This window comes from Actinoplanes sp. NPDC051513 (assembly GCF_044454685.1).
In the GTDB taxonomy this organism is placed as follows: Bacteria; Actinomycetota; Actinomycetes; order Mycobacteriales; family Micromonosporaceae; genus Actinoplanes.
On record NZ_JBITDW010000004.1, the window covers coordinates 428764 to 484128 of the forward strand.

Sequence of the window (55365 nt, forward strand, 5' to 3'; positions counted from 1 at the left end):
GTTCAGCTTGTCGAGGTTGTCGAACAGGCCCGGGTACAGGACCGGCAGCAGCCCGGCCAGCTCGGGCTTCTCGACGAACTGAGCGAACCGCTTGTCCTCCGACGGCGGCAGCGAGTTCCACTTGTCCTTCTGCGCCATCGGCACGATGACCTCGTTGAACAGCGGGTTGCCCAGACGCGAGACCTGCACCTGCGGCCCGACCTCGACATCGGTGTTCTTCTTGTCGCCCTGCCGCACCTGCACCTGACGCCGCGATGCCGACGTCCAGATGCCGATCACGGCGCCCGGGTCGCGGCCGCGCACCTTCTTCTTGCCGTCCCGGCGCACCATGTGCAGCGGCACCTGGATGGCGATCGAGTGCACGTTCAGCTTGTCGGTCGCGTTGACGGCCTTGCCGGCGTAGTTGAAGAGGTTCTGCCCGACGAGGTGCTTGTCCTGGAACGGGCGCAGCGTGCCCAGATCGAAGATCGAGCCGAGGTCGACGAAGAACGCGTCCGCGCGCTGCCCGGCGAAGACCTTCTCCCCGGTCTTGAGCTTCTTCACCGCGTCCGCGGCGAGCTTGTCGTAGTCCGGGATGGAGAGCTTGCCGACGTTGCAGGGCGGGCACGGCAGTTTCTGCGCGAGAACGGTGCTCTTGCCGTGCGCGTCGACCTTGGTGACCGAGAAGAACTGCCGGCGGTTCCAGTTCTCGTCGTCCAGCGACTTGATCTGGCCGGTGTTGTACAGGAACGTCTTGTCGTTGCGCAGTTCCGTGCGGAACCGGAACTGGTACGTGAGATCGGGCCGCGCGTCGCCATTCGAGTCGATGTGAATCTCGTACAGAACGTCATCGCCGAACTCGAAGAAATTCGGCCCGCTCGCCGGAAGCTGCAACGGGACATAGTTCGCGATGATTGTCACGGTGTCCGGATCGTCGGGGCTGACGAACGCGTACAGGTCGGACGAGTCGGCCACCGGGTCCTTGCTGATCTCCGGAGCTTCGCGGTGTGAGGACATCAGCGCTTCACCGCCTTGAGCAGCCGGGCGGCGAGCTTCTTGTCGGTCAGCGTCGTCTTCGACCCGCCCGAGAAGATGTCGAACGTGCCCTTCGAGGCGTCCCGTAGCGAGATGACCAGCGGCTGACCGTCGTCCTTCGCGGTGGTCTCGCCGGCCAGGCTCAGCCCGGTGACACCGGCGACGGAAACTCCGACACCCGCGGTAGCGGCGATGGCGAGAACCCTGCGGCGTGACAGGCGGCTGACCGCCCGGCTGCCGTAACGAACACGACTCATGCTCGGCCTTTCGTCATTTCTTTCGGAAGGACTGAAACGGGCTTGCGGTGTCGACGCCCATCAGTACGAGGGCCGAACCGTTGCGGTTCAACGGTTTCCGCGCCGCTTCCGAAGAAAGCCGCCAATCAGCGCGTACGCCAGAAAGCTTGCGCCCACGAGGAGCGCGCCGGCGACGATGCCGTGACCGAGAGTGACCTGGCTTTGCTCACCGACCGGAGTGATGGCCTGGCTCTGCTCCGGCGCCTCGCTGGTTTCCGCCACGACCGGCGCCACGGCCGGCTTCTGCGAGACCGTGGCCGGAGGCGACGCGGGCGCCGCTGCCGATTTCGACGCGGCCGGCTTCTTCTTGGTGGCGACCGGCGCGGCGGACGCGGCACCTTTCTTGAAGACGACGTCCGAGCAGGAGTAGTAGGTGTCGACCGTGCTGGACGTCTGCCACACGATGTAGAGGATGTGCCGCCCGGTCCGGTCCGACGGCAACTTCACGCTCATCTGATAGGCGCTGTCCCGCAGCGGCGGGTCCTTGATCTCGGCCAGGGGCTTGCTTGCCAGGTCGCCCCACGCGAGCTTCTTCGAAGGGTCGAAACCTTCCTTGGTCAGGTAGATCCGGAAGCTGCCCGTGTGCGGCAGTGTCGCCCGGTACTTGATCGCCAGCGACTTGCCGCCGGTCACCGTGGTGGACGGAAAGTCGTCGCGCGCGATGTCGAGGCCCTTGAAGGCGTCGAGCCCTCCGCTGCACAGCTTTCCGTCCGGCACGAACTTCTTGTCGTTGCCGTTGACATTGGGAACGCGCAGGTTGTCGAACGTCCCGAACGGCCCCCCGTTGGCGGCGCGGGCCGCCTTGCACGCTGCCGTGCCGGTAGCGGTCCCGCCGCCCGCGGCGCAGGCGGCGGTCCGGCTGATCGGCGCCGTCGGCGCCCCGTGCGCGAACGCCGGCGCGCCCGCCAGCAGCGGCAACACGCCCGCAACAGCGGCAGCGGCGGCCAGTCGGCGGATCATGACAGTCTCCCTACGTGTCTCGAGCAGTGAACCTTTTTCAACGTGGCCAGGGCCCGCTGCGCCGGCGCCGGTCAACGGCTCGGCGGCTTCAGGCCCGTCGCCAGGTTGAAAGGTTCAGCGATGCCGGCAAGTGATACGGAGAACCGTGGTCAGCCGTTCACCTTTCCGGCCGGTGTGATTGCATGGCGGGGTTACCACCCGAACCGGAGGACAATCATGGACAAGCCCGAGATCGGCCCGATCCAGGGCGACCCGCCCGCCGACCTGGTGATCGAGGACGTCACCGTCGGTGACGGCCCCGAGGCGAGCGCCGGCCAGGTCGTGACCGTGCACTACGTGGGCGTGTCGCATTCGAACGGGGCGCAGTTCGACGCGTCCTGGGACCGGGGCGAGCCTTTCGCGTTTCCACTCGGCGGTGGCCAGGTCATCGCCGGCTGGGACCAGGGCGTCCAGGGAATGAAAGTCGGCGGCCGGCGCAAGCTGACGATTCCGCCGCACCTGGGTTACGGTGCGCGCGGCGCCGGCGGCGTCATCAAGCCCAACGAGACCCTGATCTTCGTCGTCGACCTGCTCGGCGTTCAGTGATTCTTCGTTGAGTTGCGGGAGGCGGGCCGGCTCAGCTCGCCTCCCGCTTCTTTCGTACGAGGAAGGGCCGTCCCCCACCGCAACGGCCACCGCACTCGCCGTTTCCGCGCCGGCCAGGCGGGTGGTCACGCCCGCGGCGAGCCGTCGGCAGAGTTGCCGCGAGACCTACCGGAACAACGCGACGTCGATGGATTCCGCCATGGCTCGTTGGCCCGCGATGTTCGGGTGCAGATGGTCGGCCTGATAGGCGGGCAGCACCTGACTCGGCAGCTCCGGGTCGCGAATGGCCGCGTCGAAGTCGGCGACGCCGTCGAATACCCGGCTGGTCCGCACCCACGAATTGACCTCTTGCCGGACGGCCTCCTGCTGTGGTGAGAAGCAGCCGGTGTCGCATCCGTACGGCGTGATCGTCGCTCCGATGACCCGGATGCGGGCGCGGTGTGCGCGATCGGCGATGGTCCGCAGCCCGGCGATCAGATCGGGCGCCGTCGCGTTGTAGCCGATGTCGTTGATGCCGTCCGCGAGGATCAGGTAGCGAGCCGCGGTCTGCTCACGCACGTCGGCTTTTTCGCGCTCGAGGCCGGAAATGCTGGTGCCCGCGCCGCAGCAGTCGGTTCGGTCGGTGAGCACCTGGTTGCCGCCGATCCCCTGGTTGAGCACCCCGTAGCGGCCGCCGAGCCGCGCGGCCAGCACGTCGGTCCACCGGTCGCTGCCGTTCCAGGTCGTGTAGGCCCCGTCGGTGATGGAGTCACCGAGCGCGACGATGCTCCCCTTGACGCCGTGTCCCGGCCGGACGTCCACGCCGTCGAGCCAGAACCACGAGTTGACCGTCCCCGTGAAGGCCGCCCCGCCCTTCCCGGCCTGGTTTCCGTCCGCGACGAATTGCGTCCCCTGCGCCGCGTCGTGGCCGGTGATCGCCGCGGCGTCCCCGCCCGCGGTCACGTACAGGTCGACCGCGAGGTCCTGCCCGGCGGCGATGCCCAGCGCGACCGGATCGCTGAGAACCGTGCTTCCTTTCCTGACGGTCACCGCGCCGCGCCCGCGGAAAGTGACCCGCCGTTCGCTCCCGGGCGCCAGCTCGGCGGCGCCCGGCGACACCGCGCGAGCCACCCCCACCGCCCCGAACACCACGTCGGCCTCGCCGAACGTGTTCGACAGCCGCAGCCGCAGCGACGACCCGCCGATGGTCGGGTGAACGAGCATTCGCAGCGTCTGGGCCGCGAAAGCCGGCCCCGCCTCCCGCTGCGGGCTGGTGGACCAGGCCCCGGCCCAGCCCGGCGCCGCCGACGCGGCGCCAGGCAGCGCGAGCGCCACGGCGAGTGCCGCCACTAAATACATGAGTCTCGATGTCTTGACCATGGCATCGATCGTCGTCGAACCATTTCGATACGGCAAGCAATCGTCCACTCACCGGATGCGCGCGCCCGCCGGAGGAGGCAGACTCCCGGGGATGGACGTCGATCTCGCCGGCCTCGTCCGTCCCGGTCTTTGCCTGGGCGGGCGCTATCGCCTCGTGGAGCCGATCGGGGCCGGTGGGATGGCCGTGGTCTGGCGCTCGTGGGACACCGTGCTGACCCGTACGGTCGCGGTCAAGCTCTTGGCGACGCACGAACGCGACTCTCGTCTGGCGCAGATCCGGCGCGAGGCGCGGATCGCCGCGCAGCTCTCCCACCCGAACATCGCCCAGGTCCACGACTACGGCGAGTCGGTCGTCTCCGGCGAGCTGGTGCCCTACGTCGTCCTGGAGCTCATCGCCGGCGACACCCTGCTGAACCGCCTCCGCGACGGCGACCTCCCGGCCCCGCCGGCCCTGCGCGTCGGCGCCGAGGTCGCCGCCGCCCTGGCCGCCGCGCACGCCGCCGGCCTGGTCCACCGCGACATCAAGCCCGCCAACATCATGCTCGCCCCCACCGGCGCCAAGGTCGTCGACTTCGGCATAGCCGCCACCCGGGGCCCTGCGGCCGACGGCGACACCGTCTTCGGCACGCCCACCTACACGGCGCCCGAGCGTCTGACCGGCGACGAGGTCCTCCCCGCGTCCGACATGTACGCCCTGGGGGTGCTGCTCTACCGCCTGCTCGCCGGCCACACTCCCTGGGCCGCCGACCCGCCTGACCGTGTCCTGGCCAACCACGTGTACGCCGAGCCGCCCCGGCTGGTGCCGCTCGGTCCGGTGCCCGCCGAGGTGCTCGACCTGTGCGACCGCTGCCTGCGGAAGGACCCGAACGCCCGCCCCACGGCCCGCGAGGCCGCACGCCTGCTGGCCGCCGCCGCCGGCGCCGCCGAGCTCGATGCGGCCGGGGCCGGTGCCGTCGGCGCCACCGGGGTCGGTGCCGCCGGGGCCACCGGGTCCGATACCGCCGGGGCCGCCGGGTCCGATACCGCCGGGGCCGCCCGGGTCGATGCCGCCGTGGCCGCCGCCGAGATCGGCCCAGCGAGCGTCGGCGCCGGCGAGGAGGCGCCCCGCTCCGGCGTCCCCGCCGCCGAGCCGTCCACAGTCGTCCATCCACCGGCGCGGAAGGCGCCTCGCGTCGTTCAGCACCTCATCGCCGCCGGCATCGTGCTGGCGGTGGTGACAACAGCAGGCTGGCTGGCAGCCCGCGGCGCCTCCGTCGAGCCGAGCCCACCACCGGCCGTCGCCGCGCCGGCTCCGCCATCCGCGTCGGCCACCCCTTCGGCCACCCCTCCGGCCACCTCGTCGGCGAGGCCTGGTCCGTCCACAACGCTCGAGCCCACCGTCGCCGCCACCCGCCCGCCCGGCACCCAGGGCGCGATCACGGGCCTGCCCGTGACGACCACCGCCTCGCAACTACCGGGCACGACATCCGCTCCACCGCCGTCGACGTCGGCGCCGGACCCCGTCGAGCGCACGCTCTCCTCCCCGGGAGGCACCGTCACCGCCGACTGCCCCGCCGCGACCACGGCGCGGATCCTGTCCTGGACCGCGGCCCGCTCCTACCGCATGGAGGAGGCCGACACCACTCCCGGCCCGGCGCCGACGGTCGTCTTCCGCCACGGCAGCGACAGCGTCACGATGACCGTGACCTGCCACGCCGGCGTGCCCCGGGCCCAGATCGACTGATGCTCCCGGCGCAGTGGATCGCCGCCGGGGTAGTGGAGCCGTGCTGCCGATGTGCGCGGACGGTCCATTGTGGTGTGGTGGGGCGATGATGGGATCAGTCGAGCGGGTGGTCGCCCGCACCGAGGAGCTCGCGGCGATTCCCGCTCCGAGCGGGTTCGAGCAGGCCCGTGCCGCCCGGGTCGCCGAGTGGTGGCAGGCCGACGGTCTGGGCGAGGTGCAGACGGATTCGGTCGGCAACGTGTGGGCGCGGGTGCGAGACGGCGCGGGTCCCGCGACGGTCCTCGCGGCGCACCTCGACACGGTCTTCGGCTCCGATGTGGACCATACGCCGCGCCGGGACGGCGACACTCTGTACGGGCCCGGTGTCGGCGACAACACCGTCGCGGTGGCCGCGCTCGCCGAACTGAGCGTGCTGCTGCCGCCCCGGACCCGCCGCCCGGTCTGGCTGCTCGCCACGGTGGCCGAGGAGGGCCTCGGCAACCTGGCCGGAGCGATCGGGGCCCTGCGCCGGCCGGCCGTCCCGATCGGCGCGCTCATCGCCGTCGAGGGCAACTACCTCGGCAAGATAGCCACCCGAGGTGTGGGCTCGGTGCGGGCGAGGATCACCGTCAGCGGGCCGGGCGGCCACGCGTGGGAGTGCGCCGACGCGCCCAGCGCGGTGCACGGCGCGGTGGCGCTGGCCGCCGAAGCGCTCGATCGGCTGCCGCCGTTGGCGGGGACGTCGGTCAACATCGGACGCATGGGCGGCGGTGAGGCCATCAACGCCCGGGCGAGGGAGTGCTGGTTCGAAGTCGACCTGCGGGCGGTGCGGCCGGAGGTCCTCGCCGCCCGGGAGGCGGCGCTGGCGGGCGCGATCGAGGCATGGCGGGCGGGTCCCGGATCCACCGGGCTGACGGCGACCCTCGCCGACCTGGGACGCCGCCCGGCCGGCGAGATCCCGGCCGACGCGCCCCTGGTCCGCGCCGCCGACTCGGCGTTGCGCAAGGCCGGGCTGGAGCCGCAGCCGGTCGCGGCGAGCACCGACGCCAACGCCGCCTACGCCGCCGGGCTTCCGGCGATCGCGATCGGCGTGACCACCGGCGCGGGCGAGCACACCGAGAAGGAGTGGATCGACCTGGCCGGCTTGCGGGTGGGCCTGACCGTCCTCGCGGACACCGTGTCCAGCCTCGACGACGAGCAGTGGTGACCGGCGCACCGGCGTTTACCTGCCAGGGAATTGGTTCGGCTCCGCGGACCGGCCACAGTTTCCGGTATGACGACATACCCGATCCACACGGTCGAGACGGCGCCCGAGGGTTCCCGGCCGGCCCTGCAGCGGCTGAACGACGCGCTCGGCCTCGTCCCCAACCTGGCCGCCACGATGGCCAACGCCCCGTCGCTGATCAGCACGTTCGTCGCCGCGTTCGGCCAGCTCGGCGGCGCCGGCTTCACCGACGGCGAGCGGCAGGTGCTGCTGCTGTCCAACGCGGTCGCCAACCGGTGCGCGTGGGCGGTGGCGTTCCACTCGACGCTCGCGCTCGCCCAGGGCGTCCCCGCGGCCGAGGTCGAGGCGATCCGCCGCGGCGGGCTTCCCGGCGATCCGCGGCTCGCCGCCCTGTCCGCGACGACGCGGGCGCTGATCGACAAGCGCGGCCACCTCGACGACGCCGACGTCAAGACGTTCACGGCCGGCGGCTTCGACGAGATGCGGCTCCTCGACGTCGTCACCGGGCTGGCCGTCTCGACGATGGCCAACTACACCGGCAACCTCGCCGACCCGCCGCTGGAGCCGCCGTTCCAGGCCCAGGCGTGGCACGACGGATACTGACCGGATGAGCGGCGAGGTCGGCGCCCTGGTCCAGCGGTGGCGCAAGGCCCGGCGGCTGAGCCAACTGCGGCTCGCCGCCGAGGCCGCCGTGTCCATCCGGCACCTGTGCTTCATCGAGACCGGCCGGGCCCGGCCGAGCCGGACCATGGTGCTCCGGCTCGCCGAGGTTCTCGAGGTGCCGCTGCGTGAACGCAACACGCTGCTGCTGGCCGCCGGCTTCGCCCCCGAGTACCGGGAGTCCGCCCTCGACGCCCCGGCGCTCGCCGCCGTGCAGGGTGCGATCGAGGCGATCCTGGCGCAGCAGGAGCCGTACCCGGCCGTGGTGATGGACCGCGACTGGGACATCCGGCACACCAACGCGGCCGCCGAGGGCTTCTTCGGGTTCCTGCTCGCCGGTCACGAGCCGGTGCCCGGCCCGGCGAACGTGCTCCGGCTGATGTTTCACCCCGACGGGGTACGGCCGTACGTCACGAACTGGCCGGAGGTGGCCCAGGCCCTGGTGCGACGCGTACGCCGCGAAGCGCTCGGCGGGGTGACCGACGAGCGCGCCCAGCTGATCCTCGCCGAGGTGCTCGCCTATCCGGGCGTCCCCGCCGCGATCGCCGACACCGACCCGCTGGCGCCGCAACTGCCGATCGTGCCGGTCCGGTTCGCCCGCGACGGCCGGCAGTTCGACTACTTCTCCACCGTGACCACGCTCGGCACGCCGCAGGACGTGACCCTGCAGGAACTGCGGATCGAGTGCTTCTTCCCGGCCGCAGGCCCGATGTAACCAGCCGCGGTACCACTCGATGGTGGCGTCGAGGTCCTCGGGCGTCACGCTGATGCCGACGTGGTCGTGGGAGAAGGAAAGGTTCACGTGGTCAGCATCGGTCGGCGGCCGGGGCGCCGGCCAGGGACGGATCGACGGCAGGAAAGGCATTGCCACCCGGCCCGCGCTAGCTCCGGACCGCGGCGTTGGCGTGGCACGGGCAGCCGCGATAGGCGATCGGGGCCGCGGCGGACGGCTTCGGCTGCTTCGCCGCGGCCTCGATGCCGGCCAGGATCCGCGCGCGCTCGGCCGGGCCGATGAGGTGGCCGCGGACGAGGACGCTGTTGATGCGGGTCGTGTTGCGGATGTCATGCAGCGGGTCGGCGTCGAGCAGGACCAGGTCGGCGACGGCCCCGTGGGCGATCACGCCTTGGTCGCGCCGGCCGAGGTAGCGGGCCGGGTTCAGCGTCGCGGCGCCAAGGGCCTGCAGCGGCGTCAGCCCGGCCCGGACGAAGCGCTCCAGTTCGTCGTGCAGGCTGAAGCCGGGCATGAGGTAGGTGGTGCCCAGGTCGGTTCCGGTCATCAGCGGCACACCGGCCGCCGCCAGTTCGGCGGTGAGAGCGAGACGGCGGCGGTAGAGCTCCTTCGACTGGGCGACCTGGGCCGGCGTGCGGCCGGGCAGGTACAGGTTGTCCAGCGCCCAGTCCCAATAGCCGATCACGTCGGCGCTGAAGTACCGGTAGCGCGGGTCGTGGCGGTCGATCTCCTCCGGCTTGTCGTTGGTCTCGTGCAGCACGAGCGTCGGGGTGAGGTATGTGCCGTTGCGGGCCAGGCGGTGGAAGACCTGGCCGGCTTTGCGCCGGTCGTAGCTGCGGGCCGCGGCGTACTCGTACGGATGCATGGTGTTGAACCAGCCGTTGTAATCCCCGGGACCGATCGGCGCGGCGGTGACGGCGCGGCGGAGCCGGTCCTCGTCGGCCGACGTGTCGTACCAGATCTCGAACAGGTGCTCTACCGTCCGCATGCCACGGTCGCTCGCCTCGGTGAGCTGGACGAAGTCGGGAACGTGGCCGAGGAACGGCAGTCCGAGCCGGTGGCTCTCGTCGGCGACGGCGAGGAACGACTCGCGCGTCAACCGGGTGTACGTCTTGATGAAGGCGACGCCGGTCGCCTGTTCCTGCCGCACGGCGGCCCGGGCCTGCTCGGGGTTCGCGACGGAGACGTGCACCGAGCCGTCCGGGTCCAGGCCGTCCCACAACGACGGGGCGCCGTCGACGATCCGGCTGCCGATCGACCATTGCGGGCCCAGCCGGCCACCGGTGGCGATCTCCCGCTGCCAGTCGCGCGCCTGGGGGCTTCCCGACATCTGCCGCGTGGTCGTGACGCCGTTGACCACGTACAGCTCGGGATCGGTGTCGTCGATGCCGACGACGTGGGTGTGCATGTCGGCGAGGCCGGGGATGAGGTGCTTCCCGGCGCCCTCGACGATCGTGGCGCCGTGCGGCACCGGCACCCGGTGAGCCGGTCCGGCGTCGAGGATGCGATCGCCCCGGACGAGCACGGTCTGGTCGCGCCGGGCGCCGCCGGCCGCGTCGATCACGGTCACACCCCGGATGGCGATCAGGCCGCCCGCCGGTGATCCGAAGCTCGGATACCGGCCCAGGGCCGCGCCGGCCAAGCCGAGCGCCGTTCCGGTGAGGATGGTCCGCCGTTGCATGAGTTTCCCCCTTGTCCGCCTGCGTTTCCTGCCAGGGATCAGCCTGCCGACCCGCGCCGCGGGGGTCACTGGTGGTGAGTCCCGATCGGGCGGTGGGCCTAGTACCCCGGCTGAGCGTCTCGCGTATGGGAGTGAGGGTGCGGGCCATTCTTCGTCTCAATCGGCGCCGCTCTACTGGAAGGCATGACGAACACAACGCTTCTCATCGGTGGAACCGGCAAGACCGGACGGCGGGTGGCCGAACGGCTCGCGGCGCAGGGGGCCGACGTGCGGATCGGGTCGCGTCGCAGCGCGACCCGCTTCGATTGGGACGACGACGCGACGTGGGGTCCGGCGCTGCGCGGCGTCCGGGCCGCATACCTCACCTTCTATCCCGACCTCGGGCTGCCGGGCGCGGCCGGGAAGGTCGGCGCGCTCGCCGGCCTCGCCGCGGCGAGCGGGGTCGAGCACCTGGTGCTGCTCTCGGGGCGGGGCGAGCCCCTCGCCCAGGCGGCCGAGCAGCGGGTCCGCGACGCCGGCACCGGCTGGACGGTCGTCACCTGCAGCTGGTTCATGCAGAACTTCAGCGAGGACTTCCTCGCCGGGGCGGTGCTCGGCGGCGACATCATGCTGCCCGCCGGCGACGTGGCCGAGCCGTTCGTCGACGCCGAGGACATCGCCGACGTGGTGGCCGCCGCGCTCACCGATCCGCGGCACCGCGGCCGCACCTACGAGCTGACCGGCCCCCGGGCGCTGACCTTCGCCGAGGTCGCCGCCGAACTGAGCCGGGCCACCGGCCGTACGATCAAGTACACCCCGATCACCCACGAGCAGTACGAGCAGGTCCTGGCCGAAGCGGGTCTGCCGGTCGAGCTCGGCGAGATGTTCCGCGGCATCCTCGACGGCCGCAACACCAAGCCGGCCGACGGGGTGCGGGAGGCGCTCGGCCGTCCGGCGCGAGATTTCGCCGCGTACGCCACCCGGGCCGCGGACGCCGGATCCTGGGGCTGACGACCGGTACGTTGGGCGCATGGACGCGCTGACCGGCCTGCTCGACGGACCACGCGCCCGCGGGGCCTTCCTGCTGCGCTCCATCCTGGATCCGCCGTGGTCGCTGCGGATCCAGGACGGGTCGCCGCTGTCGCTGATCACCCTGCTGCGCGGCGACGCGTGGATCGTGCGCGGAGCGGCCGGCACCGTCCACATCGGCGCCGGCGACGTCGCGATCGTCAACGGCACCGAGCCGTACGTCGTCGCCGACAGCCCCGGCACCGCGCCGCAGATCGTCATCCATCCCGGGCAGCGCTGCGAATCGGTGGACGGCACCGAGATGACGATGACGGGCCAGGGCGTACGCACGTGGGGCGCGGCCCCGGACGGCGGCACCGTGATGATCAGCGGCACCTACCAGATGCACAGCGAGGTCAGCCGCCGCCTGCTCGACGCGTTGCCCGGCGTGCTGATCCGCCCGGTGGGCTCGGGCGACAACGCGCTGATCGACCTGCTCGTACGGGAGATGGGCAGCACCGAGCCCGCCCAGGACCTCGTCCTCGACCGCCTCCTCGACCTGGTGCTCGTCTCGACGCTGCGCACCTGGCTGGCCGCCCCGTCGCCGGACACCCCCGGCTGGCCCCGCGCCCAGGGCGATCCCGTGGTGGGGCCCGCGCTGCGCCTGATCCACGACGACCCGGCGTACGCGTGGACCGTGGCCCTTCTCGCCACCCGAGCGGGCGTCTCCCGCGCCTCCTTGGCCCGCCGCTTCGCCGAGGTCGTCGGCGAACCGCCGATGGCGTACCTGACCGGCTGGCGCCTCACCCTCGCCGCTGACCTGCTGCGCCAGAGCGAGGCGACCATCGAGGCCGTCGCCCGCCGCGTCGGCTACGGCAGCGCGTTCGCCCTGAGCGCCGCCTTCAAGCGCGAGCGCGGCGTCAGCCCGCAGGAGTACCGCCGCCGCCCGCCCACCGCGCCCCGCCCGGCCCCGCTGGCCGAAGTGGTGCGCCTGGGGTGATGCGCCCGGAGGTGACGGGCGGCGACGCTCAGAGCTCGACCCGCTGGCCCTTGCCGATGACGACGATGCCGTTCTCCGACACCGTGTAGAGCTTGCGGTCGCGGTCGAGGTCGACGCCGATCTGCGCGCCCTCGGGGATGTTCACGTTCTTGTCGATGATGGCGTTCTTGACGATCGCCCGGCGGCCCACCGAAACGCCCTCCATCAGGACCGCGCCCTCCACGTGGGCCCAGGAGTTCACCCGGACGTTGGGGGAGATCACCGAGCGCTCGACCAGCGCGCCCGACACCACCACACCAGGGGAGATCATCGACTCGATGGCACGGCCCTGGCGGTCGAAGTAGTCGTGGACGAACTTCGCCGGCGGCCACGAGCCGTAGTTCGTGAAGATGGGCCAGTCGTGGTTGTACAGGTTGAAGATGGGCAGGGTGGCGATCAGGTCCATGTGGGCCTCGTAGAACGAGTCCAGCGTTCCCACGTCACGCCAGTAGCCGCGGTCGCGGTCGGTGGAACCGGGGACCTCGTTGTCGCGGAAGTCGTAGACGTTGGCCTCGCCCCGCTCCACCAGCATGGGGATGATGTTGCCGCCCATGTCGTGCTTGCTGTCCGGGTCCTGCGCGTCCTTCGACACGGCCTCCATCAGCGCGCGCGCCGTGAAGACGTAGTTTCCCATCGAGGCGTACACCTCGTCGGGGGAGTCCGGCAGGCCCTCGGCGTCGCGGGGCTTCTCGCGGAAGGCGCGAATCTTCTTGCCGTCCGCGCCGACGTCGATGACGCCGAACTGGTCGGCCAGGGACCTGGGCTGGCGGATGCCGGCCACCGTCACGGCCGCGCCCGACGCGATGTGGTCGTTGACCATCTGCTTCGGGTCCATGCGGTAGATGTGGTCGGCGCCGAACACGATGACGTAGTCGGGGTTCTCGTCGTTGATGAGGTTCATGCTCTGGTAGATCGCGTCGGCCGAGCCGGCGAACCAGCGCGGGCCGAGCCGCTGCTGCGCGGGCACCGGGGTCACGTAGTTGCCGAGCAGGGTGGACATGCGCCAGGTCTTGGTGATGTGCCGGTCGAGCGAGTGCGACTTGTACTGGGTCAGGACGACGATCTTGAGGAAGCCGCCGTTCGCCAGGTTGGACAGCACGAAGTCGATCATGCGGTAGATGCCGCCGAACGGCACACCGGGCTTTGCCCGGTCGGCGGTCAGGGGCATCAGGCGCTTACCTTCACCACCGGCCAGAACGATCGCAAGCACCTTGACAGCCATGAAAGGACGCTAACTTTCCGCCAGCTCGAACGCCAGCCGAAGAAGGATGCCGGCCAAGAAGAAGCTTCGACAGGTTACCCGATCTTGCGCGGCGGCGGGCCGCCAACCGGACGAACCACTAGGCTCACTGACGTGCGTGTCGATCTGATCTCCCGGGAGTATCCGCCCGAGGTGTACGGCGGGGCCGGCGTCCACCTGGAGTACCTGTCGCGTGATCTGCGGCGCCTGGCGGACGTACGCGTGCATTGCTTCGGCCGGCCACGCAGTGAGCCGGGCGTGACCGCCTACCCGGAGCCCGCGGAGCTCGCGGACGCGAACGCGGCCCTGCGGACGATGGGCGTCGACCTCGAGATCGCCAACGGCTGCGCGGGCACCGACATCGTGCACAGCCACACCTGGTACGCGAACTTCGCCGGCCACGTCGCGAAACTTCTGCACGGTGTTCCGCACGTGGTCACTACGCACAGCCTCGAGCCGCTGCGCCCGTGGAAGGCCGAGCAGCTCGGCGGCGGTTACGCCCTGTCCAGCTTCTGCGAGCGGGTCGCGATCGAGAACGCGGACGCCGTCATCGCGGTCTCCGGCGGCATGAAGCGCGACGTGCTCACCGCGTACCCGTCGGTCGACCCCGGCAAGATCCAGGTGGTCTACAACGGGATCGACACCGAGCAGTACACGCCCGACCACGGTACCGGCGTGATCGAGCGGCTCGGCATCGACCTGAACCGGCCCAGCGTGGTCTTCGTCGGACGTATCACCAGGCAGAAGGGCCTGCCTTACCTCATGCGCGCCTGCCGTGGCCTGCCGCCGCAGACCCAGATCATCCTGCTCGCGGGCGCCCCCGACACTCCTGAGATCGCCGCCGAGGTCGAGGCGCTCGCGGTCGAGCTGCGCGAGGCCCGCGACGAGCGCGGCGTGATCTGGGTGCAGGAGATGCTGCCCAAGACCGAGGTCATCCAGATCCTCACGCACGCGACGGTCTTCGTCTGCCCGTCGATCTACGAGCCGATGGGCATCGTCAACCTCGAGGCGATGGCCTGCGAGACCGCCGTGGTGGCAACCGCGACCGGCGGCATCCCCGAGGTGGTCGCCGACGGCGAGACCGGCCTGCTCGTGCCGATCGAGCAGGTCAGCGACGGCACCGGCACGCCCGTGCACCCCGACCGTTTCGTCGCCGACTTCCTCGCCGCGATGACCGAGCTCGTTCTCGATCCCGCCCGGGCCAAGGAGATGGGGCTGGCCGGGCGGCGCCGCGCGGTCGAGCATTTCAGCTGGTCACGCATCGCCGAAGACACGCTCGCGGTCTACCGCACGGTTCTCTGAAGAATGGCGCGGGCGACCGCCCGTCCGCTCAGCCACGCCGTCTGCACGCGGGGACGTCCGAAGGCGTCCCCGCACAGATAGACATCGCCGTGCCGCGCGAACCCTCCGTGACCGGGGCGCGGCGACGCATACGGCCAGTAACGGGTCTCCACCGACACCGGGTCACCGACGTCGAGCAACTCGCTCACGGCCTTGGCCATCGCCGGTCCCGGATCGGTGCGATCGGCCGCGAAGGACGCGGTCGAGTGCGCCACCAGAACGGGCGCCCGATCGCCTCGCCGATCCCCGTCGTCGATGACCGTGGCCAGGATCGGATGGTCGTTCACGAAGGACCCGGCAAAATCCGGCCACGACCTTTGCGCGTACGTGAGAACGGCCGTCACCACCGGGGACCAGGACTGTTCCCACGCCGCCGGCAGGTCGGCGATCGCCCGGGCCTGCGGGCCCGGCATCGCCAGCACGACCGCGTCGGCGGCCGGCAGGGACGTCACGTCCACACCCAGCGTGACTTCCAGGCTGCGCGCGAGATCGGCCGCCAGACTGTTCAGGCCGCCCGGCGCCGCCCAGCGCATCGTCGGCGGACCGGCCTGGCCGCGCAACGTGTCGGTCCACGGCCGGGCCAGCCCGTCGATCCGCCACGTCTGCAGGCGCCCGAGGAACGACGGATCGTCCGCGGTGAGGTAAGCGGCGCCGGTGTCCACCCAGCGGCCGCCGATCCGCTCGCTCGCCAGCCGCCCGCCCACCCGCGTGTCCCGTTCCACCACCCGCGCCGGCACCCCGGCATCCACCAGCTCACGAGCGCACGCCAACCCGGCGATCCCGGCTCCCACGACGACCACGGCCATGCCGAAACCCTACGGCCGGCCGCGACCGGCCCGGCCCGCGAGGCAGACTGTTGGGCATGCACCGCCGCCGTCCCTCCCTCCGGCTCGTCCTCCCGCTCGTCTCGCTGATGTTCGCGCTGGCCGTTCTCGGCCTCGGTCTGCTGCGCGCCGCCGTCTACGAGCCGCCCGCCGCGGCCGGGGGCATCCAGACGCCCGCACCCGGGGCCGCGGTCCCGGCCGGACAGGCCGGGAAGTGCGCAGACGTGCCGGTCAGTGCGACCAGGCAGCTGCGGGGCATGTGGCTCACGACGGTGCTCAACATCGACTTCCCGAGCCGGCCCGGCCTCGGCCAGGCGCAGATCAAGGCCGAGTACGACAGGTGGCTCGACCTCGCCGTGGCCCAGCACCACAACGCGATCTTCGTGCACGTGCGCCCGAGCGGTGACGCGTTCTGGCCGTCCGACTACGCGCCGTGGTCGGAGTGGCTCACCGGAAAGCGTGACGGAAAGTCACCCGGCTGGGATCCGCTGGCGTTCATGGTGAGCGAGGCGCACGCGCGCAATCTCGAGTTCCACGCGTGGTTCAACCCGTACCGGGGAACCCAGCCCGCCCCCGACGGCCCCGGCGCCGATTTCGCCAAGCTTGCGCCCGGCCATCCGTTGCTTGCACACCGCGACTGGGCGATCTCGTACCCCACCGGCAAGAACGCGCGTCTCTACTTCGATCCGGGCAACCCGGCCGCCCGCCAGTTCGTCGAGGACTCCATGCTGGAGGCGGTGCGGAAGTACGACATCGACGGCGTCCACTTCGACGACTTCTTCTACCCCTACCCGCAGAGCGGCCAGGACTTCCCCGACGACGCGAGCTACGCGAAGTACGGCAAGGGCAAGTCGCGCGGGCAGTGGCGCCGCGACAACGTGGACACCCTCGTCCGCGAGATGAACGAGCGGATCAAGCAGCTCAAGCCGTGGGTGAAGTTCGGGATCAGCCCGTTCGGCATCTGGCGCAACAAGTCGTCCGATCCCGCGGGCTCCGCGTCCAACGGGCTCGAGGCGTACGACGCGATCTACGCCGACACCCGCAAGTGGGTGCAGCAGGGCTGGCTCGACTACATCGTGCCGCAGCTGTACTGGAACATCGGTTTCGCCAAGGCCGACTACGCGAAGCTCCTGCCGTGGTGGACATCGCTCGTGAAGGGCACGGGCGTGCAGTTGTGGATCGGGCAGGGCGACTACCGGGTCGGCGAGAAGGGCGCGTGGAGCGACCCGGCCGAGATCGACCGCCACCTGGCGATGGACGAGAAGTACGGCGTGCAGGGCGAGGTGCACTACAGCGCCAAGCAGGTGCGGGCCAACCGGCTCGGGTCGGTCGCCCGGTACAGCAGGAACCACTACTCGGCGCCGGCGCTGGTGCCGGTCATGAAGCAGCTGCCCGCCGCCCCGCCCAGCGCGCCGGAGCTCACCAAGGTGTGGCGCGCCGGGGCGGCCCGGCACTTCGACGCGCGGGCCGGGTCGGGCGCCGCGGCCACGAGCTGGGCGCTGTACCGGGTCGACGGGGCGCAGGCCAGGCTGGTGGCCACCGGGCGTACCGGGCAGCAGGTGGCCGACCCGGCGCCGCCGGCCGGGACGGCCACGTATTGCCTGAGCGGGCTCGACCGCTCCGGCAACGAGGGACCGATCAGCGTGCCGTTCACGGCCGCGGCCTGAAGCGCCTCGTCGCCGCGTCCGCAAGGGTCGCGGCGTCCCGCAAAGGTCGCGGCGTCCCGCAAAGGTCGCGGCTCAGCGCCGGCGGGCGGGCTCGGCCAGGGCGGCGGCGGCCAGGTCCCAGAGCCGGTCGGCGGCGGCCGGGTCGACCGCCCAGCCGGCCACGCCGGGGCCGGAGCCGGAGCCGCCGGCAACGGTCGGGGCCTCCTGGTTGTCCTCGGTGAAGTAGCGGCCGGTCACGCCGGCCAGCAGCGGGGAGGCGGCCAGCAGGACCTCGGTGGAGGCGCCCTGCTCGGGGGTCTTGTAGTAGCCGGGCGTGAGCAGGTTGCCGTCGTCGTCCATGGCGCCCAGGGCGCGCATCGTGGCGTCGTCGAGGTGGCGCTGAAGGTTGGTGTGGATGTAGCCGGGGTTCATCGCGTTCGCGGTGATGCCGTCGGCCCGCCAGCGCCGGCCGATCGCCGTCGCCAGCAGGACGTCGGCGGTCTTGGACTGGGCGTAGGCCGACCACGGGTCGTACGCGCGGCGCTCGAAATGCGGGTCGTCGAAGTGGACCGGGGAGCCCAGGTGCGCGCCCGAGCTGACCATGACGACCCGGCCGCCTCCCAGGTGCTCGCGCAGGCCGGTGATCAACGCGAAGTGGCCCAGGAAGTTCGTGGCGAGCTGAAGCTCCCAGCCGTTCGGGGCCAGGGCGCGGTGGGGGAGCGCCATGATGCCGGCATTGGCGATGACGGCGTCGAGCGGGCCGTCCCAGGCGTCGGCGAACCGGCGCACCGAGCCGAGATCCGCCAGATCCAGCCCCGGGGCGCCGCCGGCCGGGTTGCGGACGGCGATCGTCACCTCGGCGCCCGCGTCGGTGAGGGCTTTCGCGGCCGCGGCGCCCAGCCCCGATGCGCCGCCGGTGACGATCATGCGCTTGCCGGTCAGGTCGACGCCCTCGAGGACGTCGGCGGCGGTGCTGTGAGCGGTGAACGGCGTGGTGATCAGTGTCATGACTCGATCCTGCGTCCGGAAGGCTGGACGCAGAATGGTTCAGTGTCCAGGATAGTTGCGTGAGCATCCAGCAGACCGATCCGCTCGAGGATGTCCTCGCACTCGTCGGCACCACCAGCCGCCTGTCCGTCAGCCTGATTGCGGGCGGCGAGTGGGCCCTCGACTTCGACCCGCCACCGGCCGTGAAGTTCAACGCGATCCGGCGCGGGTCGTGCCTGCTCACGGTCGACGGGGTGGACGAGTCGATCCCGCTGGCCGAGGGGGACTGCTTCCTGCTGACCCGGCCGCGGCGGTTCGTCCTGGCCAGCGGCCCCGGCGTCCGGCCCTCGCCCGCCGCGCCGGTCTTCGCCGCCGCCGTCGACGGGATAGCCCGCGCCGGCGACGGCGACGACGTTTTCATGCTCGGCGGCCGCTTCGACTTCGGCTCGCGGGCCCGCGAGTTGTTGCTCGACGGGCTCCCGCCCGTGCTGCACGTGCCCGGCGGCAGCGCCGCGGCGGCCACCCTGCGCTGGGCCCTCGCCCAGGTCGACGCCGAGCTCCGGGACCGGCCGATCGCCGCCACCCTCGTCGCCGAGCACCTCGCGCTGGTCATGCTCATCCACATGCTGCGCCTGCACCTGGCCTCGGCGCCCGCTTCCGGTCCCGGCTGGCTGGGCGGGCTCACCGACCCGGTGGTGGCGCCGGCGCTGCGCGCCCTGCACGCCGACCCCGCCCGGCAGTGGACGGTCGCCGACCTGGCACGGGTCTCGGCGGTGTCGCGGTCGACGCTCGCGGCACGCTTCAAGCAGGCGGTCGGGCAGGGCCCGCTCGACTACCTCACCGGCTGGCGGATCGAGCTCGCCGCCGACCGCCTGCGCCGCGACGACGGCACGGTCGCGGCGATCGCCCACGCCGTCGGGTACGGCTCGGAGAGCGCGCTGAGCACGGCCTTCAAACGGGTCACCGGCGCGTCGCCGCGGGAGTACCGCCGCGCCGCGGTCTAGAGGACCTTGCCGTCGGCGACCTCGAGGTGGCCGGTGGTGTGCACGGCGTCCAGCATGCGCCGGTCGTGGGTCACCAGCAGCAGCGTTCCCGAATAGTCGGCCAGAGCCGATTCCAGCTGCTCGATCGCCGGCAGGTCGAGATGGTTGGTGGGCTCGTCCAGCACCAGCAGATTGACCCCTCGCGCCTGCAACAGCGCCAGCGCCGCGCGGGTCCGCTCGCCCGGCGACAGCGTCGCGGCCGGCCGCAGCACGTGCGCCGCCCGCAGCCCGAACTTCGCCAGCAGCGTCCGCACATCGGCGTCGGCCCAGGTGGGGACGGCGTCGCCGAACGCGCGCATGAGCGGGTCGTCACCCAGGAACAAACCGCGCGCCTGGTCGACCTCACCGACCACCACACCCGGGCCGAGGCGCGCGCTGCCCGACTCCAGCGGGATCCGCCCCAGCAGGGCGCCGAGCAGCGTCGACTTGCCCGAGCCGTTCGCCCCGGTGATCGCGACCCGGTCGGCCCAGTCGATCTGCAGCGTGACCGGGCCGAGCGTGAAGTCGCCGCGCCGCACCACCGCGTCGCGCATGGCGGCCACCACCGCGCCGCTGCGAGGGGCCGCGGCGATCTCCATCCGCAGGTCCCACTCCTTGCGGGGCTCCTCGACCACGTCGAGGCGCTCGATCAGGCGCTCGGTCTGCCGCGCCTTCGCCGCCTGCTTCTCCGTCGACTCCGTACGGAACGCCTTGCCGATCTTGTCGTTGTCCGGGGCCTTGCGGCGGGCGTTCTTGATGCCCTTCTCCATCCAGGCGCGCTGCATACGGGCCCGGTCGAGGAGATCGTCCTTCTTGTCGGTGTACTCGCCGTACTGCTCGCGCGCGTGCCGCCGCCCCCGCTCGCGCTCCTCGAGGTAGGCGTCGTAGCCGCCGCCGTAGAGATTCACCTGCTGCTGCGCCAGGTCGAGCTCGAGCACCTTGGTGACCGTGCGGGCGAGGAACTCGCGGTCGTGGCTGACCAGCACGCTCCCCGCACGCAGTCCCGTCACGAACTCCTCCAGCCGGCGCAGCCCGTCCAGATCGAGGTCGTTGGTCGGCTCGTCGAGCAGGACGATGTCGTACCGGCTGAGCAGCAGCGACGCCATGCCCGCCCGCGCCGCCTGCCCGCCGGAGAGTCCCGTCATCGGATGGTCGAGCGCCACCCCCAGCCCGAGCTCGTCCGCCACCTGCGCGGCCCGTTCGTCGAGGTCGGCGCCGCCCAGGTCGAGCCACTTCTCCAGCGCGACGGCGTACTCGTCACCGGCGCCGGGCTTCTCCAGCGCGAGATCCTCCGCCGCGGCGTCCATCCGCACCTGGGCCGGGCCGACGCCGGTGCGGCGGGCGAGAAAGTCACGCACCGTCTCGCCGGCCCGCCGCTCCCGCTCCTGCGGGAGATATCCGACATTGGCGGTGGGTGGGCTGAGCGTGACGGTTCCGCTTTCCATGGGTACGAGACCAGCCAGCGTACGCAGGAGCGTCGTCTTCCCCGCCCCGTTGGCCCCGACGAGCCCGATCACATCGCCGGGCGCGACCACAAGATCAAGCTCCGAGAACAGCACGCGGTCACCGTGGCCGGCGGCAAGTCCCCGGCCGATCATCGTGGCGCTCATATCGGCCCCATCTTAGGGCCGCCCTCGCCGCCACCACGCAGCGCCTCGATCAGGGCGTGCCCCGATCACGTGTGTCACCCACCCGCCGGGCCGGCCGCCCAGTACGTCGTGCCACCGCAAGAGGCCGCGCCGACCGCGAGCACCCGGCACCCCCGCCATGGCAGCCCAGCTCCAGCCGCCGTAACAGGCCGCGCCCACGGCGACCACCCGGTACCCGGCCATAGCCGCCCAGCCATCGATCGGCAGCACGCGTCATGCGGAGATGGGCACCGCGCTTCCGCTCACCCGGACGCCCGCCTCGCCGGGGACGAGCTGAACCGTGATGCGGCTGGGGCGGCCCAGGTCGTCGCCCTGGCGCAGGTGCAGCGTCGCGTCGTCGGGGACGATCCACAGCTCGCGCAGGTAGCCGCCGAGGGCCGCGGCGGCGGCGCCCGTGGCCGGGTCCTCGTAGACGCCGCCGACCGGGAACGGGTTGCGGACGTCGAACGTGTCGTCGGTGGCGCGGTGGACGAGCTGGATGGTGGTCCAGCCGCGGGACTCCATGAGGGCCTTCAGCGCGGGGACGTCGTAGTCGAGGTCGGCGAGCCGGCGGCGGCTGCCCGCGGCCAGGATGGGGTGGCGGGCGCCGGCGTAGGCGACCTTTGCCGGCAGCGCATCGTCGAGGTCGAAGTCGTTCCAGCGCAGCGCGGCCAGCAGCGCGGCCAGGTCGCCCTCGGCCAGGTCGTCGACCTCGGTGCCGACGCTGGTCAGCGTCGCGACGCCGGCGTGGTCGACGGTGACCGGCACCTCGCCGGCGTTGGTGACGAAGACGTGGTCGCCAGGGCCCAGGGCGGCCGCGGTGGCGACGGTGGCGTGACCGCAGAACGGGACCTCGGCCAGTGGGGCGAAGTAGCGCACCCGGTAGCGGGCGCCGTCGCGGGACGTGATGAACGCGGTCTCCGAGTAGCCGACCTCGGCCGCGATGGCCAGCATCCGCTCGTCGTCGAGACCGGCCGCGTCGAGCACGACACCGGCGGGGTTGCCGCCCTTGGGATCGTCACTGAACGCCGCGAATCGCAGGATCTCCGTCATGCCGCCAGCCTGCCCCGGCCCCCGGGCGGGAGGCTAGAGGCAATCCGTGAGCAGTGGCCTGCGTCTCTCGGATCTCATCACGCGAAACGCGCGGCACACGCGTGCGGGAACGCCTGGCTCGCGAGGAGCGGCGGGTGCGGTCGTGGTTTCGGGGAAGGGCCATTTCGCGTACGGGAAAGGAGTTGTGAAAGGCCTTATTCCCGGAAGGAGTGCCTTCTCGATCACAGGCTTCTGTCACACCCGCGGAGTAGCGTTCCAGCCGTGACAGACGCAGCGATCGCCATCACGCCCACGCCGCCGGATGATCTTCCGCGCACCCTCGGTGAGCTGCGGGCTTCGGGGCATGAGTTTCGAACCGTCAAGGAGGAGCTTCGCGACAACCTGCTTGATCGACTGCGTAGTGGCGCGCCCCGGTTCCCGGGGATCGTGGGGTATGACGACACCGTTCTTCCCGAGGTCGAGCGTGCGCTTCTCGCGGGCCACGACATGGTGTTGCTCGGCGAGCGCGGGCAGGGCAAGACGCGGCTGATCCGGGGCCTCGTGGGGCTGCTCGACGAGTGGACGCCCTACATCACCGGGTCCGAGCTGCATGAGCACCCTTATCAGCCGCTGACGCCGGCTTCGCGACGGCTTGCGGCCGAGACGGGCGACCTGCTGCCGATCTCGTGGCTGCACAAATCGGAGAGGTACGGCGAGAAGCTCGCCACCCCCGACACGAGCGTCGGCGACCTGATCGGCGACGTCGACCCGATCAAGGTGGCCGAGGGCCGGGCGCTGGGCGATCCCGAGACGATCCACTTCGGGCTGGTGCCGCGGACGAACCGGGGCATCTTCGCCGTGAACGAGCTGCCCGACCTCGCCGAGCGCATCCAGGTGTCGCTGCTCAACGTGCTGGAGGAGCGCGACATCCAGGTCCGCGGCTACCAGCTGCGGCTGCCGCTCGACCTGCTGCTGGTGGCGTCGGCCAACCCGGAGGACTACACCAACCGCGGCCGCATCATCACGCCGCTCAAAGACCGGTTCGGCGCCGAGATCCGTACGCACTACCCGGTCGACCTGGCGCTCGAGACGGCGCTGGTGCGACAGGAGGCGGCGCTGGTCGCGGCCGTTCCCGACCACCTGATCGACGTGATCGCGCGGTACACGCGGGCGGTGCGTGAGTCGCCGGCCATCGACGCGCGCTCGGGCATCTCGGCGCGGTTCGCGATCGCGGCGGCCGAGACCGTCGCGGCGTCGGCGCTGCGCCGGGCGGGGCTGCGCGGCGAGCGTGAGGCGGTGGCCCGCATCGGCGACGCCACCTCGGTGACCTCGACGCTGCGCGGCAAGGTCGAGTTCGAGAGCGGCGAGGAGGGCCGCGAGACCGAGGTGCTCGCGCACCTGCTGCGGGTCGCCACGGCCGAGACGTTCCGCGACCGGCTGGGCGGGCTCGACCTGTCCGGCTTCACCGACCTGGTCGCCGAGGGCGCGATCGTCGAGACCGGCGATCTGGTCTCGGCCGACGAGCTGCTCGGCCAGATCGGGACGGTGCCGGGGCTGGCCAAGGTGCTCGACCGGCTCGGGCTGGGCGACGCGCCCTCGTCGGGGCAGGCGGCCTCGGGCATCGAGTTCGTGCTCGAGGGACTGCACCTGACCCGCCGGCTGGCCAAGGAGCTGACCGACGACGGACGCACGCTTTACGGGAGCTGACAGTGGCGGGACATCGGTTCCGGTACGGGGCCTGGCGGGACGGGCCCGACCCGCTCGCCCCGCCCTACGACGTGCGCGCGGCCGTCGACGAGGTGGGTGAGCGGGTCCTCGCCGGCGACTCCCTGCGTGACGTGCTGCGCGACCTGCTGCGGCAGGGGCCGCGGCAGGGGCGCGGGCTCGACGAGCTGCGGGCCCGGGCGCGGCGCATGCGGCGCGACGCGCTGCGGCGGGGCAACCTCGACGGCGCGGTGACGCGGGCGCAGCAGCTGCTCGACCAGGCGATCGCGGCCGAGCGCGACGAGCTGGGCCGGCGCGACGACATGGACGCGCGGTTCAACGAGGCGGTTCTCGACAACCTGCCCCGGTCGACCTCGCGGGCCGTCGAGGAGCTGTCGGAATACGACTGGGCCTCCGACGAGGCGCGGGGCCTCTACCAGCAGATTCTCGACGGGCTGCGGCGTGAGGTCGTCGAGCAGCGGTTCGCCGGAATGAAGCAGGCCCTCGAGAACGGCGATTTCTCGGGCGTGTCCGAAATGGTGTCCGACCTCAACGCGCTTCTGCAGAAGCACGCCCGGGGCGAGGACACGCAGGACGCCTTCCAGCGGTTCATGGACAAGCACGGCCAGTTCTTCCCGGAGAACCCGCAGAACATCGAGGAGCTGATCGACTCGCTCGCCCGGCGGGCGGCGGCGGCCGAGCGGCTCATGCGCTCGCTCAGCCCGCAGCAGCAGGAAGAGCTGTCCCGGCTGATGGAACAGGCGCTCGGCGAGGGGCCCCTGCGCGGGCAGCTCGCCGAGCTCACCGACAACCTGCGGGCGCTGCGCCCCCAGCTCAACTGGGGTCGCGGCGAGCGGGTGCGGGGGCCCAACGACCTCGGGTACGGCGAAGCGGCGGGCGCTCTCGGCGAGATCGGCGACCTCGACGAGCTGCTCGACCAGCTCGGTCAGGAACATCCGGGCGCGACCCTCGACGACATCGACGTCGAGATGGTCGAGCGCCAGCTGGGCCGGTCGGCGGCCGACGACGTGCGCCGGCTGCGCGACCTCGAGCGGGAACTCTCCCGGCAGGGCTGGGTCACCCGCGACGAGGAAGGGCTGACGCTGTCGCCCAAGGCGCTGCGCCGGCTCGGCCGCACGGCCCTGGCCCAGGTCTTCGACGAGCTCAAGAGCAAACGGCAGGGGCAGCACGACCTGCGCGACGCGGGCGCGGCCGGCGACCTGATCGGGTCGTCGCGGCGCTGGGAGTTCGGTGATGAGCAGCCGCTCGACGTCGTCCGCACGATCGGCAACGCGGTGCGGCGCCGGGCCGGGTCGGGTGTCTCGACCCTCCCGGTGCGGCTCGCGCCCGACGACTTCGAGGTCGCCGAGACCGAGCGGCGGGCGTCGGCGGCGGTCGCGCTCTGCGTCGACCTGTCGTACTCGATGTTCGCCGACGGCCGCTGGGGGCCGATGAAGCAGACGGCGCTCGCGCTGTCGCACCTGGTCGCCACCCAGTTCCCGCAAGATTCGCTGCAGATCATCGGGTTCGGGCTGCACGCGTCGGTGCTGTCGCAGGGGCAGCTCGCCGCTACCGACCCGACCATGGAGAAGGGCACCAACCTGCAGCACGCCCTCAACCTGGCCGGCCGGCACCTGCGGCGGCACCCGGGCTCCGAGCCGGTCGTGATGATCGTGACCGACGGCGAGCCGACCGCGCACCTCGAGAACGGCGAGGGGGTCTTCTGGTGGCCGCCGCTGCCCGAGACGGTGCGCGCCACGGTGCAGGAGGTCGACCACCTGACGAAGTTCGGCGCCACGCTGAACTTCTTCATGCTCGGCGAAGACCCGGGCCTGCAGCGCTTCGTCGCCAAGGTCGCCGAGCGCAACGGCGGCCGGGTCTTCAGCCCCGACGCCGACGAGCTGGGCCGATACGTCGTCGACGACTACGTGCGGGCCCGCCGGGGCCGCCGCTGACAGATCCGCGGAGCCGGCCGGTCTCGAACGCGAGGCCGGCCATTCCTGTCCTAGGATGGCGGACACGGTGTGCGTCACGCGACGGGTGACGGGATCGAGCCTCGGGGCTGGTTATAGTTGCTCGGCGAGTGACCGGCTACGGCCGGTCGGGGGACCGCTGTCCGGGTGATGCCGGGCGTTCACTGCCCGGTTGACACCGGGCTCTTTGCCCGGGCCGTCGGCGCCGGAGGGGGAGAGGAAGTCGCGATGTCGCAGCAGCCTGCGCCGTCCATCGCCGCCTCCAACCGGATCTGGACGATCCCCAACGTGATCAGCTTCATCCGGCTGCTCGGCGTCCCGCTCTTCCTCTACCTGCTGCTGGGGCCCGAGAACGACGTCGCCGCCGTCGTCGTGCTGGCCATCGGCGGCACCACCGACTGGGTGGACGGCTTCGTGGCCCGCCGGATGAATTCGGTGAGCCGGCTCGGGGAGCTGCTCGACCCGTTCGCCGACCGGCTCTACATCCTGGCCACGCTGATCGGCTTCACCATCCGCGGCGTCGTGCCGTGGTGGCTGACCGGGGCACTGCTGCTGCGCGAGGTGGTGCTGGGCGTCGCGCTGCTGGTGCTGCGCCGCCACGGGTACGGGCCGCCGCCGGTGCATTACGTCGGCAAGACGGGGACGTTCGTGCTGCTCGCGGCGTTCCCGGTGATCCTGCTCGCGCAGGCGGTCGACTCGGCGTCGTCGTGGCTGACGCCGATCGGCTGGGGCCTGGCCTGGTGGGCGCTCGGCCTGTACTGGGCCGCCGCGGCGCTCTACCTGGCGCAGACCTCGCAGCTGCTGCGCGCCGACCGGGCCGCCAGGGGCGGGGGCGGCGCCCCGGCCGCAGAGGCCGCCGGATGACGGACGAGCAGCCCAAAAGGGTCTTCGCCCCGGACTTCCTCACCGAGCTGTTCCGCAATCCGCTCGACCCCGGCTACGCCGACGCCGCCGCGCGCAAGGCGGTCGAGGGCGAGCCCACCGGCACGCGGAAGTGGCTCTCCAGCGGCGTCGCCACCGTCACGCTGATCGCGCTGGGCTTCCTCTTCGTCGTCGCCTACCAGCAGACGGTCGCGGACGAGCCGGCCCGCACCACGGCCCGCGCCGCGCTCATCGAGCAGGTGCAGAACCGCCGCGACGAGACCGTGGAGTTGCAGGCCAAGGCCGACCAGCTCGGCGACGACGTGGCCGGCCTGCGCGAGCGCGAGCTCGGCGGCGCCACCGCGGCGCGGCTGCGCGACCTGGAAGCGGCGACCGGGCTGGCCCCGGTGAAGGGCTCGGGCGCCAGGATCCGGCTGGCCGACGGGCCGACGCCGATCAACGCGGTCACCGGCGAGCGCAACACGACCGCCCGGGTCAAGGACACCGACCTGCAGCTGGCCACCAACGCGCTGTGGTCGCTCGGCGCCGAAGCGATCACGATCAACGGGCAGCGGCTCACCGCGACGTCGACGATCCGGCAGGCCGGCGAGGCCATCCTGGTCGACTTCCAGCCCGTGACCACGCCCTACGAGGTGATCGCGATCGGGCCGGACCACCTCGCCGGCGACTTCCGCGACGGCTTCGCCGGTGAGTTCTTCAAGGAGCTCGTGCGGCAGTACGGCATGTCGTTCGAGGCCTCCGACGCGCACGACGTGACACTGCCGGCCGCGACGGAGCTGAAGCTCCGGGTGGCGTCGCCCTCGCCCTCCGCGTCCGCCTCGATCTCCTCGTCCGCATCGATCAGTGGCTCGGTAAGCAGCTCTCCCTCGGAAGGCGGCCGATGATCGCCGTACTTGCCCTCGTCGCCGGTGTCGTCCTGGGCATCGTGTTCCACCCGACCGTGCCGGCCGCGCTCCAGCCGTACCTGCCGATCGCCGTGGTGGCGGCGCTCGACGCGGTGTTCGGCGGGGTGCGCGCGAAGCTCGACGGGATCTTCGACGACAAGCAGTTCGTCGTCTCGTTCATCTCCAACGTCCTGGTGGCCGCGCTGATCGTGTACCTCGGCGACCAGCTCGGCGTGGGCGGTCAGCTGTCCACCGGTGTGGTGGTCGTCCTCGGTGTGCGGATCTTCGGCAACGTCGCGGCGATCCGCCGGCACCTCTTCCGGGCGTGACGCGGATGACCGACCACGAGAACGTCCCTTCGCCGGATCCTGAGAAGACGATCACATCCGACTCTGTGGAGTATGTGCGGCCCGCGCCCGGTGCGGCCCTGGCGCCCGCGCCCGCCGAGGAGCCCGCTGCGGCGTCCCGGCTGGAGGATGAGGAGACGACCCGGCTCGACCGTCCTGAGGCGCCTGAGGATGATCTTGACGGGCCGACGCGGCGGCTCGGCGACGCGGGGGCCTCGCCCGATCGGGTGACCCAGGAAACGGGTGCTCCGGACGTACCGGAAAAAGAAGCCGAACCACCGGCCAAGGCCGCGCCTTGGCGGCGGCTCTCGTCGGCCGGCGCCCTGATCGTCGTCCTGCTCGCGCTGTTCGGCTTCACGCTGGTGGTGCAGCTGCGCAGCAACGACGGTGACCAGGGGCTCGCGACCGCGCGGCAGGAGGACCTGGTGCGGATCCTGTCCGACCTGGAGGCGCGCGACAGCCGCCTGCAGAGCGAGATCAGCGCCCTCGAGACCAGCCAGCGCCGGCTCACCTCGGGCGTGGCGGGCCGGCAGGCGGCGCTCGCCGAGGCCGAGAAGCGCGCCGACGAGCTCGAGCTGCTGGCGGGGACGAAGCCGGGACTCGGCCCGGGCCTGGTGATCACGGTGGACAAGGTGAAGGCTTCGGCGATCCTGAACGCCGTGCAGGAGCTGCGCGGCGCCGGCGGTGAGGTGATGCAGCTCGCCGGGGCGAACGGGCAGACCGTGCGGGTCGTGGCGTCGAGCTATTTCGTCGACGCGGAGGGTGGCGGAATCATCGCCGACGGCGCTCGTCTCACCGGCCCCTACCTGCTCTCGGTGATCGGTCAGCCGCAGACGATGCAGACCGCTCTGCAGATCCCCGGCGGGGTGGTCGCGTCGGTGAACAGCGGCGGCGGTAGCGTGACGATGGAACAGCGCAGCACGGTCGAGGTGACCGCGGTGCGCAAGGCGACGACATTGCAGTACGCCCGGCCGGCTTCCTGACGGAACCCGGTTACGTGACAACGGGAGAGAACGAGTGATTCCTGAGGACCTGCGGTACACGGCGGAACACGAGTGGGTGTCCGGTGACGGCAGCGGGCCCGTGCGCGTGGGTATCACCCACTACGCGCAGGACGCGCTCGGCGACATCGTCTTCGTGCAGCTGCCCGAGGAGGGCACCAAGGTCGCCGCCGGCGACTCGCTCGGCGAGATCGAGTCGACCAAGAGCGTCTCGGAGATCTACGCGCCGATCGCCGGCACGGTGGTGTCGAAGAATGCGTCGCTCGCCGACGAGCCCGAGCTCATCAACGCCGAGCCCTATGCGGCCGGCTGGCTCGTCGAGATCGCGCCCGACGACGCAACGTCGGTTGCGGGCCTTCTCGATGCGGCCGGATATCAGGCATTGACGGAGTCCTGACCCCGTCCGACTGCCCTTGACCGGACTTTAAAGACTGTATTGAAGCCGCGCGTCCGGTTGCCCACCGATATTGGCGCTGACTAGGCTCGCGGGGCACCAGGAAATGCAATTGGCGAAACGAAAACCGATAGTCGTGTGTCCGGGCCTGACGGCCGCGGTGGGGGCGCTGAGCTTGTCTCTTGGCCCGAGCCGCCTGGCGACGACCAACTGATCCGTGAGGTGGTCCGATGACGCGCCCAGACGACGAGTTCCCCCCGCTCGACGTCACGTCCACGCTGAACCTCGGTGCGCTCGATGAGGTGCTGGAGGGTCCCGACACCGACGTGGTGCCGAGCCGCATGTCCGGCTCGCTCCCGCCCGGCATGGCACTTCTCGTCGTGCGGCGCGGCCCGAACGCCGGCGCCCGGTTCCTGCTCGACCACGACGTCACCACCAGCGGGCGGCACCCCGACAGCGACATCTTCCTCGACGACGTGACGGTGTCCCGCCGGCACGCCGAGTTCCACCGCGACGGCGGCACGTTCACCGTGCGCGACGTCGGCTCGCTCAACGGCACGTACGTGAACCGTGAGCGGGTAGAGGCGGCGACCCTGAGCAATGGGGACGAGGTGCAGATCGGCAAGTTCCGCCTCGTGTTCATCGCCGGCCCCCGGCCGGAGGGCGAGGCCTGATCGTGAATCCGTCAGGGGCTGCCGCACGCGACCCGGGGCATCGCCCCGCGGCCGGCCGTGAGGCTGCGCTGATGAGCATCGGGGAGGTGCTGGCCCATCTGCGCACCGAGTTCCCCGACACCACGATCTCCAAGCTGCGGTTCCTGGAGGCGGAAGGGCTGGTCGATCCCCAGCGCACCGCCTCCGGGTATCGCAAGTACTCGTGGAACGACGTGGCGCGCCTGCGTTTCGTCCTCACCGCGCAGCGCGACCAGTACCTTCCGCTGCGGGTCATTCGCGAGCAGCTCGACCGTCTCGACTCCGCGCCGGTGACCCCGGTCCGGCCGTCCCTGGTCGCCGTCGGCTCCGCCGAGGAGCGCGCCGCCGATCCGGCCGACACCCGCATCCCGCGCGAGGATGTGATCGAACGCACGGGCGTGGCCGGTGAGCTGCTCGACGAGCTCGAGCAGATCGGACTGGTCACCGCGAAACCCCCGGGCTGGTACGACGGCGACGCCGTGATCATCGTCGAGGCCGTGGTGGGCCTCGCCCGGTACGGACTGGAAGTTCGTCATCTTCGAGCGTTTCGTGCCACGGCCGACCGGGAAGTCGGCCTGTTCACGCAGCTGCTGGCTCCGCTGGTGCGGCAGAGCGACCCGGCGGCGCGCGCCCGGGCGAACGAGACTGCCCGTGAACTACAGGCACTTTCGCAGAAATTGCACGCCGCGCTGGTCCGGGCCGGACTGCGTGGAGAGCTCGGTCGCTGACCGGTTCGGCACCCATGGGATCCGGACGAGAGGCGTGTACCGTGCAGGTTAAGGGGGGCCGTGCGAAGCGGCATGGACAACGACACGGAGGCGTGCGGTGCGCGAGCTGAGCGTGGTCGGGGTTCGGGTGGAGCTGCCGAGCAACCAGCCGATCGTCCTGCTGCGGGAGGTCGATGGTGATCGGTATCTACCGATCTGGATCGGCGCCGTGGAAGCGACGGCCATCGCGTACGAGCAGCAGGGTGTGAAACCGGCGCGCCCGCTGACCCACGACCTTTTGCGGGACATCCTGGCAGCCCTGAAGGCGCCGCTGCGGGCCGTGGAGATCACCGAGCTCAAGGACAACGTCTTCTACGCCGACCTGCTGATCGGCGAGGACATCCGCGTCTCGGCCCGGCCCAGCGATTCGATCGCTCTGGCCCTGCGGGTCGGCGCGCCGATCCGCTGCGCCGAGCAGGTGCTGACCGAGGCCGGCATCGTCATTCCGGACGAGCAGGAGGACGAGGTCGAGAAGTTCCGCGAGTTCCTCGACCAGGTCCGTCCCGAAGATTTCGCCGGATAGCCGTCCCCGGGGGATTGATCGTCTTCCTCCGAACGCGGCGTGTCGGCCGGTTACCTCGCTGTTTCCTGGCTCGCTGAGATATACGCTCGTGAAGTCCAGGTGAAGCGGCACCGCGCAGCGGGGAGGTAGTCGCGTGCACGAGCAGCCGTTAGAGGGCCCACTCGTCGGCGAGGACGGTTCGGTCGGTTACCGCGGGGTGACGGCCTGCCAGGCGGTCGGCATCAGCTACCGCCAGCTCGACTACTGGGCTCGTACGTCGCTGGTCGTGCCCAGCATCCGCGACGCCGAGGGCTCGGGGACCCAGCGGCTGTACTCGTTCCGCGACCTGGTCGTGCTCAAGGTGGTCAAGCGCCTGCTCGACGCGGGGGTGTCGCTGCAGAACATCCGGCGGGCGATCGAGACGCTGCGCTCGCGCGGCGTCGACGACCTGGCCGAGATCACGCTGATCTCCGACGGGACGACCGTGTACGAGTGCCGGTCGCCGGAAGAGGTCGTCGATCTGCTCCAGGGCGGGCAGGGCGTGTTCGGGATCGCGATCGGCGGGGCCTTCAAGGAGATTCAGGGTTCGCTGTCGCACCTGCCCGCCGAGCCCGCGGTGCCCCACCCGGTGGGGGAGTCGTCGTCGCCGGTGGAAGGCGATGAGCTGGCGGCGCGCCGGGCCCGGCGCCGGGCCGGCTAACCACGTCGTAGCTTCACCGTGCTGTCCGTGCGGACGGCCCGGTTGCCATCGGGGCCGGTCTGCTCGCGCGGGTGGACGTCGGATCTCAGGACCTGCCAGCCGCCTCCGAGGTCGAGCGCCGCGATCACCTCGTCCGGCGTGGGGAAGCGCACCTCGTGCTCGTGGTGGGGGAATGGGCCGTGGTCCATGTGTCCCTCGATGAGAAGGATGCCGCCCGGGGCTACCGCGGCGGCCGCGCGACGCAGGATCTGCTCGCGGTCGAATTCCTCCCAATTGTGGAGGAACTGGGCGGAGACCAGGTCGAACTCGCCCTCCGGGAAGGTCTTCTCCAGGTTGTGGTGCTGCCAGTCGATCGTCACGCCCGCGTCGGCGGCGTGCCCGGCGGCCCGGGCCAGGGCCACCGTGGAGATGTCGGCGGCGGTCACCTGCCAGCCCCGCGCGGCCAGCCAGACGGCGTCGGCGCCCTCGCCGCAGCCCAGATCCAGGGCGCGGCCGGGCGGGAGATCGGACACCTCGGCCACCAGCACCACATTCGGGTTGCCGCTCCAGATGCGGGTGCTCTCCTGGTAGCGGGCGTCCCAGGCTTTCTCGTCGGTCATGGGGTTCAGGATCCGGCAGCGCCCGGGGATTCGCCGAGGTTCGTTGCCGGAACGGCAAAACGGGCGTGCGCGGGTGGCGCGGCGCGTAGCGTCGGCGCTGGAGGTGCCGCCGGTGATCCCGCAGAACTATCCGCTCTACATCACTGAGCCGGGCAACCAGACGTGGCTGGTGATCGGCTGGGTGCCGGATCAGGCTTCGGGGCTGCCGCGCCAGCCGGTCGTGCTGCTGTGCGGCTCGGAGACCGAGGCGCCGCGCCTTCTCGAGCAGACCGTCCCGTTCCGCGTCGTGGGCACGGGAGATCGGCCGCAATAGCCGCCCTCTTGGCGCTTGGGCGCCGGCCTGCTGGGGCGCTGGCCTGCTGGGGCGCCGGCCTGCTGGGGCGCCGGCCGGACTCAGCCGGCGCTCGGAATGCGGCCTGAGTACTGGCCGACCGGGCGGAAGCGGCTCGGGCGGTCCGAATACTCCTCCAAGGCGTGAGCGAGCCAGCCCGCGGTGCGGGCGACGGCGAAGATGGCCTCTCCGGCGTCGGCGGGCATGTCGTGCTGGAGGGTCAGGGCGGCCAGGGCGAAATCGATGTTGGGCTGGGTGCCGGAGCGGTCCCGCACGGCCTTGGCCAGGCGGGTGGCCGTGTCGCGGACCGGACCCTCGTCGAGCATTGCCATGAGGGTGGTGGCCCGGGGGTCGCCGTCGGGATAGAGCGGGTGGCCGAAACCGGGGATCATGCCGTCGGCGCGCAGGCGGGCGGCGATCGTGGTGACCGGGTCGCCAGTGGCCATCGCGTCCTTCAGCAGGGCGTAGGCGAGGCCGCTGGCGGCGCCGTGCAGGGGACCGTCGAGGGCGGCGAGGCCTGCGCTGACCACGGCGTAGGGGTGGGCCCGGGTGGAGGCGGCCACCCGCGCCGCCAGGGTCGAGGCGGCGATGTCGTGGTCGGCGAGGAGGATCAGGGCGGCATTCAAGGTCTTGTGGGCGCCGGTGCGAATGCCGGTGCCGGGACCGGCGTCGTTGCTGGGGCTGGCGCTGGGGCCGGGGTCGGGGTCGCGCAGAGTCAGACGCGGCCAGAGCAGCTCGGCCAGCGAGACCGTTCCCTGCTCCCGGCGGAGGACTTCGCCGGTGGTGACGCCCTGGGCGTACGGAAGCGCCGCGACCATCGTGGCCAGCAGGGTGCGGGCGGTCGCGATGACCGCGGCGGGGGTGGTGTCGAAGCGCAGGGGGTCGGCCGCGGCGGCCGCGGCGACGATCACGCGGAGGCGGTCGGTGGTGCGGGCGCCCGTTGGCAGGGGCTGGACGGTCGCGACGGCGAGATTCTTGAGCTCCGCGCTGGGCACGAGATCGACGTGCTCTCGCTCGCCCGTCCAGAGTAAGGTCGCGACCGATTCGAAAGAGGCGGAGCCGGCCAGGAGACTCGCGTCCTGGCCGCGGTAGTACAGGCCACCGTCCTTGATCAGGGTGATGCCGGTCTGGATGGCGGGTGTCGTCGGACGTCTGCGCCTGGCCACGAACGCGTCGACGTCAGGTTTGGCGAACAGGCTGCCCTTTCCTTCCGCGTTGCGGATGCTCGGCAGCATTCCGCGACTGACGTAGGCGTACACGGTCGTGGGCTTGATGCCGAGGCGCGCGGCGACCTCGTCGGTGCTCAGCAGGTGGGGCTCCGGAGACATGTGGACATGCTCTCATATTGACTGGATCAATGTTGACGTCAATGTTGACAACATACATGTTGATTTCATGTTGACTGTCAACCCAGGACTGGCCGGTGTCGTCGCCTTCGACACCGAGATCGCCGAACCCGATCGGGACGGCGGATCGCTGCGCTACCGCGGCGTGGACATTCGTGAGCTGGCGGGCCGGGTCGGGTTCGCCGACGTGTGGGGGTTGCTCGCCGACGGCGACTTCGCCCAGGGACTGCCGGCCGCCGAGCCGTACCCGATCCCGGTGCGCTCCGGCGACATCCGCGTCGATGTGCAGGCGGCGGTGTCGATGCTCGCGCCGCACTGGGGGCTGCGCCCGCTGATCGACATCGACGCGACGCAGGCCCGCGACGACCTTGCCCGCGTCACGGCGATGATGATGTCGTACGTCGCGCAGGCGGCGCGCGGCACTCGCCTGCCGGCCGTGCCGCAGCGGTTGGTGGATGCGGGGCGCAATGCGACCGAGCGCTTCATGATCCGATGGCAGGGCGAGCCCGACCCCCGCCACGTGGCCGCGATCGACCGCTACTGGGTCTGCGCGGCCGAGCACGGGATGAACGCGTCGACCTTCACCGCGCGCGTGGTCGCCAGCACCGGCGCGGATGTGCCGGCCTGCATGTCCGCGGCGGTGGCGGCGCTGTCGGGGCCGCTGCACGGGGGAGCGCCGGCCCGGGCGCTCGGCATGATCGAGGATGTCGAGCGGGGTGCTGACCCGCGGGCGTACGTGAAAGCGGTTTTGGATTCGGGAAAGCGCCTGATGGGTTTCGGGCATGCGGTCTACCGGGCCGAGGACCCGCGGGCGACGATCTTGCGGGAGGCGGCGCGGGAGCTCGGCGCGCCGCGGTACGAGGTGGCGCTGGAGCTGGAAAAGGCGGGGCTGGCCGAGTTGCGGGAGCGCAAGCCCGACCGCGTGCTGGAGACGAACGTCGAGTATTGGGCGGCGGTGGTGCTCGACTTCGCGCAGGTGCCCTCGGAGATGCTCGCGGCGATGTTCACGTGCGCGCGGACGGCGGGGTGGAGCGCGCACATTCTCGAGCAGAAGCGGCTCGGGAAAATCATCCGGCCGTCGGCGGACTACGTGGGGCCGGGGCAGCGCGCGGCGGCGGACCTCCCGGGGTGGGAGACCGCCGCGAAGAGGTACGCGTAGGGCGGCTCGGCAGGGGAATCGCTCGCGGTGCTGTTTCGCGGGCGGCGCGCGGCGATGATGATTTGCTGTTCGGGCCGAACAGCAAATCATCACGATCCTGAGGCGCGATGGTCTAAACGCCGGTGGGGTGTTTGAACGGGTCGTGCTCGTTGAGGAGCTTGTCGATGCGGGCCTGGTCGACGCGGCGCACGACGGTGCCGGTTTCCTGGGCGTCCCGGACGCACTTGGCGAGGGTGAAGGCGGAGGTCACCACGTAGAGGAGACCGATCGCGAGAAAGGCGCGGACCCACCCGCCGACCGGCAGGTAGTAGATACCGACCGCGACCGACACCAGGGAAATGGCGAACGAGGCAGCCGCCTGGGCGTAGAAGGCGGAGGTTACCTTCGACTGTGAGTTGACATCCATGGCGGCCATCCTTTCGGTCCGCGCGCCGCGGCGGATGAGTGCCGATACTCAAAGACCCTGGTGATTCAGGTAGAGCACGATGCGCAGGCGATCGCCGTCGTCGTGCAGAAGAAAAGACGATTCCAGGTGTACGGGGTTCCCGCCGGCCAGGCGTGGGGCGTCCCATCCGGTGCGGGCCATGAGGTAGTGCTCGTCGAGCCGTTCCGCGTCCAGCGAGGTCAGCGCGGCGGGCCCGACGCCGGCGTCGGCGAACACCTTGGCCCGGCGGGGGAGGGCCTGGAGAAAGACGTCCTTCGGCACCGCGCGTGTTCCGCTGGGATCGGCGGAGAGAAATGGATCGGCGAAGCAGGAGCCGAGAAGGTCGAGCGTCAGATCGCCGCTCGCGCCGGCAAAGACCTCGAAGAATTCACGCACCCGGGATTCGACAGCAGTCATGCCGGCAAACGTAGCGGGGTAATGTCCACAATATACCACAAAATGCTCGCGACTTCCAGTTCCGACCGGCCAGACCTGCCTCACCTACTCGGCTCGCGACCGCCCGCCGTGCGCTTGAGTGGCGATCTTGCCGTGCGCTTGAGCGGCGACCTTGCCGTGCGCTTGAGCGGCGACCTTGCCGTGCGCTTGAGCGGCGATCTCGCCGTGCGCTTGAGCGGCGATCTTGATGAGTTGGCGCGCGAGCCGCGCAGGAACTCATCGCGGCTGTCCGCCGTCGGCGGGGTGCGCTCTGCCGCCGGGGCGATCTTGATGACGTGCTGCGCCGGGAGCGTGGGAGTTCATCAGGGCTGCGTACCGAGTCGCGAGTGCCGAGCCGGCGGGGTGGCTACGTTATGGTCAGGTGGGCGACGATCATGTCGCTGAGCATCTGGCGGTAGTGGGAGCGGCGAGCAGGATCCAGCAGGTCGCGGCCGAAGATGGCGCCGAACGTGTGCTGGTTGGCTACTCGGAAGAAGCAGAACGCGCTGATCATCAAATGCACGTCGATGGCGTCGACATCCGTGCGGAACTCGCCCGTTTCGCGGCCGCGGGTAAGGATCCGGTCGAGCAGCAGCACGGCGGGGGTGTTGATCCGCACGATCTCGGGGAGACGGGCGATGTGCTCGGCCCGGTGGATGTTCTCGATGCTGACCAGCCGGATGAAGTCGGGGTTCGCCTCGTGATGGTCGAAGGTCACCTCGGCGATGCGGCGGATCGCGTCGGCCGGGGACAGGTGGTCGACGCTTACTTGTTGCTCGGCCTCGCGGATACGGGCATAGGCCGACTCCAGCGCCGCGACGTACAACTGCCGCTTTCCGCCGAAATAATAGTAAATCATGCGCTTTGTGGTGCTGGTGCGTGCGGCGATCTCGTCCACCCGGGCGCCGTCGTAGCCGCGGTCGGCGAACTCCGCGGAGGCCACGGTGAGGATCTCGGCGCGGGTGCGTTCGGCGTCGCGGCGACGTTCCACGGGCGGGCTGGCGGTCATCGGGCTCCTAGGCAAGGGCGAAACAGGACAGGGCCTTGACTTTAGTCGATGTGACGCCGATAACTAACGTACCGGTTCGTACATTAGCGTGGAGGCTCGATGCCGGGCACCTTTCTCGTGGGCCTGATCGGCGCGGACATCCAGACGTCGCTGAGCCCGCCCCTGCACGAAAACGAGGCCGCCCGCCTCGGCCTGCACTACTGGTATCAGCTGATCGACATCGCAGAGCTGGGCCTGGCCGCCGGCGACGTGGGCGACCTGGTCAAGGCGGCCGGCAAGCTCGGCTTTCGCGGTCTCAACATCACGCATCCGTGCAAGCAGGAGGTGGTGAAGCACCTCGACGAGCTGTCACCGGAGGCGGCCGATCTCGACGCCGTCAACACGGTGGTTTTCGCGGGCGGGCGCGCGATCGGGCACAACACCGACCACTCCGGTTTCGCGGAAAGTTTCCGCCGCGGCCTTCCCGATGCTCCGATCCGGTCGGTGCTTCAGCTGGGTGCCGGGGGTGCGGGCGCTGCCGTCGCCCATGCGATCGTACGGCTGGGAGCAGGCCACCTGACCATCGTGGACGCGGACAATGACCGGGCCAGAAGGCTCGCCGACCGCTTGTCGTCCCGGGGCGCAAGTGTCGCGGCGGCCGAGCGCGACCGCATCCCCGAGCTGCTGGCGGCGAGCGACGGTCTGGTCAATGCCACGCCCGTCGGCATGGAGGGACATCCCGGCCTTCCCCTCGACCCTGCCCTGCTGCGGCCGGCCCTGTGGGTGGCCGACATCGTCTACCGCCCCCTCGAGACCGGCCTCCTCCGGGCCGCCCGCGAGCGCGGCTGCCGCACCCTCGACGGCGGCGGCATGGTGGTCCATCAAGCGGTCGAGGCGCTGCGCCTGTTCACCGGCCACGAGCCCGACGTCGACCGCATGCTCGAAGACTTCGCCGCCCACACCGCGACGGCCCGCGCCGAGACAGCCGACACCGCGACGGCCGACACCGCGACGGCTCGCGCCGAGACAGCCGACACCGCGACGGCCGACACCGCGACGGCTCGCGCCGAGACAGCCCACACCGCGACGGCCCGCGATGCGTAGGGCGATCGCGACCGTCTCGCTGAGCGGCACCCTCGAGGAGAAGCTGGCCGCCGCGGCGCAGGTCGGCTTCGACGGTGTGGAGATCTTCGAGGCCGACCTGCTGACCAGCCCGCTGAGCCCGGCGCAGATCCGCCGCCGCTGCGCCGACCTCGGCCTCACCATCGACCTCTACCAGCCGTTCCGCGACTTCGAGGGGGTCACGCCCGAGCGCCTGGCCGCCAACCTGCGCCGTGCCGCCCAGAAGTTCGATGTCATGGCCGACCTCGGCGCCGACACGATGCTGGTCTGCTCCTCGGTCGTCCCGGGCACCGACGGCGATGACGAGCTGGCCGCGTCGCAGCTGCGCCGGCTCGCCGAGCTGGCGGCAACAAGAGGAATGCGGATCGCCTACGAGGCCCTGGCCTGGGGCCGCCACGTCGACGACTACCGGCACGCCTGGCAGATCGTCGCCGCCGCCGATCACCCCGCCCTCGGCGTCTGCCTGGACAGCTTCCACATCCTGTCCCGGGGCGACGACCCGGCCGGCATCCGCGACATCGCCGGCGACAAGATCTTCTTCCTTCAGCTGGCCGACGCGCCGCGGCTCGGCATGGACGTCCTGCAATGGAGCCGCCACTACCGCTGCTTCCCCGGCCAGGGCGATTTCGACCTCGCCGCGTTCGTCGGCCACGTCCTCGCCGCCGGCTACGACGGCCCACTCTCGCTGGAGGTCTTCAACGACGTCTTCCGCCAGGCCGACGCCGGGCGCACGGCAACCGACGCGCTGCGCAGCCTGATCGCCCTGGAGGAGGCAATCGCCCCCGACCACCACGAAAAAGCGGCAATCGAAAAAGCCGCAAACCTCGACGGGTACGCCTTCGTCGAGCTCGGCGTCGACGCGCTCGGCGGTGAGCTCGCCGAACGGATGCTGCACGGCATGGGTTTCGCAAGGGTCGCCCGCCACCGCTCCAAGCCCGTCCATCTCTGGCAGCAGGGCGAGGCGCGGATCCTGCTGAACCGCGCCCGCTCCACCGGCGACGAGGTGGCGATCACGGCGATGGGCCTGGAGAGCGACGACCCGGCCGCCTCGGCCCGCCGCGCGGAGGCCTTGCTGGCGCCCCCGGTCCCGCGCCGTTACGGCCCGGGCGAGGCCGACCTGACCGCGGTCGAGGCCCCCGACGGCACGTCGATCTTCTTCTGCCGCACCGACGGCGCGGCCGCCGACGCGAATTGGCTCGGCGACTTCGAACGCCTCGGCGAGTTCGAACGGCCGGGCGGCGAGGAAGCGCCGGCCGGCGAGGAAGCGCCGGGCGGCGAGGAAGCGCCGGGCGGCGAGGAAGGGCCGGGCGGCGAGGAAGCGCCGGCCGGCGAGTGGGGGATCGCGCGGGTCGACCAGGTCTCGCTGTCGCAGCCGCTGCACTACTTCGACGAGGCCGTGCTCTTCTACCGGTCCGTCGTGGGGCTGCGGCGCCACGACCCGGAGGACATCCCGGATCCGCGGGGGCTGGTGCACGCCCGCGCGATGACGAGCGCCGGCAGCCGCGTACGGATGCTGCTGCACGTGCCCGCGCTCGGCGGAAGCCGCCTCCCCGGGACCGCCGATTTTCAGCACGTCGCGTTCGCCTGCGGTGATGTCTTCGCCGCGGCCGTGGCGATGCGCGCCGCCGGCGTGCCGATCCTGGCCATTCCGGACAACTACTACGCCGATCTGGCCGCGCGGGTCGATCTCGACCCGGAGCGGATCGAGGTCATGCGGTCGCACGGAATTCTGTACGACCGCACGGACGACGGGGAGCTCTTCCACTTCTACACGGCCATGCTCGGCCGCCGGGTGTTCTTCGAGTTGGTGCAGCGGGTGAAGGACTATGACGGGTACGGAACGCCGAACACACCGGTCCGGATGGCGGCCCAGTACCGGGTCAGCCGCGGTATTCCGGGAGGATCGACGGCGGGATCGGACCCTTGATCCGGCGGCCCTGCTGGGTCTCCTCCCAGGCGTGCGCGAGGATGCCGATGCTGCGGCTGAGCGCGAACAACCCGCGTGCGAGCGGCGCCGCGAAGCCGAGCTCGCCGTAGACGATCGCGGTCAGGCAGTCGACGTTCATCGGCACGCGCGGGCCGAGGATCTCCTCGACGGCGAGCGCCGCGGCCAGGTGCTTGCCGGGCACGACGCCGTCGTCCACGGCCCGCCGGGTGAGCGCCAGCATCGGCTCGCGGCGCGGGTCGACCGGATGGAACCGGTGGCCGAAGCCGGGAAAGTAACGGACGCTCGCCACGACCGCGGCCGGGTCGGCGCCCTCGACGATGGAGTCGAGCAGGGTCAGGCACTCCTGGCCGGCGCCGCCGTGCACGTCGCCGAGGGCGTTCACGCCGCTGGCCATCGCGTTGGCGAGGCCGACGCCGCAGGTGGCGGTCATCCGCGCGATCGCGATCGACGGCGCGTGCGGTCCGTGGTCGGCGCCGGCGACCATCGCCGCTTCGAGGAGGGCGGCTTGCCCCGCGGGCGGCCGGGAACCGCGCAGCATCAGGTAGATCAGCTCGGCCAGGCCCACGGTGCCGATCAGCTCCTGGATCGGGTGGCCGCGCAGCTCGATGACCCCCGGCTCGATCCGGCTGACCGAGGTGCCCCACCAGGCGGCGACCTCACGGGCGGTCGCGTCGGAGGTGGCCGCGCCGGGAGCGGTGCCCGCGTCGGAAGTGGCCGCGACGGGAGCGGCGGTCGCGTCGGAAGTGGCCGCGACGGGAGCGGCGCCGGCGTCGGGGGAGGTCACGACTGCCACCGCGCGATCAGAGCCGGGACCTCGTCGTTGTGCTGGCCGAGCGCCGGCGGTGGCGCCGGTGGCCGCAGCGGCTCGCCGTCGAACAGCACCCCGCTGCCGGTGACCCGGAAGTCGCCGAGCGACGTCAGGAAGCCGCGGGCGTCGAGTTGCGGCTGGTCGAGCGCCTCGGGCACGGTGAGGATCCGTGCGGCCGGCACGCCCGCGGCGGAGAGCAGCGCCTCCCACTCGGCGGCCGTGCGGGAGCCGAGCGACTTGTTCAACTCGCGGTTCAGCTCGGGCCGGTACCGCTTGCGGGCCTCCCGTTCGGCGAAGCGGGGGTCGTCGAGCAGGTCCGCGCGGTCGAGCAGCCCGCACAGGGTGACGAACTGCTCCTGCCGGTTGGCCGAGATGTTCAGCGGGCCGTCCGCGGCCTCGAACGTCCCCGACGGAGCGGCGGTGGCATTTTGATCGCCCATCGGCTCGGGCGGCACGCCGCAGACGAGATAGTTGGAGACCGGCCAGCCCATGGCGGACATCGACGTCTCCAGCATGGACACGTCGAGGAACCGTCCCTGGCCGTCGTGCTGCCGGCCGTGCAACGCGGCGACGATCGCGAGCGCGGCGGAGAGCCCGCCGACCGTGTCGCAGACCGGGAAGCCGACCCGCAGCGGGGCCGTCGAAGGCGTGCCCGTGATGCTCATCATCCCGGAGAGACCCTGCACGACCTGGTCGTACGCGGGGCCCTGGCTCAGCGGCCCCTCCTGGCCGAACCCGCTGATCGCGCAGTAGACCAGCCCCGGATTCCGCGAGCGCAGCACGTCCCAGCCGTACCCGAGCCGGGCCAGCACCCCGGCCCGGAAGTTCTCCAGCAGCACGTCCGCCGAGGCGACAAGCTGCTCGAAGACCGCACGGTCCGGATCGAGCTTCAGATCAAGCTCCACCGACTTCTTGCCGGCGTTCTGCGCGAGGAAGGAGGAGCCCATCCCGGCCTCGTTGAGCGCGGGGTCGGGGCCGAGCCGGCGCGCGAGGTCGCCCACGCCCGGCACCTCGATCTTGACGACCTCGGCGCCGAGCAGCATGAGCTGATAGCTGCAGTACGGGCCGGCGAGCACGTTGGTGAGATCGAGGACTCGGACACCGGACAGGGGGCGGTCGGGCATGCGGGGTTCTCCTTCCGAAGGCTAGAACGAAGAGCCCAGGGGATGGTCGAAGCCGCGCTCGGCCATCCGGTTCGCCACCTCGGTCAGGTCCTTGACGAAGGTGTCGATCCGCTCGTCGGTGAAGCGCATGGTCGGCCCGCTCAGCGTGAGCGCGGCGACCACGGTGCCGGAGCGGCCGAGCACGGGGACGGCGACCGCGGTCAGCCCCTCCTCGCGCTCGCCGTGGCTGACCGCGAAGCCCTGGTGGGCGGCCTCGTCGATCCACTCCTGCATCCGGCGGACGTGCTGCTCCCCGTACGGCGAGGAGCGGGCGATCCGGGCGAGCAGCCCAGGCGTGGCGTTGCGCAGCAGCACCTTGGCCGACGCGCCGGCCCACATCGGCAGCTCGTCGCCGACGTGCACGACGTGCCGCAGCGGCTGCGGGCTCTCCTGCTGGGCGATGCAGACCCGGACGATGTCGCGCGCCACGTAGACGTTGACCGTCTCGCGGTCCTTGGCGGCCAGGTCGCGCATCATTCGCTTGGTCTCGGGCGGCAGCTCCCAGCTGCTGCGGGCCAGATGGGCCCAGCGCCACAGGCCGGGGCCCGCCATGTATCCGCTGGTCGTGGCCCAGAGCAGGCCCATCTGCTCGAGCGTCTGGATCAGCCGGATCACCGTGGTCTTGGCCAGGCCCGTCGCCTCGACCGCCTCCCGGATGGTGATCGAGGGCCGTTCCTCGGTGAGCAACGACAAGATGTCCAGCGCGCGCTGGACGCTGCGGACCCCACTTGCCTCGCGGTCTTCCACGGTGCCCCTTTCGCTCCGCCGGCACGGCCGCCGGGCGGCATTGATTCTGCCGCTCACGATGGCGGTTCATCGGACCGTAACTTTCTCGGCCCGCCCTATTGCGAGGAACCGGCGGTCGCCCGTACGTTACACCTAGTCCGCACAGCGGTCCAGAACCCCACTCTACGGTCCATCTAGCGGACCAAGGAGGAAGAATGCTCGACACGATCCTCAAGTCAGCCGACGCGCCGGCATTGCTCGGTGGTGTCTGGTTGATGGAGGGCCCGCTAGCCGAACGGACAGGTCCGTACACGAGGGCCGTCGTGAGCCGCGCCCGCGTGGCCGCCGAGGGTGACGTCCACGCCGCGGTCCGGCATGCCGCCGCGTACGCGAGACAGATGGCCCGCCTCGCGCCCGCCACCCGGGCCTCGGTTCTCGAGACCGCGTCCCGCCTCGCCACCGAGCGCCGCGCCGAGATCGCCCGGCTGATCGCCCTGGAGCTGGGCAAGCCGGTCAAGGACGGGCTCGGCGAGATGGACCGGGTCGCCGACACGTTCGCGGTCTGCGCGGCCGAGGCCCGGCAGATCGGCGGCGACAACCTGCCGGTCGCGGGCTGGGAGCGCGGGATCGGCAACACCGCGCTCACCTACCGCGCGCCGGCCGGGGTGGCGCTGGCGATCACGCCGTTCAACGCGCCCGCCAACCTGCTCGCGCACAAGCTCGGCGCGTCGTTCGCGGCCGGGAACACCACGATCGTCAAGGCCCCGCCGCAGGCCCCGGCGGTGTCGGCGGCGATCGTCGCGCTGCTGCTCGCGGCGGGCGCGCCGGTCGAGGCCGTTCAGCTGCTGCACGGCGGGGGAGAGGTCGGGGCCGCGCTGTGCGCCGCGCCCGAGGTCGCGGTCATCAGCTTCACCGGCAGCGCCGGCACGGGGGCGGCGGTGGCGCGGGCCGCCGGCGCCAAACGCCTGGTCCTGGAGCTGGGCGGCAATGCGGCCACGATCGTCTGCGAGGATGCCGATCTCGATGCCGCCGCCAAGATGTGCGCTCGCACCGGCTACACCAACTCGGGTCAGAGCTGCATCTCGGTCCAGCGTGTCTATGTCCATAAATCTGGATTCGATGGATTTGTGCGGCAGTTGACCACGGAGGTCGCCGCGCTCAAGGTCGGCGACCCGCTCGACCCGGCCACCGACGTCGGCTCGATGGTGGACGAAGCGGCCGCGGCGAGGGTGGCCGGGTGGGCCGCGGATGCGGCAGCCAACGGCGCCAAGATCACCATCGGCGGGCGGAACGAGGGCGCGACGCTCGCGCCGACCGTGGTGGCCGGCCCCTCTCCGGACGCGGCCGTCGTCACCCAGGAGGTCTTCGGCGCGCTCGTGGCCGTCATGGCCTACGACGACTTCGACGATGTGCTCACGGCCTGCAACACCAGCCGCTTCGGCCTGCAGGCCGGGATCTTCACCACCGACATCCGCCGCATCCTCACCGCCTGGCGCGAGCTCGAGGTCGGCGGCCTGATCGTCAACGGCACCTCGAACTTCCGGCTCGACCACGTGCCGTTCGGCGGGGTGAAGGAGTCCGGCTTCGGCCGCGAGTCGCCGCGCTTCATGGTCGACGACTACACGGTCGTCAAGACGCTGATCCTGCGAGGAATCTCCATCTGGGGGCAACAGTGACCGTCGCCGACAACCTGGTGGCACAGCTCGAGGCGTACGGGGTCGAATACGTCTTCGGCACCTGCGGGCACACCAACATCGCCCTGCTCGACGCGATCGGCCGCAGCTCGATCGAGTTCGTCATCGCCCGCCACGAGCAGACCGCCGCGCACGCCGCCGACGGGTACGCGCGGGCCACCGGCAAGCCGGGCGTGCTGCTCATGCACGTCGGGCCCGGGATGATGAACGCGGTCACGGGCGTGGCGACGGCGGCGCTCGACTCGGTGCCGCTGGTCGCGATCTCGGGCGACATTCCTTCCTACCTGTACGGGCGGCACCCGCACCAAGAGGTGAACCTGCACAACGACGCCGACCAGGCGGCAATCTACCGACCGTTCGTCAAGCGGGCCTGGCAGGTGCACCGGGCGGAGGACCTGGCCCGGTTCACCGAGCGGGCGTTCTGGACGGCGACCTCGGGGCGGCCCGGCGCGGTGCTGCTCAACGTGCCGATGGACGTCTTCTCCCGGACGTTGCCGCAGGCGAGCACGCCGCTGCCGGTCCAGGTGACCAAGCCCGCGCTCGAGGCGGCCGACGCGGAACGGATCGCGGCGATGCTGGCCGGGGCCGAACGGCCGCTCATCTACATCGGGGGCGGCCTCGGCGGCGCCGACGGCCGGCAGTCGTTGAAGGAGCTCGCGGAGCACCTCGACATCCCGGTCGCCCACTCGCTCATGGCCAAGGGCGCGCTGCCCGACCATCACCCGCTCGTGCTCGGGATGACCGGGTTCTGGGGTCTGGAGCTCACCAACGACTACGCGCGCAAGGCCGACGTGGTCCTGGCCATCGCGACGCGGTTCGCCGAGACCGACGCGAGCTCGTGGAATCCGGCGTACACCTGGAGTTTTCCGCCCTCGAAGCTGATCCAGATCGACATCGACCCGGCGGAGATCGGCCGCAACTATCCCGTCGAGATCGGGGCCGTGGCCGACGCGGGACTCGCGGTGGCGGCGATCAGGGATGCCGTGATCGCCAAGCCGGCCCAGGACCGCCAAGGCCTCCGCCAACAAATCGGACAAGCCCGCAATGGGCTCTTCGAGGCCAGCGCCGAGCGGGGCAGAAGCGACAATTTCCCCCTGAGGCCCGAGCGGATTCTTGCCGACCTGCGCGCGGCGCTGCCGGAGGACGCCATCCTGGTCACGGACGTGGGCTGGAACAAGAACGGCGTGGCGCAGTGCTATCCGCTGCCGGAAGAAGGCCGGTTCATCACGCCGGGCGGCGCGTCCACCATGGGCTTCGGACCGGCCGCCGCGCTGGGCGTGCAAATCGCTCGGGAAGACAAGGTCGTCGTCGCGCTGATCGGCGACGGCGGCATGAGCGCCCAGCTGCCCGCGGTGCCTCTCGCCGTCGAGCGCGGCCTCCCGGTGATCTTCCTGGTGATGAACAACCGTGCCCACGGCACGATCTCCGACCTGCAGTCGAAGTTCTTCGGCCGCAGCTACGGCTGCGACTTCACCGATCCGCAGGGCCGGCCGTACAGTCCCGACTTCGCCGCCTTCGGACGCGCGTGCGGGGCCGACGGCTACCTCGTCGAGTCGCCCGACGGGCTCGGCGAGGCATTGCGACAAGCGATCGAGCGGCGCCGCCCGGCGGTGCTCGACGTACCGATGGTCAACGAACCCGTGCCGACGCCCGGGCACTGGAACATCACCGACATCTATCAGGGCGTTTTCGAATAATTCGGATTTTTGTAGATTGAGGTGAGACGCACGTGGCGCGATACCGTCCCCTAACCGCCCTCGCCGTCCTGGCTCTTGTCGTTGCCGGCTGCAGCGCCCCCGGCAGCGGCGACGAGAAGAGCGGCAGCGACTCCGGTCCCATCAAGATTGCCCTGGTCGACGCCCAGAGCGGGCAGCTCAGCTCGCTCGGCGCGTGGGAGCTCAAGGGCGCCAAGCTGGCCGTCACCGAGTGGAACGCACAAGGCGGCGTCAACGGCCGGCAGATCCAGCTCGACGTCTTCGACGACCAGGGCGACCCGACGACCGGCACCAACCTGGCCCGCAAGATCGACAGCGAGGGCTACATCGCGATGATCGGCACGGCCGAGAGCGCGGTGACCATCGCGATGGCGCCGACCCTCAAGACCGCCGAGATCCCCAACATCACCTCGGGCCAGTCGCCGGGCCTGGTCGCGGTCGGCAGCGAGTTCCTCTTCCTCAACGGGCCGACGTCGACGACGTACGACGAGACCCTGGTGAAGCACATCGTCGACCAGCAGGGCATCAAGAGCATCGCGATGATCACCAACAACGGCTCGTACGGCAAGGGCGAGCACGACTCGTTCCTGAAGGCTTTGCAGAAGAGAAGCGTCACGCCGGTCGCCGACCAGGTCGTCACCGCCGATCAGAAGGACTTCAGCGCCGCACTCACCTCGATCCGGCAGAAGAACCCCAAGCTGATCTTCCTGGGCGCCGAGGAGGTCGAGTCCGGACTGATCGTCAAGCAGGCTCGCGACCTCGGCATCACCGCCCAGTTCGCCGGGGCCGCCCCCCAGGGCACCCCGGTCTTCCTGGACACGGCCGGCGCCAAGAACGCCGAGGGCACGATCGTCAGCTCGCCGTACCTGAGCAACGACATCAGCGAGGCCTCGAAGAAGTTCGCCGCGGCCCACAAGGCGGCGTACAACGAGGAGGCGGAGCTGCACGGCGCCAAGGCGTACGACGGCGCGCAGATCCTGCTGACCGCGCTCAAGACCAGCAACGTGGCCACCGGCAAGGGCCTCGCCGACGCGATCCGCGGCACCAAGTACCAGGGTCTGCTCGGCAGCTTCGCGTACGACAACACCGGCGTGGGCATCTTCGCCACCTCGATCGGCAAGATCGAGGGTGGCAAGCTCGTCGCCGCCTCCAGCTGACGTCCCCGCTCCCGGATCCCGGCGCCGCCCCCGGCGCCGGGATCGTCGGCCATTCAGGAGTGCCATGCAGGTCTTCTTCCAGACGATCATCGGCGGGGTCAGCCTCGGCGCGATCTACGCGCTGGTCGCCCTCGGCTTCTCGCTCGTCTACCGCACGATGGGGCTGGTCAACTTCGCGCACGGCAACGTGGTCACCGTCGGCGCGTACATCGCCTCCACCTTCTACCTGACCGCCAAGCTGCCGTTCGCGATCGCCATGATCGTCGCCATCGTGGTGACGGCCGCGATCGGCCTGGTCATCGAGCGGGTGCTGCGCCCGCTGGAGAACAAGGACTTCGACCTGATGCTGATCGGCACGATCGGCTTCGGCATCGTCCTCGACGCCCTGGTCATCATGATCTGGGGCGCCACCGGGCGGGCTGTCCCGTCACCGGTACAGACCGCGCCCATCGAGATCTTCGGGCTACGCATCCGGACCTACGATCTGGTGGTCCTCGCCATCGCGGCGGTCGCGACCGTCCTGCTGGTGCTGTTCCTGTCGCGCACCAAGCGCGGCGCCGCGATGCAGGCCGTGGCGATGGACCACGAGGCGGCCACCGCGGTCGGCATCCACGTCGGCCGCAGCAACGCGATCGCGTTCGCCATCGGCGCGGGTCTCGCGGCGCTGGCCGGTGGGCTCGTCGGCCCGCTGCTCTACGTCAACCCGGCGCTCGGCGGCGCGCTCGGCATCAAGGGCTTCGCGGCCGCGATCCTCGGCGGGTTCGGCTCGATCCCCGGCGCGATCGTCGGCGGCCTCGCCATCGGGGTGCTCGACTCGTACTCGGCGGGGCACTTCCAGGGCTACTCGGAACTGGTCACGTTCCTGGTCTTCACGGTCATCATCATGATCCGGCCGACCGGGGTCTTCGGCGAGCGGACGGTGAACCGGGCATGAGATCCCGCATGAGACTGGGCATCGGCTCCGCATTCATCGTTGCGGTGGGTGCGTGGTTGCTGCCTTACGGGCTCGACTCGTACGCGATCCACGTGGTCAACGTGATGCTCGTGTTCGCGCTGCTGGCCGTCGGGCTCGGGCTCTGCATGGGCGTGGGCGGTCAGGTGAACCTGGCGCAGATCGCGTTCTTCGGCGTCGGCGCGTACGCCACCGCGATCCTCACCACGCATTCCGGCTTCGGCTTCTGGGTGTCGGCGGTGCTCGCCGTGCTCGCCACGGCCGCGACCGGGCTGCTGGTGGGCACGCCCGCGCTGCGCGTCCAATCGCACTATCTCGGCATCGTCACGCTGGGGCTGGCGCTCGCCTTCACCAACTGGGTGACCAACGCCCAGATCGCCGGCGGCGCCGAGGGCATCTCCAACATCCCGGTGCCCACGATCCCCGGGGTCGACCTCTCCAGCGAATACCTCTACTACTACCTGATCCTGATCGTCTTCGCGTTCATGCTCGTCTTCGGACTGTTCGTCGTGCGCACGGCGCTGGGCCGCCGGATGCGGGCGATGCGCGACGACGCCCTGGCCGCCGGGGCCCTGGGCGCCGACGTGCCGGTGCTGCGGATGACCGCGTTCCTGCTCGCCTCGGTCTACGGCGGCGTGGGTGGCGTGCTCTACGCGGGGCTGATCCGCTACGTGGCGCCCGAGTCGTTCTCGATCGCCAACATGTTCCTGCTGCTCGGCATGGTGATCATCGGCGGGCGGCAGAGCCTGATCGGGTGCGTGGCCGGGGCGATCGGCCTGTACCTGGTGCGTGAGCTGCTGGTCGATCACCCGACCTTCGCGCAGATCGGGTACGGCTCTGTGGTCGTACTCGTGGTCGTCTTCGCTCCGACGGGCCTGGCCGGACTCCCGCCGCGACTGCGGCACTGGATCGCCCACCGCCGGGGTCGCGTGGGGTCGGAGGCGGCTCGCCTCGGCGAGTTCCAGCCGTACTCTCCCGTCGAGCGTGCCGACGGCTCCGAAGCGGACATCCTGGTCGTCGATGGGGTGAGCAAGCAGTTCCGTGGGCTCAAGGCGCTCGACGACGTGTCGCTGAGCGTGCCGTCCGGGCAGATCCGGGGCATCGTCGGACCCAACGGATCCGGCAAGACCACGCTGTTCAACGTGATCAGCGGGCTCTACCGCCCCGATGCCGGTCGCGTGCGGTTCGCCGGGGACGATGTCACCAACCGGCCGCCCTATCGCCTGTCGCGGGCCGGAATGAGCCGCACATTTCAGAACTTGCGCCTGTTCGGCGACCTGACCGTCCGGGAGAACGTCCTCGTGGCGCTCGACCGCACACGCACGGTGTCGAGCTGGCGCTACCTGCTGGCCCCGCTCTCGATCGTGCGCCGCGACCGCGACCTGCGCCGGCGGGCGGACGAGGTGCTGGACCGCTACGGCCTGACCGCCTTCGCCGGGCTGCCGCCGAAGTCGCTGCCCTACGGAACCCAGCGGCGGGTCGAGATCGCCCGCGCCGTCGCGTGCCGCCCGTCGCTGCTCCTGCTGGACGAGCCGGCCGCCGGCCTCAACGGCGACGAGGTGCGCAAGCTGGGCGAGATGGTCCGCTCGATCCGCGACACCGGCATCACGGTCGTCATCATCGAGCACAACATGGGCCTGGTCATGAACCTGTGCGAGCGCATCACCGTGCTGGCCAGCGGCCGCGTGATCGCCGAGGGCACGCCCGCTTCGGTCGCCGCCACCCCCGCCGTGATCGAGGCCTATCTCGGCGATTCGATGGACGTTCCTTCGGAGGTAAACCCATGACCGCGCTAACCGTCGAGGGTTTGACTGTCCACTACGGCGGCGTGCGCGCCGTGAACGAGCTCAGCTTCGAGGTGCCGTCCGGCGACGCGGTCGGCGTGATCGGCGCGAACGGCGCCGGCAAGACCAGCACGCTCAAGGCCATCATGGGCCTGATCCCGCGCCGGGTCGCCACGCTGCGCCTCGGCGACATCGACCTGACGAAGGTTCCAGCCCGGGACATGGTCCGGCACGGCATCGGGTACGTGCCGGAGGGCCGGCACGTCTTCGCGGGGCTCTCGGTCGAGAAGAACCTGTTGCTGGGCGCATATTCGAAGCCGTGGAAGAAGGAGACCCGGGAGACCCTCCAGCAGGTGTACGAGCTGTTCCCGGTGCTGGGGGAGATGCGCGAGCGCCTGGCCGGGGCGCTGTCGGGCGGTCAGCAGCAGATGCTGGCGATCGGCCGGGCGCTGATGTGCCGCCCCCGGGTGCTGCTGCTGGACGAGCCGTCGATGGGATTGTCACCCAAGCTGGTGGAGGACATCCTGGCGGTGCTGCGCCGCCTGCGGGCCGACGGCCTGTCGATGCTGCTGGTCGAGCAGAACGCCAAGCTGACCTTCGAGGCCACCAGCACGTGCCTGGTGGTCGAGAACGGCTCGGCCGCGATGACCGGCACGTCCGACAAGCTCCGCCACGACCCGCGGGTGCGTCAGATCTACCTGGGACTGTAATGCGAATCGGGCGTCGCGGACCTGGCATCATGACAGGTCCGCGAGGCGAGACCCGCCTCGTTCGCTGACATTTGAGGGCGTGGCATGGCCGGTATCGATGTGGCGGTCAGCGACGACCGCTGCGTCGGCGGCGAGCCGGCCCGTTTCACGATCCACGCCGGCAGGCTCGTCATCACTTGTTCAACTGATCGCCGAGTGAAGCTCGCCCTTCAGGCCGACGGGGACCTTTCCTCGGACTACGAGCAGAGCAACTCCCCGGGGCCGGACCTTCGTGAGGTTCAAGGGAAGATTCCGAGCCCGAGCTTGTCACGCTGCTCGGGCAGCTCTCCTTCGACAAGACCCCGGAGCTGGGGCGACAAGAACGACTGGCCCAAGACCGGCAACTGGAAGGCAGCGGCCCATCTTTCGCTCGGCGATCTGAGCGGCACCGACCTCGGACAGTTCCTGGAGCGGGCGTGACGACGCCACCGAAATAGTGCGGCGGAGGGTGTCGTATCCGCCGGGTGCCGTTCGTAGGTTAAGTGGAGCCGGGCACCGCGTCCGGCTGAGCCGAGGGAGCAAGCATGCCCAAGTACCTCATCTACTTCAACCAGCAGTGGGTGGGTGACCACACCGAGGAGTGGTTCCGCGGCCGCGGGCCACTCTCCAGGGCGGTCGTCGATGAGATCAAGGCCGCCGGAGCGTACGTCTTCGCCGGAGGTCTGGAGGAAGAGGACGGCCCGGTCTTCAGTGCCGACGCCACGAGCGGCGCCGTGTTGTTCACCGACGGGCCCTACGCCGAGACCAAGGAGTTCCTGGGCGGACTGACCATCGTGGATGTGCCCGACGAGCAGTCGGCCCGCATGTGGGCGGGCAAGATCGCGGAAGGGTGCGGCTGGCCCCAGGAGGTTCGCCGATTCAAGCCGTGACCTGAACCCCGGGGGACGAGACAGGCCGAGGCCGGCCGCGATGCCGCAGCCGGTCCCGGCGAGTCGGAGTGGGCCGGGCGTCAGCGGCAGAACGGCTTCATGCCCATCGCCGACTCGATGCCGCCCAGCAGCAGGCTGCGGTATTCGGCCGCCCCCGGGAACGTGGCGTTCAGATCGAACAGCGCCGCGTCATGCCCCAGCGTCGTCAGCCACGCGCGGCCGCCGTCGTAGTACTGGCACCACGCCACCGGATGCGTGTCGCCGTGGCCGGGGTGGCCCATGCTGCCCGCTACGCCGCGCGTCAGCGTCGACTCGTCGACCGTGGCCAGAATCCGGACCTTCGACGGGTACGGCACCAGGTTGTACCACTCGTCCTCGAAGCCCCAGCGCGACGGCAGCGACGACGTCGACACGTCATGCCGGTCCACGGTGCGGACCGTGCCGGTCTGCTCGGGGCCGTGGTCGTAGTAGTTGGCGCCGCCCAGCAGCCCCTCGTACCACGGCCAGTTGTACTCGGTGCCGAAGGCGTTGTGCGCGCCCACGAAACCGCCGCCGCCCCGGATGTACTGGCGCAGCGCGGTCTGGGCCGCGTCGTCCAGGGCGTCGCGGGACGTGCTGAAGAAGATGACCGCGTTGTAGCGGAACAGCTGGTTGGGCGAGCTCACCTGCGCGAGGTCCTCGGTCCAGTCGACGGCGAAGCCGTTCGCCGCGCCGAGCGCGACCACGCCGTTCTGCACGACATTCGCGGCGGTGAGCGGCGGGTTGAGACCGGCCGCGAGGGCGGGGCCGAGGTTGGCGTGGCGCGGGCCGGCCGTACGCGTGAACAGCAGCACCCGCCAGCCCTTGGTGGGGTCGAAGTTGCCCCAGTTGTGGTAGCAGCGCGGGTCGACGCCCCGGCAGACGCCGTAGTCGGGGTCGCCCAGCTGCTGCGCGCCGGTGGTGGCGGACGGGTGGCCGGTGGCGGCCTGCGACCGGATGACCAGGACGGCGGCGATCGCGAGGACGACGGCGACGAAAGCGGTCAGGCCGCGATGACGACGGACGGATTCGATCATGGACGGTGCTCCGATTTCGGGAGAGGTCCACTACGCGGACCTATCGATCCATTCTCAAGCCCGCTCACCGTAGGCCCGGGTGCCTGCAAATGGCAATCATCGATCCGGCCTCTTGTTGCCGATCGATGAACAAGCTTATGGTTCGTCCATCTAGCGGCTCGACAGGTCCATACAGCGGACCAAGGAGTGAGCATGGATAGACGAAAATTCCTCGCTGCCGGAGCGGCGGCCGGCGCCGGCGCGGCGAGCGCGATGGCCGTGCCCGGCGTCGCGGAGGCCGGCGAGCCCTCGAAGCTCGCTCCGGCGCCCGCCCAGCCGCGGGCGTTCCGGCCGCCCGGGCGTGACTTTCCCAAGGTCTGCGGCGACCTCGGCAACCAGAACCATTCGCCGCTCAAGCAGATCTCCCGTCGCACCGTGGGCCGGCTCGGCGGCGCCTGGCACGTCAACCTCGAGGGCGGCAGCACCGCTCAGGGCCAGCAGAGCACCGCGGTCGTGCAGGACGGCGTCCTCTACGTGCAGACCAGCCAGCAGAACGTCTTCGCCGTCGACGGGCGCACCGGCGCGGTCAAGTGGAAGACCAATGTGGGCAGTCGTGGCACGAACATGCGCGGCGTGGCGCTCGGTGAGGGCAAGGTCTATTCCGCCTCGGGGTCCAACATCGTGTACGCGCTGGATCAGGCAACCGGCGCGATCGTCTGGCAGAAGCAGCTGATCACGGCGGACGAGGGTGGCGCGGACAGCGGCTGCGATCCGCAGAACGGCCAATGCGGCGGCCTCACCGGGACACTCGCCGGCGCGGTCGTCTACCACGACGGCCTCATCTACGTCGGGATGCAGGGCAGCACCGGCGGCGCGCGCGGCCGGGCGTACGCGCTGAACGCCGCCACCGGCGAGATCGCCTGGATCTTCTGGTCGGCGCCCGGCCCGGGGGAGTTCGGCCACGACACCTGGGAAGGGGACTCGTGGAAGACGGGCGGCGCGGTGCCGTGGATCCACCCGGCCGTCGACCCGGAGCTGGGGCTGGTCTATTGGACGTTCAGCGGGCCCTACCCGCGCACGGACGGCTCGTCGCGCGGCGGCGACAACCTCTTCGCCAACTCCATCGTCGCGCTCGACGCGAAAACCGGTAAGCGGCGCTGGCATTTCCAGTCGGTGCACCACGACATCTGGGACATGGACAACGTGATGGCCCCGGTGCTGGTCGACCTGCGGATCGGTGGCCGGCTGCGCAAAGTCGTCGTCTACGGCTCGAAAGTCGGGATGTACTACATCCTCGACCGGCGCACCGGCGAGGCCGTACACGGCATGGAGGAGCGGCCGGTCGCGCAGGATGTGCGGCAGAAGACGGCGCCGACCCAGCCGTTCCCCGGCGGCGAGGCGTTCTGCCCGCAGGAGCCGCGATTCGACAACGCGACGCGGCCGGTGCCGTTCTACGAGTTCGGCGGCCTCTACACGCCGCACTGGGACCGGGCCACCATCATCTTCCCCGGCGCCGGGGGCGGCGCCGACTGGACGCAACTGTCCTTCAGCCCGTACACCGGCTGGATCTATGTGGGTTATGGACTGATCAACTCGGGCTACTCGAACGCCCGGGACGGCCGGGTCAACACGTCGCGGCCACTCGGCGAATATTTCGCGGGCGGGCTCGCGGCCGTCGATCCGCGCACCAACAAACCCGTCTGGCGCAAGGACGGAGAATGGTCGCTGGCGCACGGCAACGGGATTCTCACCACCGCCGGGCGCGTGATGTTCCAGGGCGGGCCGGACGGGCTGCTGCACGCGATGAACGACGAGACCGGCGAAGTGCTCTGGAGTTTCCAGACCGGCGCCGGGGTGCACACCAGCCCCATCGCGTACGAGATCGACGGCGTCCAATATCTCGCGGTGCTCGCCGGCGGCAACGGGCTGCCGTACCCCGACATTCCGCGGGGCGACCACCTCTGGGCCTTCAAACTGGGCGGAACCGTGGCGCCGGCGCCGGCCCCGGTGCCGCCGTCGAGACGCAACGACATCCGCACCGCCGCGGTCACCGATGTCACGACCGTGACGCTCGGGCGGATCTGGTCCGGCGGCGCTCCCGGCCCGGCGGAGAACCTCGTGGCGCAGAACGCGATGGCGCCGCAGCACCTGCGGGTCCCGGTCGGCACGACGGTCACCTTCGTCAATCCGGCGTCGAATGCGAGCGCCCACGCGGCCGTCGCGTTCTTCGACAACGAGTTCGACACCGGCACGCTGATGCCGGGCCAATCCGCGACGCACACGTTCGCGACGCCGGGCACGTACTTCTACAACGACGCCGTCTATCCGCAGAACACCGGAAAAATCGTTGTCTACTAAGGGGATCGCGATGAAGAAGAAGTGGACCGAACCGAAGACGACCCGCATCGAGACCGCGGCCGAGATCTCGGCCTACGCGGGGACCGCCGGCCCGTGGCCGCGTCGCGACCAGCGCTGACCCGGACGGAGCTCGCCGGGGCGTTGCACGCGCAGGCCTCGCGGTACTGGGACAAGCACCCGTTCCACGTCCGGCTGCATGC

54 protein-coding genes (2 of these 54 cut by a window edge) are annotated in these 55365 nt (G+C 71.0%); 35 read left to right on the forward strand and 19 right to left on the reverse strand.

The genetic code is table 11. The annotated features are described in order from the left end of the window. The 3 genes from ACIA5D_RS16450 to ACIA5D_RS16460 form a co-directional block, all read right to left on the reverse strand. Positions 1-996 carry the 5' portion of a DUF4331 domain-containing protein gene (locus tag ACIA5D_RS16450; protein WP_396030754.1) on the reverse strand. It extends 396 nt beyond the left edge of the window, so the window shows 996 of its 1392 coding nt (coding positions 1-996); the start codon lies at positions 994-996; its stop codon lies off the left edge, out of view. Continuing rightward, a complete protein-coding gene (locus ACIA5D_RS16455; protein ID WP_396030755.1) occupies positions 996-1271 on the reverse strand; it encodes a hypothetical protein in 276 nt (91 codons plus the stop codon). The genes ACIA5D_RS16450 and ACIA5D_RS16455 overlap by 1 nt, the downstream gene beginning before the upstream one ends. A gap of 87 nt (positions 1272-1358) precedes the next feature. Next, on the reverse strand, positions 1359-2345 hold the full coding sequence (locus ACIA5D_RS16460) for a lytic polysaccharide monooxygenase (protein WP_396030756.1): 987 nt from the start codon (positions 2343-2345) through the stop codon (positions 1359-1361). A 141-nt stretch (positions 2346-2486) separates the two neighbouring features. Here ACIA5D_RS16460 and ACIA5D_RS16465 point away from each other — a divergent pair, with 141 nt between their 5' ends. Further along, positions 2487-2855: an FKBP-type peptidyl-prolyl cis-trans isomerase gene (locus tag ACIA5D_RS16465; protein ID WP_396030757.1), complete on the forward strand. Its 369-nt coding sequence runs from the start codon at positions 2487-2489 to the stop codon at positions 2853-2855. 165 nt (positions 2856-3020) lie between these two features. Here ACIA5D_RS16465 and ACIA5D_RS16470 read toward each other — a convergent pair whose 3' ends face one another. Continuing rightward, complete coding sequence (locus tag ACIA5D_RS16470) at positions 3021-4214, reverse strand: GDSL-type esterase/lipase family protein (RefSeq protein ID WP_396030758.1); 1194 nt, start codon at positions 4212-4214, stop codon at positions 3021-3023. Between the two features lie 91 nt (positions 4215-4305). Between ACIA5D_RS16470 and ACIA5D_RS16475 the strand changes: the two genes are divergently transcribed. The 4 genes from ACIA5D_RS16475 (at position 4306) to ACIA5D_RS16490 (ending at position 8516) form a co-directional block, all read left to right on the forward strand. Beyond that, the gene (locus ACIA5D_RS16475; RefSeq protein ID WP_396030759.1) at positions 4306-5937 is read left to right on the forward strand and encodes a serine/threonine-protein kinase; all 1632 of its coding nucleotides are present in this window, start codon (positions 4306-4308) and stop codon (positions 5935-5937) included. An 85-nt stretch (positions 5938-6022) separates the two neighbouring features. Further along, on the forward strand, positions 6023-7123 hold the full coding sequence (locus ACIA5D_RS16480) for a M20/M25/M40 family metallo-hydrolase (protein WP_396030760.1): 1101 nt from the start codon (positions 6023-6025) through the stop codon (positions 7121-7123). A 66-nt stretch (positions 7124-7189) separates the two neighbouring features. Beyond that, positions 7190-7744, forward strand: a complete 555-nt coding sequence (locus ACIA5D_RS16485; RefSeq protein WP_396030761.1) for a carboxymuconolactone decarboxylase family protein — start codon at positions 7190-7192, stop codon at positions 7742-7744. 4 nt (positions 7745-7748) lie between these two features. After that, positions 7749-8516 (forward strand): helix-turn-helix domain-containing protein, encoded by a 768-nt coding sequence (locus ACIA5D_RS16490; protein ID WP_396030762.1) that lies wholly within the window; start codon positions 7749-7751, stop codon positions 8514-8516. A gap of 166 nt (positions 8517-8682) precedes the next feature. Here ACIA5D_RS16490 and ACIA5D_RS16495 read toward each other — a convergent pair whose 3' ends face one another. Continuing rightward, positions 8683-10212 (reverse strand): amidohydrolase family protein, encoded by a 1530-nt coding sequence (locus ACIA5D_RS16495; RefSeq protein WP_396030763.1) that lies wholly within the window; start codon positions 10210-10212, stop codon positions 8683-8685. A gap of 183 nt (positions 10213-10395) precedes the next feature. Here ACIA5D_RS16495 and ACIA5D_RS16500 point away from each other — a divergent pair, with 183 nt between their 5' ends. Further along, the gene (locus tag ACIA5D_RS16500) at positions 10396-11202 is read left to right on the forward strand and encodes an NmrA family NAD(P)-binding protein (RefSeq protein WP_396030764.1); all 807 of its coding nucleotides are present in this window, start codon (positions 10396-10398) and stop codon (positions 11200-11202) included. Positions 11203-11221: 19 nt separating this feature from the next. After that, on the forward strand, positions 11222-12199 hold the full coding sequence (locus ACIA5D_RS16505) for an AraC family transcriptional regulator (RefSeq protein WP_396030765.1): 978 nt from the start codon (positions 11222-11224) through the stop codon (positions 12197-12199). Positions 12200-12227: 28 nt separating this feature from the next. Here the strand turns inward: ACIA5D_RS16505 and glgC are convergent, their stop codons facing one another. Then, entirely contained in the window at positions 12228-13460 is a 1233-nt protein-coding gene (gene glgC, locus ACIA5D_RS16510; RefSeq protein ID WP_396030766.1) for a glucose-1-phosphate adenylyltransferase, read from the reverse strand. Positions 13461-13592: 132 nt separating this feature from the next. On the opposite strand from glgC, the gene glgA reads away from it, so the two are divergent. Further along, positions 13593-14780, forward strand: coding sequence for a glycogen synthase (glgA, locus tag ACIA5D_RS16515; protein WP_396030767.1), 1188 nt, complete (start codon positions 13593-13595; stop codon positions 14778-14780). Here glgA and ACIA5D_RS16520 read toward each other — a convergent pair. Continuing rightward, the gene (locus ACIA5D_RS16520; protein WP_396030768.1) at positions 14762-15625 is read right to left on the reverse strand and encodes an NAD(P)/FAD-dependent oxidoreductase; all 864 of its coding nucleotides are present in this window, start codon (positions 15623-15625) and stop codon (positions 14762-14764) included. The two genes, glgA and ACIA5D_RS16520, sit on opposite strands and share 19 nt — an antisense overlap. Positions 15626-15681: 56 nt before the next feature. On the opposite strand from ACIA5D_RS16520, the gene ACIA5D_RS16525 reads away from it, so the two are divergent. Next, positions 15682-17310, forward strand: a complete 1629-nt coding sequence (locus ACIA5D_RS16525; protein WP_396030769.1) for a glycoside hydrolase family 10 protein — start codon at positions 15682-15684, stop codon at positions 17308-17310. Between the two features lie 72 nt (positions 17311-17382). Here the strand turns inward: ACIA5D_RS16525 and ACIA5D_RS16530 are convergent, their stop codons facing one another. Further along, positions 17383-18297: an SDR family NAD(P)-dependent oxidoreductase gene (locus ACIA5D_RS16530; protein WP_396030770.1), complete on the reverse strand. Its 915-nt coding sequence runs from the start codon at positions 18295-18297 to the stop codon at positions 17383-17385. 59 nt (positions 18298-18356) lie between these two features. On the opposite strand from ACIA5D_RS16530, the gene ACIA5D_RS16535 reads away from it, so the two are divergent. Next, positions 18357-19280 (forward strand): AraC family transcriptional regulator, encoded by a 924-nt coding sequence (locus ACIA5D_RS16535; RefSeq protein WP_396030771.1) that lies wholly within the window; start codon positions 18357-18359, stop codon positions 19278-19280. Here the strand turns inward: ACIA5D_RS16535 and ACIA5D_RS16540 are convergent. Then, the gene (locus tag ACIA5D_RS16540) at positions 19277-20908 is read right to left on the reverse strand and encodes an ABC-F family ATP-binding cassette domain-containing protein (protein WP_396030772.1); all 1632 of its coding nucleotides are present in this window, start codon (positions 20906-20908) and stop codon (positions 19277-19279) included. The genes ACIA5D_RS16535 and ACIA5D_RS16540 overlap by 4 nt on opposite strands. Before the next feature lie 252 nt (positions 20909-21160). After that, complete coding sequence (locus tag ACIA5D_RS16545) at positions 21161-21979, reverse strand: PhzF family phenazine biosynthesis protein (RefSeq protein ID WP_396030773.1); 819 nt, start codon at positions 21977-21979, stop codon at positions 21161-21163. Between the two features lie 261 nt (positions 21980-22240). On the opposite strand from ACIA5D_RS16545, the gene ACIA5D_RS16550 reads away from it, so the two are divergent. From ACIA5D_RS16550 to ACIA5D_RS16600, 11 genes are all read left to right on the forward strand, one after another. Then, positions 22241-23665, forward strand: a complete 1425-nt coding sequence (locus ACIA5D_RS16550; RefSeq protein ID WP_396030774.1) for a sigma 54-interacting transcriptional regulator — start codon at positions 22241-22243, stop codon at positions 23663-23665. A gap of 2 nt (positions 23666-23667) precedes the next feature. Continuing rightward, a complete protein-coding gene (locus ACIA5D_RS16555; protein ID WP_396030775.1) occupies positions 23668-25617 on the forward strand; it encodes a VWA domain-containing protein in 1950 nt (649 codons plus the stop codon). Between the two features lie 246 nt (positions 25618-25863). After that, positions 25864-26499: a CDP-alcohol phosphatidyltransferase family protein gene (locus ACIA5D_RS16560; protein ID WP_396030776.1), complete on the forward strand. Its 636-nt coding sequence runs from the start codon at positions 25864-25866 to the stop codon at positions 26497-26499. Next, a complete protein-coding gene (locus ACIA5D_RS16565) occupies positions 26496-27401 on the forward strand; it encodes a DUF881 domain-containing protein (RefSeq protein ID WP_396030777.1) in 906 nt (301 codons plus the stop codon). The genes ACIA5D_RS16560 and ACIA5D_RS16565 overlap by 4 nt, the downstream gene beginning before the upstream one ends. Then, the gene (locus ACIA5D_RS16570) at positions 27398-27730 is read left to right on the forward strand and encodes a small basic family protein (RefSeq protein ID WP_396030778.1); all 333 of its coding nucleotides are present in this window, start codon (positions 27398-27400) and stop codon (positions 27728-27730) included. Before ACIA5D_RS16565 ends, ACIA5D_RS16570 begins: the two co-directional genes overlap by 4 nt. Positions 27731-27735: 5 nt before the next feature. Continuing rightward, the gene (locus ACIA5D_RS16575; RefSeq protein ID WP_396030779.1) at positions 27736-28731 is read left to right on the forward strand and encodes a DUF881 domain-containing protein; all 996 of its coding nucleotides are present in this window, start codon (positions 27736-27738) and stop codon (positions 28729-28731) included. Positions 28732-28765: 34 nt separating this feature from the next. Continuing rightward, entirely contained in the window at positions 28766-29146 is a 381-nt protein-coding gene (gene gcvH, locus ACIA5D_RS16580; RefSeq protein ID WP_396030780.1) for a glycine cleavage system protein GcvH, read from the forward strand. Between the two features lie 227 nt (positions 29147-29373). After that, entirely contained in the window at positions 29374-29817 is a 444-nt protein-coding gene (locus ACIA5D_RS16585; RefSeq protein WP_020514443.1) for an FHA domain-containing protein, read from the forward strand. After that, entirely contained in the window at positions 29817-30563 is a 747-nt protein-coding gene (locus ACIA5D_RS16590) for a MerR family transcriptional regulator (protein ID WP_396031005.1), read from the forward strand. The genes ACIA5D_RS16585 and ACIA5D_RS16590 overlap by 1 nt, the downstream gene beginning before the upstream one ends. Positions 30564-30660: 97 nt before the next feature. After that, positions 30661-31125 (forward strand): bifunctional nuclease family protein, encoded by a 465-nt coding sequence (locus tag ACIA5D_RS16595; protein WP_396030781.1) that lies wholly within the window; start codon positions 30661-30663, stop codon positions 31123-31125. Between the two features lie 133 nt (positions 31126-31258). Then, entirely contained in the window at positions 31259-31804 is a 546-nt protein-coding gene (locus ACIA5D_RS16600) for a MerR family transcriptional regulator (RefSeq protein WP_396030782.1), read from the forward strand. On the opposite strand, the gene ACIA5D_RS16605 is transcribed toward ACIA5D_RS16600, so the two are convergent. Beyond that, positions 31801-32403, reverse strand: a complete 603-nt coding sequence (locus tag ACIA5D_RS16605) for a class I SAM-dependent methyltransferase (RefSeq protein WP_396030783.1) — start codon at positions 32401-32403, stop codon at positions 31801-31803. The genes ACIA5D_RS16600 and ACIA5D_RS16605 overlap by 4 nt on opposite strands. A gap of 73 nt (positions 32404-32476) precedes the next feature. Here ACIA5D_RS16605 and ACIA5D_RS16610 point away from each other — a divergent pair, with 73 nt between their 5' ends. Beyond that, positions 32477-32716 carry a hypothetical protein gene (locus ACIA5D_RS16610; protein WP_396030784.1) on the forward strand — a complete coding sequence of 80 codons (240 nt, stop codon included), beginning with the start codon at positions 32477-32479 and terminating at the stop codon, positions 32714-32716. A gap of 80 nt (positions 32717-32796) precedes the next feature. On the opposite strand, the gene ACIA5D_RS16615 is transcribed toward ACIA5D_RS16610, so the two are convergent. Further along, positions 32797-34062, reverse strand: coding sequence for a citrate synthase family protein (locus tag ACIA5D_RS16615; RefSeq protein WP_396030785.1), 1266 nt, complete (start codon positions 34060-34062; stop codon positions 32797-32799). A gap of 67 nt (positions 34063-34129) precedes the next feature. Here ACIA5D_RS16615 and ACIA5D_RS16620 point away from each other — a divergent pair, with 67 nt between their 5' ends. After that, positions 34130-35239 (forward strand): citrate synthase 2, encoded by a 1110-nt coding sequence (locus ACIA5D_RS16620; protein ID WP_396030786.1) that lies wholly within the window; start codon positions 34130-34132, stop codon positions 35237-35239. A gap of 112 nt (positions 35240-35351) precedes the next feature. Here the strand turns inward: ACIA5D_RS16620 and ACIA5D_RS16625 are convergent, their stop codons facing one another. The 3 genes from ACIA5D_RS16625 to ACIA5D_RS16635 all read right to left on the reverse strand — a co-directional run bounded on the left by ACIA5D_RS16625 (position 35352) and on the right by ACIA5D_RS16635 (position 37107). Then, positions 35352-35645, reverse strand: a complete 294-nt coding sequence (locus tag ACIA5D_RS16625; RefSeq protein WP_396030787.1) for a YiaA/YiaB family inner membrane protein — start codon at positions 35643-35645, stop codon at positions 35352-35354. A gap of 48 nt (positions 35646-35693) precedes the next feature. Continuing rightward, positions 35694-36080 (reverse strand): hypothetical protein, encoded by a 387-nt coding sequence (locus tag ACIA5D_RS16630; protein WP_396030789.1) that lies wholly within the window; start codon positions 36078-36080, stop codon positions 35694-35696. Positions 36081-36465: 385 nt separating this feature from the next. Beyond that, positions 36466-37107 (reverse strand): TetR/AcrR family transcriptional regulator, encoded by a 642-nt coding sequence (locus tag ACIA5D_RS16635; RefSeq protein WP_396030791.1) that lies wholly within the window; start codon positions 37105-37107, stop codon positions 36466-36468. Between the two features lie 99 nt (positions 37108-37206). Here ACIA5D_RS16635 and ACIA5D_RS16640 point away from each other — a divergent pair, with 99 nt between their 5' ends. Together ACIA5D_RS16640 and ACIA5D_RS16645 are read left to right on the forward strand one after the other, a co-directional pair. After that, entirely contained in the window at positions 37207-38190 is a 984-nt protein-coding gene (locus tag ACIA5D_RS16640; protein WP_396030792.1) for a shikimate dehydrogenase, read from the forward strand. Beyond that, positions 38183-40135, forward strand: a complete 1953-nt coding sequence (locus tag ACIA5D_RS16645) for a bifunctional sugar phosphate isomerase/epimerase/4-hydroxyphenylpyruvate dioxygenase family protein (protein ID WP_396030793.1) — start codon at positions 38183-38185, stop codon at positions 40133-40135. The genes ACIA5D_RS16640 and ACIA5D_RS16645 overlap by 8 nt, the downstream gene beginning before the upstream one ends. Here the strand turns inward: ACIA5D_RS16645 and ACIA5D_RS16650 are convergent. Genes ACIA5D_RS16650 through ACIA5D_RS16660 form a run of 3 tightly spaced genes read right to left on the reverse strand, consistent with a single transcriptional unit; the run spans position 40089 to position 42874 of the window. Continuing rightward, complete coding sequence (locus tag ACIA5D_RS16650) at positions 40089-40940, reverse strand: citryl-CoA lyase (RefSeq protein ID WP_396030794.1); 852 nt, start codon at positions 40938-40940, stop codon at positions 40089-40091. The two genes, ACIA5D_RS16645 and ACIA5D_RS16650, sit on opposite strands and share 47 nt — an antisense overlap. Further along, on the reverse strand, positions 40937-42088 hold the full coding sequence (locus ACIA5D_RS16655) for a CaiB/BaiF CoA transferase family protein (protein ID WP_396030795.1): 1152 nt from the start codon (positions 42086-42088) through the stop codon (positions 40937-40939). The genes ACIA5D_RS16650 and ACIA5D_RS16655 overlap by 4 nt, the downstream gene beginning before the upstream one ends. 21 nt (positions 42089-42109) lie before the next feature. Next, positions 42110-42874: an IclR family transcriptional regulator gene (locus ACIA5D_RS16660; protein ID WP_396030796.1), complete on the reverse strand. Its 765-nt coding sequence runs from the start codon at positions 42872-42874 to the stop codon at positions 42110-42112. Between the two features lie 194 nt (positions 42875-43068). Between ACIA5D_RS16660 and ACIA5D_RS16665 the strand changes: the two genes are divergently transcribed. From ACIA5D_RS16665 to ACIA5D_RS16700, 8 genes are all read left to right on the forward strand, one after another. Continuing rightward, complete coding sequence (locus tag ACIA5D_RS16665) at positions 43069-44529, forward strand: aldehyde dehydrogenase family protein (protein WP_396030797.1); 1461 nt, start codon at positions 43069-43071, stop codon at positions 44527-44529. Further along, complete coding sequence (locus ACIA5D_RS16670; RefSeq protein ID WP_396030798.1) at positions 44526-46244, forward strand: thiamine pyrophosphate-binding protein; 1719 nt, start codon at positions 44526-44528, stop codon at positions 46242-46244. Before ACIA5D_RS16665 ends, ACIA5D_RS16670 begins: the two co-directional genes overlap by 4 nt. Before the next feature lie 32 nt (positions 46245-46276). Then, the gene (locus ACIA5D_RS16675; RefSeq protein ID WP_396030799.1) at positions 46277-47419 is read left to right on the forward strand and encodes an ABC transporter substrate-binding protein; all 1143 of its coding nucleotides are present in this window, start codon (positions 46277-46279) and stop codon (positions 47417-47419) included. A 64-nt stretch (positions 47420-47483) separates the two neighbouring features. Further along, positions 47484-48353: a branched-chain amino acid ABC transporter permease gene (locus ACIA5D_RS16680; RefSeq protein WP_396030800.1), complete on the forward strand. Its 870-nt coding sequence runs from the start codon at positions 47484-47486 to the stop codon at positions 48351-48353. An 8-nt stretch (positions 48354-48361) separates the two neighbouring features. Next, on the forward strand, positions 48362-50158 hold the full coding sequence (locus tag ACIA5D_RS16685) for an ATP-binding cassette domain-containing protein (RefSeq protein ID WP_396030801.1): 1797 nt from the start codon (positions 48362-48364) through the stop codon (positions 50156-50158). Next, a complete protein-coding gene (locus tag ACIA5D_RS16690) occupies positions 50155-50865 on the forward strand; it encodes an ABC transporter ATP-binding protein (RefSeq protein ID WP_396030802.1) in 711 nt (236 codons plus the stop codon). Before ACIA5D_RS16685 ends, ACIA5D_RS16690 begins: the two co-directional genes overlap by 4 nt. A gap of 99 nt (positions 50866-50964) precedes the next feature. Next, positions 50965-51324, forward strand: a complete 360-nt coding sequence (locus tag ACIA5D_RS16695; protein ID WP_396030803.1) for a hypothetical protein — start codon at positions 50965-50967, stop codon at positions 51322-51324. 104 nt (positions 51325-51428) lie between these two features. Next, a complete protein-coding gene (locus tag ACIA5D_RS16700; protein ID WP_396030804.1) occupies positions 51429-51773 on the forward strand; it encodes a YciI family protein in 345 nt (114 codons plus the stop codon). Positions 51774-51853: 80 nt separating this feature from the next. Here ACIA5D_RS16700 and ACIA5D_RS16705 read toward each other — a convergent pair whose 3' ends face one another. Next, positions 51854-52828 (reverse strand): ThuA domain-containing protein, encoded by a 975-nt coding sequence (locus tag ACIA5D_RS16705; RefSeq protein WP_396030805.1) that lies wholly within the window; start codon positions 52826-52828, stop codon positions 51854-51856. A gap of 192 nt (positions 52829-53020) precedes the next feature. Between ACIA5D_RS16705 and ACIA5D_RS16710 the strand changes: the two genes are divergently transcribed. Both ACIA5D_RS16710 and pqqC read left to right on the forward strand, forming a co-directional pair. Then, entirely contained in the window at positions 53021-55165 is a 2145-nt protein-coding gene (locus ACIA5D_RS16710; RefSeq protein ID WP_396030806.1) for a PQQ-binding-like beta-propeller repeat protein, read from the forward strand. A 93-nt stretch (positions 55166-55258) separates the two neighbouring features. Continuing rightward, on the forward strand, positions 55259-55365 hold the beginning of the coding sequence (pqqC, locus tag ACIA5D_RS16715) for a pyrroloquinoline-quinone synthase PqqC (RefSeq protein ID WP_396030807.1). It continues 580 nt past the right edge of the window; 107 of the gene's 687 nt are visible here — the first part of the coding sequence; the start codon lies at positions 55259-55261; its stop codon lies beyond the right edge, outside the window.

Excerpts from the sequence above, each read along its gene's own strand:
- ACIA5D_RS16455 (WP_396030755.1), bottom strand. The coding sequence starts at position 1,271 with ATGAGTCGTGTTCGTTACGGCAGCCGGGCGGTCAGCCGCCTGTCACGC.
- ACIA5D_RS16465 (WP_396030757.1), top strand. The coding sequence starts at position 2,487 with ATGGACAAGCCCGAGATCGGCCCGATCCAGGGCGACCCGCCCGCCGAC.
- ACIA5D_RS16470 (WP_396030758.1), bottom strand. The coding sequence starts at position 4,214 with ATGGTCAAGACATCGAGACTCATGTATTTAGTGGCGGCACTCGCCGTG.
- ACIA5D_RS16475 (WP_396030759.1), top strand. The coding sequence starts at position 4,306 with ATGGACGTCGATCTCGCCGGCCTCGTCCGTCCCGGTCTTTGCCTGGGC.
- ACIA5D_RS16480 (WP_396030760.1), top strand. The coding sequence starts at position 6,023 with ATGATGGGATCAGTCGAGCGGGTGGTCGCCCGCACCGAGGAGCTCGCG.
- ACIA5D_RS16485 (WP_396030761.1), top strand. The coding sequence starts at position 7,190 with ATGACGACATACCCGATCCACACGGTCGAGACGGCGCCCGAGGGTTCC.
- ACIA5D_RS16490 (WP_396030762.1), top strand. The coding sequence starts at position 7,749 with ATGAGCGGCGAGGTCGGCGCCCTGGTCCAGCGGTGGCGCAAGGCCCGG.
- ACIA5D_RS16495 (WP_396030763.1), bottom strand. The coding sequence starts at position 10,212 with ATGCAACGGCGGACCATCCTCACCGGAACGGCGCTCGGCTTGGCCGGC.
- ACIA5D_RS16500 (WP_396030764.1), top strand. The coding sequence starts at position 10,396 with ATGACGAACACAACGCTTCTCATCGGTGGAACCGGCAAGACCGGACGG.
- ACIA5D_RS16505 (WP_396030765.1), top strand. The coding sequence starts at position 11,222 with ATGGACGCGCTGACCGGCCTGCTCGACGGACCACGCGCCCGCGGGGCC.
- glgC (WP_396030766.1), bottom strand. The coding sequence starts at position 13,460 with ATGGCTGTCAAGGTGCTTGCGATCGTTCTGGCCGGTGGTGAAGGTAAG.
- ACIA5D_RS16520 (WP_396030768.1), bottom strand. The coding sequence starts at position 15,625 with ATGGCCGTGGTCGTCGTGGGAGCCGGGATCGCCGGGTTGGCGTGCGCT.
- ACIA5D_RS16525 (WP_396030769.1), top strand. The coding sequence starts at position 15,682 with ATGCACCGCCGCCGTCCCTCCCTCCGGCTCGTCCTCCCGCTCGTCTCG.
- ACIA5D_RS16530 (WP_396030770.1), bottom strand. The coding sequence starts at position 18,297 with ATGACACTGATCACCACGCCGTTCACCGCTCACAGCACCGCCGCCGAC.
- ACIA5D_RS16540 (WP_396030772.1), bottom strand. The coding sequence starts at position 20,908 with ATGAGCGCCACGATGATCGGCCGGGGACTTGCCGCCGGCCACGGTGAC.
- ACIA5D_RS16545 (WP_396030773.1), bottom strand. The coding sequence starts at position 21,979 with ATGACGGAGATCCTGCGATTCGCGGCGTTCAGTGACGATCCCAAGGGC.
- ACIA5D_RS16560 (WP_396030776.1), top strand. The coding sequence starts at position 25,864 with ATGTCGCAGCAGCCTGCGCCGTCCATCGCCGCCTCCAACCGGATCTGG.
- ACIA5D_RS16565 (WP_396030777.1), top strand. The coding sequence starts at position 26,496 with ATGACGGACGAGCAGCCCAAAAGGGTCTTCGCCCCGGACTTCCTCACC.
- ACIA5D_RS16570 (WP_396030778.1), top strand. The coding sequence starts at position 27,398 with ATGATCGCCGTACTTGCCCTCGTCGCCGGTGTCGTCCTGGGCATCGTG.
- ACIA5D_RS16575 (WP_396030779.1), top strand. The coding sequence starts at position 27,736 with ATGACCGACCACGAGAACGTCCCTTCGCCGGATCCTGAGAAGACGATC.
- ACIA5D_RS16585 (WP_020514443.1), top strand. The coding sequence starts at position 29,374 with ATGACGCGCCCAGACGACGAGTTCCCCCCGCTCGACGTCACGTCCACG.
- ACIA5D_RS16605 (WP_396030783.1), bottom strand. The coding sequence starts at position 32,403 with ATGACCGACGAGAAAGCCTGGGACGCCCGCTACCAGGAGAGCACCCGC.
- ACIA5D_RS16615 (WP_396030785.1), bottom strand. The coding sequence starts at position 34,062 with ATGTCTCCGGAGCCCCACCTGCTGAGCACCGACGAGGTCGCCGCGCGC.
- ACIA5D_RS16620 (WP_396030786.1), top strand. The coding sequence starts at position 34,130 with ATGTTGACTGTCAACCCAGGACTGGCCGGTGTCGTCGCCTTCGACACC.
- ACIA5D_RS16625 (WP_396030787.1), bottom strand. The coding sequence starts at position 35,645 with ATGGATGTCAACTCACAGTCGAAGGTAACCTCCGCCTTCTACGCCCAG.
- ACIA5D_RS16630 (WP_396030789.1), bottom strand. The coding sequence starts at position 36,080 with ATGACTGCTGTCGAATCCCGGGTGCGTGAATTCTTCGAGGTCTTTGCC.
- ACIA5D_RS16635 (WP_396030791.1), bottom strand. The coding sequence starts at position 37,107 with ATGACCGCCAGCCCGCCCGTGGAACGTCGCCGCGACGCCGAACGCACC.
- ACIA5D_RS16640 (WP_396030792.1), top strand. The coding sequence starts at position 37,207 with ATGCCGGGCACCTTTCTCGTGGGCCTGATCGGCGCGGACATCCAGACG.
- ACIA5D_RS16645 (WP_396030793.1), top strand. The coding sequence starts at position 38,183 with ATGCGTAGGGCGATCGCGACCGTCTCGCTGAGCGGCACCCTCGAGGAG.
- ACIA5D_RS16655 (WP_396030795.1), bottom strand. The coding sequence starts at position 42,088 with ATGCCCGACCGCCCCCTGTCCGGTGTCCGAGTCCTCGATCTCACCAAC.
- ACIA5D_RS16665 (WP_396030797.1), top strand. The coding sequence starts at position 43,069 with ATGCTCGACACGATCCTCAAGTCAGCCGACGCGCCGGCATTGCTCGGT.
- ACIA5D_RS16680 (WP_396030800.1), top strand. The coding sequence starts at position 47,484 with ATGCAGGTCTTCTTCCAGACGATCATCGGCGGGGTCAGCCTCGGCGCG.
- ACIA5D_RS16685 (WP_396030801.1), top strand. The coding sequence starts at position 48,362 with ATGAGACTGGGCATCGGCTCCGCATTCATCGTTGCGGTGGGTGCGTGG.
- ACIA5D_RS16690 (WP_396030802.1), top strand. The coding sequence starts at position 50,155 with ATGACCGCGCTAACCGTCGAGGGTTTGACTGTCCACTACGGCGGCGTG.
- ACIA5D_RS16700 (WP_396030804.1), top strand. The coding sequence starts at position 51,429 with ATGCCCAAGTACCTCATCTACTTCAACCAGCAGTGGGTGGGTGACCAC.
- ACIA5D_RS16705 (WP_396030805.1), bottom strand. The coding sequence starts at position 52,828 with ATGATCGAATCCGTCCGTCGTCATCGCGGCCTGACCGCTTTCGTCGCC.
- ACIA5D_RS16710 (WP_396030806.1), top strand. The coding sequence starts at position 53,021 with ATGGATAGACGAAAATTCCTCGCTGCCGGAGCGGCGGCCGGCGCCGGC.